Source organism: Kribbella sp. NPDC056951 (assembly GCF_042674205.1).
GTDB lineage: Bacteria > Actinomycetota > Actinomycetes > Propionibacteriales > Kribbellaceae > Kribbella > Kribbella yunnanensis.
The window spans coordinates 445,672-501,987 of the sequence record NZ_JBHUQZ010000003.1 but is presented as its reverse complement, the minus strand read 5'-3'; the positions used below and the strand labels follow the sequence as shown (position 1 = coordinate 501,987).

Below are 56,316 nucleotides of genomic sequence, written 5' to 3'. Positions count from 1 at the left end.
GGGGGCGTGGACGCCGTCCTTGCCGCCGACCTCGCCGATCTCGGCCTCGACGAAGACACCGTGGTCGTGGCAGAACTTGGTCACCTCGGTGGTCGCGGCGACATTGTCGGCGTACTCGAGTTTCGAGGCGTCGTACATGACCGAGGTGAAGCCGAGCTGAACCGCCTCGGTGACGAGGTCGCGGTCCATCGCGTGGTCGAGGTGGACGACCACCGGGACCGTCGCAGCGGCCGCGGCCGCCAGCGTGGCAACGCCGATCGGCTTCAGCGCGCCGTGGTACTTCACCGCGTTCTCGCTGATCTGCAGCACGACCGGCGTACCGGCCTGCTCGGCACCGGCGATCAGCGCGGTGGCGTGCTCGAGCTGGATGACGTTGAACGCGCCGACCCCGCGACCCGCCTTGGCGGCGGCCAGCACGACCTCGGCTCCGGAAACCAACGGCATGAGTTCTCCTACTCCACAGACACTTGAGGTTGCCACCGGCGGTACGCGGCCAGGTCGATGTCCCCGGCAACCGGTGTCAGCACGGCCGCCGCCGAGGCGGCAACAGCAGACTTCAGTACGACGGACCAGTCGGGTTCGGCAGATTCGGCGATCGCTGCCGCGACGACCGCCGTACAGGCGTCGCCGGCGCCGGTCGGGTTCCCGCTGACCTGCTCGACCGGGAATGCACGCCAGACGCCCTTGTTGCTAGCAGCAACCATTCCGCGCGGGCCGTCGGTGATGACCGCGGCGGTCGCGCCAAGCTCCACCAGTTGCCGCGCACCGTCCTCAACCCCAGCGTCACCAACAGCCTCGCGCAACTCGGCAGCGTTCGCGCGAACCACGGCACCCGCCTTCGCAGCCGCGACCAGCGCGTCGCCGCCAGCGTCAATCACCGTCAGTACGTCGTGATGCCGCGCGCGGACCGCGATCTCGGCATAAGCGTCGACAGGCAGCCCGGGCGGGATACTGCCCGAACAAGCCAGCACACCAAGGCGTCCCCACGGCATCCGCTCACCGAATGCACGCCACTCGTCCGCGGAGATCGACGGACCGGCCTCGTTGAAGATCGTCGCATCACCGTCGATGCCGTTGACGATGGCAACAGTCCGCCGGGTCTCGCCCCTGATCGGCGTCAGCAACGCGGTCAGCCCCGCATCGAACAGCTCGGCTGCGACCGCTTCACCGGTAACGCCACCGACGAACCCGAGAACCAAAACGGAATGCCCGAGCGTGGACGCGACGCGCGCGACGTTCACACCCTTGCCACCGGCACGCTCACGCACGGCGCCAACTCGGTGGCTGCCACCAACCACCAACTCGGAGACCTCGTACGTGACGTCCAGCGCCAGGTTGAGCGTGACGGTGCCGACTAGTCCAGCCATGCGCCGGCCCGCATCACCTTCTGGACGTGGTAATCGTCGTCCAGCAGCACCAGGTCGGCGCGGCGCCCGGTCTCGATTGAACCGACGTCGTACCAGCCGAAGGCCTGGGCGGGTGTGGTCGAGGCCATCCGGGACGCGTCGACCAGCGAGGTCCCGGCCTTGACGGCGTTGCGGAAGGCAACGTCCATGGTCAAGGTGCTGCCGGCAATCGAGTGCGGTGGCCTGGAGAGTGTGGCCAGACCGTCCTTGACGTCGACCTCGAGGTTGCCGATCTTGTAGTGGCCGTTGCCCATCCCGGTCGCCTCCATAGCGTCGGTGATGAGCGCGATCCGGTGTACGCCGGCCGCGGCCAGCGCGACGCGCACGACCTGCGGATCCAGGTGCATCCCGTCGTTGATCACCTCGAGCAGCAACCGCTCGTCGTTGATCGCGGCACCCACCGGACCCGGATCGCGGTGATGGAACGGCCGCATCCCGTTGAACAAGTGCGTCGCGACCGTGGCACCCGCATCGGCACCCGCGATCATCTGCTCGTACGTCGCATCGGTGTGCCCGAGCGCGGCCACCGCACCGGCGTCGACGACCTGGCGGATCGCGTCCAGCCCGTGTTCGAGCTCCGGCGCGATCGTCACCATCCGTACGACGTCGCTCAGCACCTTGGCCACGTCATCGGCGACCGGGTCCCGCAGCAGCGTCGGCTCGTGCGCACCGCATCGGGCCTCGGACAGGAACGGCCCTTCGAGGTGGACACCGTTGATGATGCCGTCGGTGACCAGGTCAGCCAGGCAAGCGGTCTGCGAGGCCAGCAGGTCCAGCGGCCCGGTGACCAGGCTGGCCATCGTGGTCGTCGTACCGTGCTTGGCGTGGAAGGCCGCGACCTTGCGCGCCTCCTCGGGATCGGTCGTCGAGTACGACGATCCGCCGCCGCCGTGAGTGTGGATGTCGACGAACCCCGGGACCACCGTCACGTCGCCGAGGTCCTCGGGCCGCTTGCCATCGGCCGGCATCCCCTCGGACCGGCGGCCGTAGGCCAGGATGTCGGAGTCGACGACCTGGATCCAGGCGCTCTCCAGCACGTCGTCCGGGGTGACGAGGCGTCCCACCCGATAGGTCGTCATGACTGCTCCTCGATCTCTTCCACTCGGTCCCAGGCGTAGAGCGCGGCGCCGAGGCAGCCGGCTTCCTCCCCCAGCACGGCGGCCACGATCTCCGGCTCGCGCTGGAACGTCAGGCGTGCGTGTACCCCGTCGCGCAGCGGCTGCAGCAGCGTCTCGCCGGCGCCGACCAGCCCGCCGCCGATCGCGATCCGGGTCGGCGCGACCAGGGTGGTGTAGAGGACGAGTGCGTCGACCAGGACGGTCAGGGCGTCGCGCCAGACCTCCGCGGCGATCTCGTCGCCGGCTGCGAGCAGCTCCAGCACCTCGCGGGAGCCATCCACGACTCGGCCGGACCGAGCGGCGTACCGACGGGCCAGCGCGGCCGCGGATGCGACTGTCTCAAGGCAACCCCACTGGCCGCAGGCGCAGAGCTCGGCCGCGTCGCCGTGGATGAACCGGGTGTGGCCGAGTTCACCGGCGTACCCGTCACCGCTGACGAGGCGGCCGTCGATCACCATCGCGGCGGCGATGCCAGTGCCGAGCGGCAGGAAGAGGGAGTTGCTGGTCCCCTTCAGAGCGCCCTGACGAAGCTCGGCGTACCCACCGGCGCGGACGTCGTGCGCAAGCACGATCGGTACGTCGTCACCTACCGCGGCGACCAGCTCCGTGCGGACCGGCGTACCGGCCCAGGCCAGGTTCTCGGCGACGACGGTTCCGGCCGCGGAGATGATGCCGGGCACCACCACACCGATCGCCCGCACCCGGTGACCGTCCGCCGTGGCCTTCTGGCCGAGCTCGACAACGGTCTCCAGCAATGCGTCGAGCACGGCGCGGCCCCCGGCAGCCCGGGGAGTCGGCCTGGTCTCCCGGTGCACAACGGCACCGTCGGCGGCGACCAGGCCGCACTTCATCCGGGTTCCACCGAGATCGACGGCAACCACGACTTCACTGGGGTCCACGGAGCGCCATTATGCAGCGTTACCCGGCAGTCCGAACATCCATGAGCATTCCTCGGACAGACCACTACAGCGTGTGGTCACTCGGTTTCAGCCGCGTAACCCACGATCGAACGCCGCAACCAGGAACGCAATCAGGTTTTCGGCGAGCTTCCCCGGGTCCTCCAGCTCGGCGCCACCAGGTGCCGGCGTGAGCGCCTGCGACTGATGGAGAGCCAGCAGGCCGAGCATGTTCACGTACCCGAACGCGACCGCCTCGGACGCCGCGTGCGGCAACGCCGTCCGCAACGCCGCCAGGTACCGCGCCTCGATCGGATCGGACTCGGCGACGTACAGCTCGCGAATCCGTTGGCTCGGATCGAACGCGATCCGTCCGATGAACCGCGCCACCACCGCGCCGCGCTCACCGCGGCGCAGGACGAGGTCCAGCCCGGGCTCGACGAAAGCCCGGATCAGCTGCTCGGCCGACGGTGTTCCGATGGCCTCCAGCTGGTCCAGCCGGCGTCTGCGCTCGGTGTTGACCGGCGCCATCGCGCGCGCCACCGCCGCCCGCAGCAACGCCTCTTTGGAGCCGAAGTGATAATTGACGGCCGCGATGTTCGCCGCCGCGGCGACGGTGATCGCGCGCAGCGAAGTTCCTTCGTATCCCCCTTCGCCGAACCGCTGCTCGGCGACGTTGAGCAATCGTTCCCTGGTCGATTCGACCGGTGTCTCCACAGAGTTCTCCTTCCCCCCAGCCACCACTCGCGCAGGCACCCCACCTGCTCACGGGCCGTAGCCTGCAGTCAGCATAGTTCAAACGGTCGTTTGAATCAGAGGCCTCAGCGCATTCTTTTCCGAGAAATCCTCAGATCTCTCTGAAATCCTTTTCCTTCCCACCACTCCCCCGCCTCACACCTGCCACACCCAACGGACTACGGAGTCTCCGAAGTCCGCTTGAAATACCTGTTGGGGTGCCTGGAGTTCGTCCGGGGCACGTGACTAGGGTCGGTGGCCATGACTTCGGTGCGGATTGAGCGGCGGTTCCAGGGACCGGCTAAGTCGGGGAACGGTGGATACGTCGCCGGGTTGGCCGGTACGGCGCTCGCCGGGGTGCTCGCGGATGGCCTGGTACCGCAGGTGACGCTGCGGGTTCCGCCGCCGATGGAGATCGACCTCGAGCTCGTGGTGAGCAGCGAGGGCGCGCAGTTGCGGAACGGCGAGCAGTTGGTGGCCGGCGCCGTACCGGTTCCGGCGGACTTCCTGGTCGACGCGACGATCGACCCGGTCTCGTTCGAGGAGGCACAGAACGCGGAGGCGGGGTATCGCGGGCTCACCTGGCATCCGTTCCCGAGTTGCTTCGTCTGCGGACTCGAGAACCCGCGTGGGCTGCAGCTGAAGCCGGGTCCGGTGGGCGACGGCCGGACGGCGTGCACGTGGACGCCTGCGGCCGACCTGGCGAGTGACGGGCTGGTGGACCCGGTGTTCCTGTGGGCCGCACTGGACTGCCCGAGCGGGTGGGCGATCGACCTGGAGGGCCGGCCGTCGGTTCTCGGTCAGCTCACCGCCTGCGTGGACGCACAGCCGCAGCCCGGCGAGGAGTGCGTTGTGATGGGACAACTGCTGGAGCTGGACGGTCGCAAGACGCTGACCGTCAGCACGCTCTACGACTCCGACGGCCGGGTTCTGGCCCGTGCGCGGGCGACCTGGATCCAGGTCGACCCGGCTCTGTTCAACTAGCGCGTGCGGGCCGCGTGGGCCCGGACCTTGGCGCGATTGCCGCAGGTCGCCATCGAGCACCAGCGGCGACGACCGCGCGAGTCGAGGAACAACCAGCCACAGCCGGGACACGTCCGCACATGAGCGCGTTCTGGTCCCGTGAGCAGCTCGGCGGCCAACAGGGCCAGTTGGTCGAGCGGCCGGGCCAAATCCTCCGGCAGCTCCCAAGTCGCGCTGTCGTCTTCGGTACGAACGAACTGGCGGCGGCCGGATGCCCGCTCGATCACCCGGGCGACCGCCTCGAACGGTCCGTCGGTCTCATCCGCCCGCCCGGTCAGTACGTCGTACAGGTCGATCCGGAAGTCGAGTGTCGCGGTCAGTCGGCGGGCCGCCTCGGTCGGGCGGCCGCCGGCCTGTTCGATCAGCCGGAAGACCGCCGCCGGCGACAGCAGGCCGACGGCGGAGTTCCAGATCAGGAAGGCCTCGTACGACGTCAGCCACTCGGTCCGGGCCGGACCACGGGTGATCCAGTCGGACCGGGTGTTGACGAAGTCGAGCACCGGATGCGCGCCGACCGGCTTGGGCAGGACAACACCCTGCACAAGCTCGAGATGCGACGGCAGCGCGCTCATGGGGTCAGCGGTCCGCAGGGACGGTCGCCGTACCGGTTGGGACGCTGACCGGGGTGCCCTGCGGGATGACCATGAACTGGATCTTGCCCGACTCGATCGCGGACTTCAGCAGGTAACCCTGAGCACCGAGCATCTGCACCTGCTTGCGCACCGACTCCAGCTCAACGTTGACCCGCTGGTTGGTCTGCTCCTGGGTGGCCTTGGCGAGCTCGGCGCGCTGCTTGGCCTCGAGGCCGTCGATGATGCCCTTGTCCAGCGGGGTCGGCTTCTGCACCGTGAAGGACAGCTCGCCACAGGCGTTGTTGCCGTTGTACGCCGGGCCACAGAAGTAGTCACCGCCGACAGCGGCCGGCAGCAGCCGGGTGAACTCCTTCGACGCGGCGGTCTGGAACTCCGACTTCTTCGCCTCGTTGTTGTACAGCTCGGCCCACACGTAGTTGGTCGCGACCGCGGACAGCGCCCGGTCGATCTGCGGCCGGAAGTAGGACTGGAGCATGTCGTTCCAGCCGCGGTCGGTGTAGGCGTCGGTCTTCAGGCCGATCCGCTCGTGGAAGGACTTGATCGTGTCCTCGGTCCGGTTCAGCGTGAAGTAGACCTGGACCCGGACGCCGAGCCGCACGTTGTCCTTGCTGACCACGGTCACCTCGTCGCCGGCGTCGGTGTCCGCACCGGCGCCGCCGATGATGTACGAGCGCTGGTCGATCGGGTAGGCGTAGACCGTGTCACCCGGTCCGATCAGACTGTTCGTCGAACCCGGCGGGATGATCGACTTGAACTTCTTGTCCTCGACCACGCCGCCGCCGTAGTGCAGGCCGATCTTGTTCGCGTCGGTGTCGGCGAAGTTGAAGATGTTGAACAGCGCGATGATCACGATGACCGTGACGATCCCGCCGCCGATCAGCTTCCCCTTGACCCCGCCGCCCGACTTGACCGCGGTGGTCCCCAGCTTTGCCATCAGTCCTCTAGCTCCTTGCGTTCCACCAGTCGCCGGACATCGGCGAGGGTCAGATCGGCGGTGACCGCGACATCGCGCGGTACCGACGGATGGGAGCTGAGCGTACGCAAACCCTGCTCCGCAGCCGAAACCGCCCGTTCGAGTGACCTGACCTCGCGGAGTAACGCCCGGTGCTCGACGTTCATCTCGGCCAGGGCACGCTCTGCCTGGGCGGCCCGGCGGTACGACGCCCACGCGAACCAGCCGGTTCCGACCAGCAACAGGATGACGGGCAGACCGAGTCTGAGGACCATGGCCCAGATTGTCGTTCATCCCAGGGCGAAAAACAGTTGAACGGCCTCGCCGGGCGACGTAGATTTTCGGTACACGCGAAGGGAGGTGGTCCTAAGAATGAATTCTTACCGGACTCGTGAGGTGGCGGCGGGCTGACCGCCAACCACTAGCTTTTGGGCAAGTGGTCGGCCAATCCAACGCCGCCACCGGACCCGCGGGTAGTCAGGTAGTCCGCCTGACCCTGGACCACTGCCATCCGGTAGTGGCCTGGAAGCGCCCGCGGGTTTCTTTTTTTTTGAAACCAGCACAGCTACTCAGGGACTGGGCAGTCGAGGCCCATCGCGAGCCCGATCTCGTAGAGCTGGGCCTCGAAGTAGGCCGCCGCGTCGGGCAGCACCCAGTGCAGCTGGCCGAAGACCTCCATGCAGATCAGGCCGTAGAGCCGCGTCCAGTAGGTCAGGCCCAGGTAGATCGCACCCGGCGGCATGCCGTGGAAGGCCGTGGCCTCGTCGCTGAGCTGGGCGACGAGCTTGGTACCGAGGACCTCGTCCGGCGGATACGGGAACGGCTGCGCATGCCAGATCTGCGCCACCAGCTCCTTGAACAGCGCGCCGAACCGCATCGCGGCCTGATGCCCCGGAGTGTCGTCGTGATCGTCGGCCTCCGGATTCGGGACCGTCGTCCCGAACAGCAGGGCGAACTCGGCCGGATGTGCCAGCGCCCAGTCCCGCAGACCATTGGCGAGCAGATAGAGCTGCGCGCCGAGATCGCCTTCCCCGTCGCAGCTGAGCTCCATCAGTGCGGTCGTGAGTTCGTCGTACAGGTCGGCGACCAGCTCGGTGAGCAGGGCTTCGTGGCTCGGGAAGTAGCGGTACAGCGCGGGCGCGGTGAGGTTCACCTCGCGGGCGACGGCGCGCAGGCCGATCGCCGCGACGCCGCCACTGACCAGCAGCCGGCGCGCGGCCCGCTTGATCTCGGCCAGCGTCGCCGCTCGCGCCTCGTCACGCCGATTCATCCACACACTCCTTGACACCGTCGAACCTTGAGTGAACACTGTTAACAGTTAACGCTGTTCACTCAATCTTTCCGCCTGAACTTTACGCCCTTCGGGAGAGTTTCGTGTTCGAGACGCTCGGCCACTTCAGCTACCGGCGGCGCCGTCTGGTGCTCGCCCTGACCGCCGCCTTCATCGCCCTCGGGGTGATCTGGGGCACCGGGGTCTTCGGCTCGCTCGCGAACGGCGGCTTCGACGCCCCCGACACCGAGGCCGCAAACGCCGTCGCATCCATCGAGCAGAACGTCGGCCGCACCGGCACCGACGTGGTCGTGCTCTACCGCAGTCCCGACCAGACCGTCGCCGACCCCGGATTCCGGTCCGCGGTCGAGCGGGACCTGGCCGAGCTGCCGACGAACGACGTACTGCGAGCGACGACGTACTGGAGCACGAAGTCGCCTGTGTTCATGTCGAAGGACCAGCACAGCACGTACGCCGTACTGACGCTGGCCGGCGCGACTCCAGAGGAGCGGCTGGAGACCTTCCACCGGATCGCCGATCAGGTTCGGAGCGGACCGGCCGGGCTGGACACCAAGGTGGGCGGTGAGGTCGCCGTCTTCGACGAGGTGAATACGCAGACCGAGGAAGACATCGTGCGGGCCGAGACGATCTCGATGCCGATCGTGCTGGTACTGCTGGTCGTCGTGTTCGGCGGCCTGGTCGCCGCGTCGCTGCCGTTGTTCGTCGGCGCGCTGGCGATCCTCGGTGCGTTCGTGCTGCTGCGCGGGTTGTCCGCGGTCACCGACGTCTCGATCTTCTCGATCAACATCGTCACGATGATCGGGCTCGGGCTCGCGATCGACTACGCGCTGTTCATCGTCACCCGGTTCCGCGAAGAGCTTGCCAAGGGCAATGATGTCGAGACCGCGCTGACCACGACGATGGCCACGGCCGGCCGGACGGTCGCCTTCTCCGGCGTCACGGTCGGGGTGGCGATCGCCAGCCTGGCGTTGTTCCCGGTGATGTTCCTGCGTTCGATGGCGTACGGCGGGGTCGCGGCGGTCGCGGTCGCGATGATCGCCGCGCTCACCGCATTGCCCGCCCTACTGGCTGTCCTGGGGCACCGCGTGAACAATCTGCAGGTTCCTTTCCTGCGCCGGCGGTCGACCGCGGCGGATCACCACGGAGCGTGGTACCGGCTCGCGCAAAGCGTGATGCGGCGGCCGGTGCGCTACGTGCTGGTCCTCGTCCCGCTGTTGCTCGTGCTCGGGATCCCTTTCCTGCAAGCACAATTGGGCGGCGTCGACCACCGCGCCCTGCCGTCTGGCGCCACCTCGCGGACGGTGACCGAGACCCTGCAGCGCGACTTCGCCGGGGCCGGTGGATCGGATGTGTTCGTCGCGGTTCGCTTCGACCAGGCGCCGACCGACCCGGCGGTGGCGCTGCAGCCTTATCTGGCTTCGCTCAAGCAGATCGCCGAGGTCGAAGATGTTCGGATCAGCGGCTTCAAGAACGGTGTCGCCGAGGTTGTCGTGCACACGCATTACACCGCGCAGGAGCTACCTGCCCGTGATGTCGTCCATGCGGTGCGCGCGGTCGAACCACCTTCCGGGACGACCGCGCAGGCCGGTGGTGAGACAGCCGCGCTGATCGATCTACTGGACGTGCTGGCGGAGCGAGCGCCGTACATGGGTGGTTTCGTCATCCTGGCCACGTTCCTGCTGCTGTTCCTTGCCTTCGGCTCCTTTGTCCTGCCACTGAAGGCACTGCTGATGAACGTGCTGTCGCTGTCGGCGGCGTTCGGGGCGATGGTGTGGATCTTCCAGGACGGTCATCTGTCCGGGTTGCTCGACTTCACGCCGGCCGGATTCCTCGATGCGACCAACCCGGTGCTGTTGTTCGCGATTCTGTTCGGGTTGTCGATGGACTACGAGGTGTTCCTGCTCAGCCGGATCCGCGAGGAGTACGACCGGACCGGGGACAACACTCAGGCGGTCGCCCTCGGACTGCAGCGCACCGGCGGAATCATCACCAGCGCGGCACTGCTGCTGGTGATCGTGGTCGGGGCGTTCTCGACCTCGGGGATCGTGTTCGTGAAGATGATCGGGGTCGGGCTGGTGATCGCGATCGCCCTCGACGCAACGGTGGTCCGGGCACTGCTGGTGCCGGCGACGATGCGGTTGCTCGGCCGGGTGAACTGGTGGGCTCCGGCGCCGCTGGTCCGCTGGTGGGACAAGTACGGCATCCGCGAGTCGTCCGAACCTCCTCAGGGCTGGAGCCGCACCAACTCCCACGAAGAGCTGGTACGCCGATAGGCCAGGCGGTCGTGCAGGCGACCGACCCGGCCTTGCCAGAACTCGAACGCCTGCGGGTCGACCCGATACCCACCCCAGAAGTACGGCGTCGCAATCTCGGTGCCCTCGGGCCATTGCCGCTCGTACGACGCGTACTGCAGATCCAGCTCGGCCCGGGATTCCACCGGCTGGCTCTGCTGCGAGGCCCAGGCACCGAGCTGGGACTCGCGGGGGCGGGCGGCGAAGTAGGCGTCGACCTCCTCGCTGGGCAGCTTGCTGACTGTGCCCTCGATCCGAACCTGGCGCTCCATCGCGTGCCACGGGAAGACGAGGGCGCAGTACGGATTCGCCGCTAGGTCGTCTGCCTTGCGGGACTGCTGGTTCGTGTAGAAGACGAACCCGCGCTCGTCGAGGCCCTTCAGCAGAACAGTGCGCGCTGAGGGTCGGCCGTCGGCATCGGCGGTCGCCAGCACCATCGCATTCGGTTCGGTGATCCCGGCATCCGTCGCCTGGGCAAGCCAGACCCCGAACTGCGCAATCGGATCCGCATCCAACTGGTCCTCGAGCAGTTCACCGAGCCCGTACGTCTGCCGCATCTCTCCAAGGTCCACGTGGTTGAGATTACTGCGCGTGCCTCCGGCCGAAGGCGCGGACCAGGCGACCGCCGCGGGGCTTCGCGGTGGGCGGCGGCGTCGGCACGGCTCGGGGCGGGGCGGTGAGAGGGCGGAGGACCTCGGGCAGGTGGTCGTTGACCTCGGCCAGGTGCAGGTCGAACGTCGCCCGCCACAGCGCCTGCCTCAGCGTGGCCTCGGCCGCGGACGAGCTCGCACCGGCGACTGAAGCGGCCCACAACGTGCTGAGGGCTCGCTCGTCGAAGCCCTCGACTGCGAGCAGCATCGACTCGATCCGGTCCCGGTCGGGCGCATCGGCCACCCGGCGCGGCCGTGGCAGTCGTTTGAGCGGACGGGTCTGTTGTTCAACCGGTACGGCGTTCGCGAACGCTGCACGGATGGACTGCGGAAGCAGTTGCGGCGACACGGCACCCGCCGTACGACCCCGGCGGATCTGTTCCACCAGGTAGAAGTAGTCGAGCATCTTCGCGTCTTCGATCCCCCCGCGGACCGCGTCGCGCAGTACTTGCTCGATCTGAATGCCGACGGCCGCCCGCGCCGCCTCGGACGGACCGGTCGCCGGGACCAGGGTCGTCTCCAGGTGCCGGCCGAAGACCTGCAGTTTCGCGGGCAGGGGCAGGGCATTCACGGTCGGCAGATCGGCCGGATAGTAGTGGCCATAGGCAACGGTGACCTCCGCGCCCTCGGTGGGAACGGGCGCGTACAGATCGTGAGCCTGGCCTTCCGAGTGCCGGTGCCAGGTGAGAGCGTGGTCGATGAGGTTCGGTAGCGGCGGTGCGGGCGTCTCCGGGGCCTGCGGGCCGAGCGGCCAGAGGCGGTGGATGGAGTCGGTCAGGTCGTCCGCCGGCTCGTCGACTGTGTCGGTCAGCCACAGGGAGCTCGGTTCGATGCGACTGGTGGTCTGGCGATGGAGCTTGCCGTCGGCCACGATGTGCGTCGCGCCGGGGACGGCGAGCACCCCTTCGTACGGCGTACTGTCGCCCATGAACCAGCCGCAAGCCGCAGCGAACGCCCAGCCCCGCGGTGAGGCTGCGGCGGCTACACCGGCGAACAGTAGGGCAGCGACCGGACGGTTGCTCCACACCCAGCCGTCAGGCAACCGGACCTGGTAGAGCTGGCCCAGACCGGCAGAGTCGGTGAACAGCTCCAGACGGTCGTCGTCCAGCACTGCCATGGTGAACGGTGGGGCCAGCTCAATGAAAGCCTCCGGCGTACGACGCACTGCCTCGGCCAGCGCACCAGGCGCATCAGCCGGGGCGATGTCGCCGACCACGCGCTCGTACCCGACCGGAGTGTGCAGGCTGGCGACCCGCACGTTGCCCGTCTCGTGCCACGACGGCCACAGCGTGTTGCGGTCACTGCTGCCCCACAGGTGTAGGCCGTGGGTGCTGCCGTCGTGGCCCCAATGCGCTGCGCTGTCTGCGTAATAGGCCTCCACCCGGGCCGCTCCCTCGGCTGCGCGAGCCGCGGAGTCGGGCCGGTGAAAGGCGTAGGCGACCAGGGTTTCCACGCTCTACTCGATGCGATTAGGGCCACGAAAGTTATCCGCAGGTGTCCGGAGAGAACTATGCTGCCTGGGCGCCAAACATGAGGACGAGGGAGTGGTATGTCAGATCCGAAGACCGAGGTGCAGCACGGGCTGGAGGGTGTGATCGCGTTCGACACGCAGATCGCCGAGCCGGACAAGGAAGGGTCGGCGCTGCGCTACCGCGGCGTGGACATCGAGGACCTGGTCGGCCGGGTGCCGTTCGAGAACGTCTGGGGCCTGCTGGTCGACGGAGCGTTCACCCCGGGCCTGCCGCCCGCGGAACCGTTCCCGCTGCCGGTGCACACCGGTGACGTGCGGGTCGATGTCCAGTCGGCGCTCGCCATGCTCTCCCCCGCCTGGGGACTGCGCCCGCTGTACGACATCGACGACGTACAGGCTCGTGAGGACCTGTCTCGCGCCGCGGTGATGGCACTGTCCTACGTGGCGCAGGCCGCGCGGGGTATCGGGCAGCCGATGGTGCCGCAGCGTGAGGTGGACAAGGCGAAGACCATCACCGAGCGGTTCATGATCCGGTGGCGTGGTGAGCCGGATCCCAAGCATGTGAAGGCGGTCGACGCGTACTGGACGTCCGCGGCCGAGCACGGCATGAACGCCTCCACGTTCACCGCCCGGGTGATCGCTTCGACCGGCGCCGATGTCGCGGCCGCCCTGTCCGGTGCTGTGGGTGCCATGTCCGGCCCACTCCATGGTGGCGCACCGGCCCGGGTACTGACGATGATCGAGGGTGTCGAGCGCAGCGGTGACGCCCGTTCGTACGTGAAGGGTCTGCTGGACGCCGGCGAGCGGCTGATGGGCTTCGGACACCGCGTGTACCGGGCCGAGGACCCGCGCGCCCGCGTGCTCCGCCGTACGGCGCGTGAGCTGGACGCACCGCGGTACCAGGTGGCCGAGGCGCTGGAGCAGGCCGCACTGGCCGAGCTGCGCGAGCGGCGGCCGGACCGGGTGCTGGAGACCAACGTCGAGTTCTGGGCAGCCATCGTGCTGGACTTCGCCGAGGTCCCGCCGCCCATGTTCACGTCGATGTTCACCTGTGCGCGGACGGCCGGCTGGAGTGCGCACGTGCTGGAGCAGAAGCGCACCGGACGGCTGATCCGCCCGTCGGCGATCTACTCCGGCCCGGGCACGCGTCCGGCCGACTCCATCGAGGGCTGGGACCCGGCCTGGGCCTAGTGCTCCCTGGCCCTAGTGTTCTTGGCTGGGGCTGCGGCCGGTGCGTTGCTTGTACTGGCGGCTGAAGTACGGAACGTCTGTGTAGCCGAGAGCGGTGGCGGTCTGCGTGACCGTCATCCCGCTCTCGGTCAGCAGCTGGTGTGCACGGTCGATGCGGGCCTGGATCAGGTACTGCGCCGGTGACATCCCGAACTGTTTTGTGAACCGTCTCGTGAACTGTGCCCGAGACAGTGCGGCCTTGTGGGCCATCTCCCCGACTGTCCAGTCCCGGCCCGGGTCCTGGCGGAGCTGGCGAGCCACCTCGTCAACCTGTGCATCGGTATTTGGGCGGGTGAGGTTGTGGACCGCGTCCCAGATCAGTCCGATCAGCTGCTCGAGACAGAGCTCGGCCTGACGCCGCCCGAGCGCGTCACCACGCCGGTACGCCGAATCGCTCGTCCGCGCGAGCACATTCAGCAGCTCGCGGTCCATGACTTCGCCCCAGCGCGGTTCCGGGACCACGCCGTACCGGCTGGTCTCGAAGTGCATGCCGAACACCAGCAACCGCCGCCGCGGGTCGTGAGTCGCCCGGGGCTCGTCACCTGGCTGGAAGACGGCACAGACGCCGGGGCTGAGGTCTTGGTGGGCGCCGTCGAGTTCCATGTGGCCGCGGCCGTCCAAGACGCACCACAGCAGGTGGTCTGCCAGTTTCGGCGATACCCAGGACCAGTTGGGCTCGCAGCGCCAGAAGGTCGGTGGGGACAGCCGGGTCAGCGGTAGCGGATGCAACAAAAGTCCAACTCCTTGCATGGATCTTCCGTGGCTCGGCTCCAGTGTGGACCGGAGAATTGAATCATGGTGAGTGATTCGTACAAGCAGGATTTCGAGCGGGACGGTTACACACTGGTGCGCGGGCTGTTCGGAGCCGATGAGGCCTCGCAGTTGCGGGAGCACTACATGGTGCTGCGGCAGCGCGGGTCGTACTCCGGCGACGAGTCCGGCGTGAACACCAACAGTCGCGATCCCCTGCGGCGGTATCCCCGGATGGCGCAGATGCACCGCTGGGACGACGTGTCGCTGCAGTGGCTCATCGACTCGCGTATCGACGAGGTGATGACCGCGCTGCTGGACAGGTCGCCGTACGCGGTGCAGACGATGCTCTACTTCAAGCCGCCGGGCTCGCGCGGGCAGGCGCTGCACCAGGACAACTTCTACCTGAAGGCCGAGCCGGGTACCTGCGTGGCGGCCTGGATGGCGCTCGACCGGGTCGACGAGGCGAACGGGTGTCTCCAGGTCGTGCCTGGTAGTCACCGGTGGCCGATCCTGTGCACCGAGAAGGCGGACACCACGGTGAGCTTCACCGATGTGACAGTGCCGCTGCCGGCGCCGGATGCCGCCGTACCGGTCGTTATGGAGCCTGGTGACGTGCTCTTCTTCCATGGCGCGCTGGTACACGGGAGTGCACCGAACGTGACCGAGGACCGCTTCCGGCGGGCTCTGATCGGTCACTACATCCAGGGCGAGGCGTCGAAGGTCGCGTCGTACTATCACCCGGCGCTGCGGATGGACGGCTCTCCACTCACGCTGGACGTCGCCGAGGGCGGCGGGGCGTGCGGTGAGTGGACCGACGGTCCGGACGGGCCAGTCGCCGTACTGACCGGGACTCAGGTGATCGAGCGCAAACACGAGTGAGGTTGAGACCCGGAATGGGCCGGGCATGGCACTGTGGGATGATGTGGATGCTGACAGCGTCGTCGGCGCAGAACTTGCCAGACGACGAAGGGAACCGCTGGTGACCAGCGACATCGTTCTTCCTGCTGAGCTCAAGCCCGTCGACGGCCGCTTCGGAGCGGGACCGTCCAAGGTCCGTCCGGAAGCCGTCGCCGCCCTGGCGACCGAGGGCGCCAAGCTGCTCGGCACCTCGCACCGCCAGGCCCCGGTGAAGAACCTGGTGGCCCGTGTACAGCAGGGTGTCTCCGACCTCTTCCAGCTGCCCGAGGGCTACCAGGTGGTGCTCGGCAACGGTGGCTCGACCGCCTTCTGGGACATCGCGACGTTCGGGCTGATCCGCGAGCGCAGCCAGCACCTGAGCTTCGGTGAGTTCTCCTCGAAGTTCGCCAAGGCCGCACAGCTCGCCCCGCACCTCGGCGACCCGACCGTGGTCAAGTCCGACCCGGGTACCCGTCCGGTCGCCGTGGCCGAGGCCGGCATCGACCTGTACGCGTGGCCGCACAACGAGACCTCGACCGGCGTGATGGCCCCGATCAAGCGGGTCGCGGGCGCCGACGCCGACGCGCTGGTCGCGATCGACGCCACCTCGGGCGCCGGCGGCCTGCCGGTAGACATCACCGAGGCCGACGTCTACTACTTCGCCCCGCAGAAGTGCTTCGCCGCCGACGGTGGCTTGTGGATCGCCGTCATGTCGCCGGCCGCACTCGCCCGGGTCGAGGAGGTCACCGCCTCCGGTCGCTGGATCCCGGCGTTCCTGGACCTGGCCACCGCAGTCGACAACTCGAGCAAGCACCAGACCTACAACACGCCGTCGCTGGCCACGCTGTTCCTGATGGCCGAGCAGACCGACTGGATCAACAACCAGGGCGGCCTGGAGTGGAGCGTCGCGCGCACCACCGACTCGAGCAACCGGCTCTACAACTGGGCCGAGAAGTCCGACTACGCCACGCCGTACGTCGTCGACCCCGACGCCCGCTCGCTGGTCATCGGCACCATCGACCTGGACGACTCGATCGACGCTGCAGCGGTCGCCAAGACCCTGCGCGCCAACGGCGTCGTCGACACCGAGCCCTACCGCAAGCTCGGCCGCAACCAGCTCCGCGTCGCCATGTTCCCGGCGGTCGACCCGGACGACGTCGAGAAGCTCACGCAGTCGATCGACTACATCGTCGACAAGCTGAAGTAACTCCCTACGATGGGCCCATGCACTGGGGCGAAGAAGTCGCAGTACGGGGAGCACGGGTCCACAATCTGAAGAACGTCGACGTCGACATACCGTTGCGCCAGCTGGTGGCGCTGACCGGTGTGTCGGGGTCGGGGAAGTCCTCGCTGGCCCTCGGTGTCCTGTACGCCGAGGGCTCGCGTCGTTATCTGGAAGCGTTCTCGACCTACACGCGGCGGCGGTTGTCCCAGGCTGCGCGGGCTGACGTCGATGCGGTGGACGGTGTACCCGCCTCAATCGCCCTGCATCAGCGGCCGGCGGTGCCGGGGGTGCGCAGCACATTCGGTACCGCGACTGAGCTGCTGAATGCACTTCGGTTGATGTACTCGCGGTTGGGTGCGCACCTGTGTCCTCGCGGACACCGCGTCGCGGCAACGATCGAGATCGCGTCGACCGGGCAACTGACATGTCCGGTGGATGGCGAACGGTTCGCCGTACCGGGGGCTGAGGATTTTGCCTTCAACGGCGATGGGGCTTGCGAGACGTGTGGTGGGACTGGTGAGGTCCGGCAGATCGATCAGGGCACGCTGGTGCCGGATGAGTCGCTCACGATCGACGATGGTGCGGTCGTGGCCTGGGGCTCGTTCGGGGCGAGTTTGTTGCCGCAAGTGGTTGCTCAGCTGGGTGTGCGGACCGATGTACCGTTCTCGCAGCTGACTGATGCCGAGCGGGAGACGATCTTTCGGGGCGCCGAGACCAAGCGCCTGGTGGTTGTCACGAGCAAGAAAGGTAACGCCTTCGAGCTCAACGCGACGTACCGGAACGCCAACCGGGTCGTCCAGGATGCATTGGACAACGCGCAGAGCGAGAAGACGGTGGCGCGGCTGGACCGGTTCGTCCGGGTGGGCGCGTGTCCGACGTGCGGTGGTTCGCGGCTGAATGCGCGTGCGCGGTCGGTGCTGCTGAACGACGTACCGCTCGATGTCTTGTCGTCGTGGAGCCTTTCGTCGGCTACTGACTTCATTCGTAAGCTCCCTGTGCCTGTTGAGCTCTCGCGGATGGCTCAGCAGATCACTGCGGCGTTCACCACGACCGCAGAACACCTGCTGGGGCTCGGACTTGGGTACCTGTCGCTCGACCGCGCCTCGCGCACGCTCTCGACGGGCGAACTGCAGCGGGTGCAGCTCGCCCGGACTTTGCGGAGCAGCGCGACCGGCTTGCTGTATGTCCTGGACGAGCCGTCGGTTGGTCTGCACCCGAGCAACATCGACGCGCTGATCGACGTCGTACGGCGACTGGTCGCGACCGGCAACTCCGTGGTGCTCGTGGACCACGACGTCCGCGTACTGCGGCATGCGGACTGGCTGGTCGAGATCGGGCCGGGCGCTGGTTCGCACGGCGGCGAGATCGTTGCCACTGGCACCGTTTCTTCGTTGGAGGCTGCTGATTCTTCGTTGATCGGCGGGTTCCTGAGCGGGGCCGAACCGGTGGTGGTTCGGCCGCAGGTGCCTGCGGACGAGACCTTCGTGCACGGGCGGATCCGGCTCTCGACGTCACCGCACTTCACGCTGCACGCCCTCGAAGCCGAGTTCCCGCTGCGTCGGCTCACCGCGGTGACCGGCGTCTCCGGTTCCGGCAAGACCACCCTCGTCCTCGACAGCCTCGCGTCGGCACTCCTCGGGCACGGGCCCGCACATGTTCGGGGGCTCGATGCGGGCGGCATCGAACGAACCGTCGTCGTCGACGCGGCCCCGATCGGACGCAATGTGCGCTCGACAGTGGCGACGTACAGCAACATCCTCGACGACCTCCGCCGCGCCTACGCCGCCACACCCGAGGCTCGTGGTCTCGGTCTGACCGCGGCCGACTTCTCCTACAACACCGGCAGTCTCCGTTGCCCACAATGCGAAGGCACCGGCCAGATCTCACTCGACGTCCAGTTCCTGCCCGACGTCGACATCCCCTGCCCCCTCTGCGGCGGCACCCGCTACAGCCCCGCCGCCGACGCCATCACCCTCGACGGCCTCACCATCCCCCAGGCCCTCGCACTCACCATCGAACAGGCCCGCACCGCCTTCCCCCACCTCCGCAAAGTCCAGTCCCGCCTCCGCACCCTCGACGAGATCGGCCTCGGCTACCTGATCCTCGGCGAAGCCACCCCAGCCCTCTCCGGCGGCGAAGCCCAACGCCTCAAACTCGTAGCCGACCTCGAAAAACCCCAGTCCAACACCCTCTTCATCTTCGACGAACCCAGCGTCGGCCTACACCCCGCCGACATCCGAGTCCTCCTGTCCGTCCTGGACCGCCTGATCACCGCCGGCGCCACCGTCATAGTCATCGAGCACGACCTGGACCTGATAGCCAACGCGGACCACATCATCGACCTAGGCCCCCAAGGCGGCACCGCCGGCGGCCGCATAGTCGCCGCCACCACCCCCACCAACCTCCCCCACCACCCCGCCAGCATCACCGGCCGCTACCTAACCCCGAAGGTCGGCTAACGCACGGACGGCGGGTTGGCAGTCGGGGGTGTTTGGGAGTTTGGGGGTGCCGGTGGAGATGTAGATGTTGGTTACGTAGCCGCGGTATTTGGGGAGGTAGGCCCACCAGTCGCTGGTGTGGGGTGGGTCGGTGACTAGTTGGCTTTTTTTCTGGCAGGTGACTAGGACGTCTGCGGTGGAGGGGAGGGTGCCGATGACTGTGCTGGTGGTGTTGGGGGCGGAGCGGACTCGGACGCCGGAGCCGGTGGTGGTGAACCAGGTGCCTGGGGATTTGACGGCTCCTGGGATGGTCAGGGTGCGGGTTAGGCGGGTTACGTCGGTGTAGGCCTTGCCGTAGGGGGTGCTGTCGGGGTGGAGGGTGTAGACGGCGACGATGGTTCGGTCGTTGGGGCCTAGGGTTCCGGTGGTGTGGAGGGCTTCTTTGACGAGGTCTACGCCGGCTGCGCCGTTGGCGGAGGGGAAGCCTGACCAGCCTTGTTTGATGGCGAACGGGGGTTCGAAGACGGAGGGGATGCCGAAATACTGGTCGAAGCCGTCGGTGCCGTAGCGGGTTGCCTGGTGCAGGTTGCCCATGACGAAGGTGCGCACGGGAGCCGGTGCTTGGTCGAGCAAGTAGCGGTAGATGCGGACGGTGTCGGCTGCGGTGAAGGCTGCGTAGCCCCAGAAGCCTGGGTGGGTGGCGGGCGGGCCTGCGGTGTTCGTCAGGCCTAGGCGCGGGACCATCCGGTCGATGATGGCCGAGCGACCCAGCTGGTCCCAGTAGTAGGACGCGGCGGCGTCGTCGCTGCGGCGCAGCATCACCTCGAGGCGGGATCGGTCGGCCGCCGGCATCTCGTACGTCGGTCCGCGGTTCCACAGGTAGTCGAGGGCGAGTAGCAGCTTCACTACCGAGGCCGAGCGGAACTGCAGGTCCGGGTTGAGCGACTCGGTGAACTGCCCGGTCTGCCGGTCGAACACCGCCACACCGGCCGAGACCCCCGGCGGTACGACGACAGTCCCCGTCGTACTGGCTGACGCTGGGACAACCGCCAGCGCGAGCACGCTCGAGCCTGCCAGGAGCATCGACAACCACCGACGGAAGCTGCGCATCTCCGCACGGTAGCCGAGTTCCGGTAAATCAGGAACAGGTTGCAGTCACGCCAAGAAGGTTTCTAACGGTGGATCGTTCAAGCACTGTGGCGGCGGCGGTTCGGGGTGGGTGACTGGCCGGTGAGGCGGGCGTTCTCGGCCATGCGGTCGAGGCGTTCGCGGCGGCCTGGTGGGAAGGTCAGGACGGTGACGACCAGGGCGAACAGGGCGGCGCCGATGATGATCCAGCGCAGGTTGTGGTTCTTGTCGGCAGCGCCGGCTCCGGCGTCGTTGTTGTTGGAGCCCTTGGGTGGTGCGGAGGAAGCGGGGGGCGGGCTGGCGGTGGCTTTCTTGGCCGGGACCTGGACCTGGTAGACGGCGGAGTTGGAGCCTTCGCTGCCGACCAGGACGGTGTTGTCAGCCTCGCCCACGGCTACGGATTCGCCCTGTGTCAGCGGGACCGGGCCGCGGGCCACGAGGGTGGGCTTGTCGTCGCCCCAGGCGACGGTCGCCACATCGACGTAGGTGCGGAGGACCGCGCGCTGACCGTCGGGAAGGAACGTGCCGTCAGTGAATGTGCCGGCCGGGGCGGCGGCGACCTTGGTGAGTTTGTTGGTGCCTTCTCGCGACGGCCGGCCCGGCGTGGAGTAGATCGCGCCGCCCTTGCTCGACTTGGTGACGATGAAGATCTCGTTGGTCTCGGGCTGGACCAGCAGCGTCTCGGCGTCGTGCGGGCCATCGGGGTACTCGAAGTCGTATCGGTGGTACCGGACGTTCTCGGCGTTCTCGAGGCTGGACGGCTCCGGGATCGTGTAGATCTCGATGGTGTCCCGGGACTTGGTGTTGTCGCCGATGTCGGCGATGTAGATCGTGCCCTCGCGGTCGACCGCGATCGCTTCGACGTCCCGCACCTCGGCCTTGAACTTCAGGACGACCTTCACGTCACCGTCGGTGTCGACGCCGAAGACGCGGGCGGAGTCGCTGGAGTCGTTCACCGTCCAGTACAGGTCTTCGTACTTCTGGCTCTTGGCCAGCCCGGACGACTCCTTGATGCGGGGGTCGCTGATCGTGAACAGCTTCTTCGGCGCGGGCGGCTTCGGGTCCGCGGCTACTGCGGGCAGCGCGGCGGCGGACAGTGCGAGGCAGGTCGCGGCCGCGAGGGCGAAGGCCGAGCGAAGGAGCTTCACGCACGTACCTCCGGTAGCAGGAGCTCGGCCAAGCGTGGACTGACCTGCCACTCGGCGATCAGCGCCGCGTAGTCGGACTCGAGGTCCGGCGTCACCGGGGCGTTCGTCCGGGCGGCTCGGAGCAGCAGATTGCGGGGCGTGTGCTGGCTGTCCACGAACTGCACTACCTCCACCCGGTATCCCACCTGTCGAAGGACCGCCGCCCGGAGCGAATCTGTCAGGACGTCGGCGAACCGCTCACGAACGATGCCATACCGCGTCATCAACGAGTAAGGCGCCGGTGGTGTGACGCTTTTCAGCTGCTTCTGGATGTCGTGATGACAGCACGGGGCTGCGAGCACCAGCGGAGCCTCCCACTGGACCGCCCGCGCGAGCGCGTCGTCGGTCGCTGTGTCGCAGGCGTGCAGGGCCAGCACTACATCCGGCCGGACGTCCAGCTCGGCCGCCTGGATGGTGGCATCCACGAACCGCAGCTCGTCCTGCCAGCCCAGCGCCGTGACGACTCGGGTGTTCCGCTTCCGCGCGGTCGGGTTGTGGTCCACACCGGTTGTTCGTACGTCGTGCCCGGCTGCCGTGAGCAGGTGATGCGCGGCCAGCGTGAGGTAGGCGTTACCGCAGCCGAGGTCGACCACCTGGAGCGGCCGGCCGGTCGCGATCCGGCCGGCCGAGATCGCGTCCTCGAGAGCAGGCTCGAGCAGCTTGCAGAACTCTTCGATCTGCTTGTACTTCGCCTGCCTCGACGGCTTCACCCGGCCCTGGTGGTCGCTGATCCCAAGCTCGATCAGGAACGGCGCGGCCGGGTCGAGCACCCGCTGTTTCACCCGGTCGTGGCCGGTCGTCTGCTCCCGGCTGTCCGCCTGCCGGTGCAGCAGCTCCTTGCCCTTCTTCGTGTAGCGCAGCCGCAGCGTCTCGGTGGTCGTCTCGACGTGCCACGTCCCGTACGGCAGGGCGAGCAGTTTGCCGACCGCCTCCGGCACCTCCGCGCCGACGAAGTTCCGGGTGTGGGCCTGGCGCTCGTCGTACTCGGTGAGTTGGAGGTGGCGCTGCCCCTTGAGGTCGACATACCGCAGCTCGAGCCGCTGGTACGGCGGTTGGTCGAGACCCCGGCGCCGGCCGGACGCGACCGCGCGCACCAGGCCGGTCCGGTCCAGTAGGGCGGCGTGGATCGCCTCCCACGCGCCCAGCTCACCCACCGCGTCCGCGGTCGGCGTGCCCTGGTGTCCGGCCGGATCCACCTCTGCCTGCATCGCGCCATTGTGTCCGACGCCTCCGCCTGATCACAAAAGGGTCTCGTCGGCAGGCGGTGGCGGCCATCGGACTCAGAGCAACTTCTGGTCGTCCAGCAGCAGCCCGAGCCCCCGCAACCGGGTCGCGATCCCGCCCTCCTGGCGGCCCAGCGCACCGATCAGCTCGTCCTTGCCGGCACCGTTGCGGAACATGTCGGTCAGCAGTTGCTCGTCCTCCGGCGTCCAAGGCCGGAACGCCTTCGGGTGGTTGCGCCGGGCGGCCTTGATCTTGCGGGTCATCGAGCGGCTGTCCATCAGCTCCAGGGAGCGGATCCGCGACTGACGATGCCGCCCGGCCTCCTCGCCGTCCCGCCAGAACACGACGGCCCCGTCGTCGAACGTCATCAGATCGGCCGGGACGTCGCAGTAGTCGTCGTCCTCGAGCATCACTCGCAGCATGGTGGTCTTCTCCGTGTCGTGGGCGACGGTCCGTGACCGCCGCCGTCGGCTTTGTCACCAGAGAAGATGCAGCGATCCCACCCGTTCCCGACCACCAATTCGCAACCTGTGGACAACCGAAAGGATCAGACCGGGTCGGAAGGGTCCTCAGGAAAGCGCGGCGCCCCAGGATCGGGCGGCAGGCCCAGCGGCGTGGTCGCAGCCGGCGTCTTCTTCGCCAGCTCCTCCTCCCGCTGGAGGCGGTCCCGCTCGGCCCGCAGCAGACCCAGCAGCACCAGGTCCAGCAACATCCCGCCCGCAGCCGCGAACTGCGTCCCGGCGAACTGGAACACCTGCGTCATCAGCAGCGACACCAACACTGCCAGCTCGAACAACCGGACCGCCCGCAGCCGCTTCTGATTGCGCAACTGCAGCCCACCGCGCACGGTGAAGGTTGCTGACAGCAAACTCCCGACGATCACACCGGACACCGAGAGCTGCACGAGTCCATTGCCCACCGAGACCGCTATCAGCGGCGCACCGATCGCCTGTACGGCGAGGACCACGACCGCGACCGTCGGCGCCTTCGGATGTGTCGCCACCCGCTCGAACGTCCGCTGCAGCCACTGCCAGGCGGCATCCACCGGTGCTGCCAGCTCGACCTCGTCCGGCGGACACGCCTCGAGCAGTGCCGCGGTCTCCCGACGCCCCTGCACCCTGGGTCCGACCAGGCCGAGCAGCTCCGAGGCCTGCGCCCGCCGCTGCCGCGACAACCCGCCCGCGACCCCCTCGACCGTGTGGTCGATCACGTTGGCCAACTCCTCGCGCGGGTCGATCGGCCGCCGGGTCGACAGGAACCGGCTGGCCAGCACGATCAGCACGAAGACGACGTACACGATGGCGGCCGTCGGCTTGTAGAAGTAGTTGTTGTCCGAGGTGACGAACTTCCCGACCTCGTCGATGAACAGCCCGAACCCGACCCCGCCGACCAATGCGGCAGCCGGCCGGACGACCGGACCGACGTACCCGAGGAGTAGGGAGATCGCGACCAGCATCAGCACGCCGCCGGGCAGGACGTGCGCGATGTGCAGCCCCTTGCCGCCGATCTGCGGGTAGCCGCTCAGGCTGAGGATCAGCCGGGTGATCAGCACCGTCGCCACGCCCGACACCACGAAGGTGGTCAGGTGCTCACCCGATCGGACGTTGCGGACCAGGCCCGCACGCATGAGGTACGACGACCGCGTGGTGGTGGGGGTCATGCGCCAGAAGGTTAGTTCACGTCACACGAGCGCTGCCACGATGACCATGGCGACCAGCGCTACCAGAACGAGCGATACCACCAGGCGGCGTGTGCGGGGATCCACTGGCTCAGGCTAATGGACCCCCACCCACTACTCAGCACGGCAGGGGGTAATTCCCCACCAGCGTGCCCACCGGATCAACCCGCTGCTTGATGTCGCGCAGCCGCGCCAGGTCCGGTTCGGTGAAGCTGTCCTGCAGCGTGCTCCACGACGAGAGGCCCGACGGCGGCAGGTCACCTGCATGCCACTGCGACACCGCGTCCTTCAGCGCCCCCAGCGCTTGCTGCGCCGAGCCGAACAGCTCCGGCACCGGCAGGATCGAACCCGCAAGCAGCATGTACTGCGCGGTCGGGTCGGCCGACGCGACGCCCGGATGGATGACCTCGTCGCTGGCCCGCAAGTGGCGCAACTGCACCTGCGAGATGAGCGACGGCTGCCCGGCGTACTCGAGAAGCGTGTCGATCAGCTCCGGTGTGACCTCATCAAAAGTGCTGGTGGTCAGCAGGATCGCGGCCGGAGTGATCGGCTCCTGCGTGATCTCGACGACCCCACTGGACTCCCGCGGCCCGATGGTGTCGACCAGTACCGTCCCCGCGGCCCGGATCGGTGCCAGCGCCGCCTCGAGCGCCTCCGGGTCGTACGGCGCCACTGCGTCGATCATGCAGAACGACTTGCCCCGGACGACCTCCGGGAGCTGCAACGCCGGCGGGTAGTGGGTCAGGTAGGCCCACAGCGTCACGTGTTCCGGCGCCTCCAGCGTGGCCTTCCCGTACGCCGCCAGCACGGCCGGCGCCTGGTCGATTGCGAACATCAACCGCCCACCCACGATCTCCGGCGCCGGATGCAGTTCCACCTCGACCGAGGTGACGACGGCGAAGTTGCCGCCGCCACCCCGCAGCGCCCACATCAGGTCCGGATCGGTGGAGTCGTCGATCCATCGGCGGGCCCCAGCCCCGTCGACGATCTCGGCCGCCCGCAGACTGCCCGCTCCGGATCCGTAGGGCCGGGCGAACCAGGACAACCCGCCGCCGGTGCAGTACCCGACGACGGAGATGTCCCCGTTCGACCCCGGCAGACCGGTCAGCCCCGTCCCGTCCAGAGCGGTCTGCAGCGTCCCCCACCGAACTCCGGCCCCCACTCTGGCGATCTGGGCATGCGAGTCCACCCAGACGTCGTCGAGCGCGTTGGTGCGCACGACGATCGTGTTGTCGAGCGCACGGGTTGCGCCGTGTCCCCCAGCCTGCGCAGCGACCTTCAGGCCGTGCGCCGCGGCGAATGCCACGGTGTGCTCGACATCACTCGGCCCGGCGGCCTCCACCACGGCCAGCGGTTGCTGGTCGACGGTCAGGTTCCACGCGGGCCGCACCTGCCCCCAGGCCGGGTCGGCCGCCGTCACCAGCCGCCCGGTCAGTACCTCTCGGAGTTCCTCGATCATGACTAGAACCCTCCGGCAGCCGCTCCCCCGGCGGTATCCCAACTTTCTGGGTGCTTCCGCGTCGCCCGATCGGGCACCCCCCAGCTTCCTGGGATGCCAATCCGACCCGGTCGAGGTCACACTGACCTGGTGAAGGCCTATCACGCCGAGTCGGCCAGGGCCGGGTTGCAGGCCGCCGCCGAGGCGGGGCTGACCTGGGACGAGTTCTGCCTGGCCGCAATCAAGCTGCTGGACCGGGCCATCCCGAACGACGCCATCTGCCTGGGACCGGCCGATCCGGCGACCAGCCTGCTGACCGGGCGGGTCAAGACCAGCATGGAGGGCGCGGACGAACTCGCCTTCCTCCAGCACGAGTACGGCGTCGACGACATCAACCGGTTCTCCGACCTGGCCCGCCGCGAGGTCGGGGTGAGCATCCTCGCGGAGGCCACCGAAGGCCGCCCGGACCGCAGCGAACGGCACCGCCTCCTGCTGGAGCAGGCCGACCTCGAACACGAGATGCGCGGCGCGGTCCGGTCAGGCTCCCGAATGTGGGGCTTTTACACGATCTATCGGGTCCGCGGCCGGACCGGCTTCTCGCCGGGTGAGGCCGAGTTCATGCATCGCCTCGAGCCGGTGATGGCAACCGGTCTGCGCCGCGGCCTAATCAGTAGCGAGCTCAACAGCCGCCAGGGTGCGCAAGGAGCCGCGGTGGTGATCGTGAACGCGACCGATCAGGTTGTGTCGGCTACTGAGGCCGCCGAGCGCCGGATCGTTGATCTCGGCGGTGAGCTGTGGTCGCGACTGCCTGTACCGGTCGCCGTGGTGGTGTCCGCGGCCCGCGGTATTCCTGGCCGACCGCCGGAGCTACCGCACGTCCGCCTGCGCACCCGGTCGGGTGAGTGGGTGTCCGTGCACGCTGCGCCGGTCCGCGGGCCGAATGGCGTCACGTCCGATATCGCAGTCACCATCGAGACCGCCGGTGCGGCGGCGATCATTCCGCTGATCGTCGCGGCCTATGGACTGACCGAGCGGGAGCGGGGCGTCGTACAACAGGTTCTCAGCGGCGCCAGTACGGCGGAAATCGCGCAGCGGCTGCACTTGTCGCCGTACACGGTGCAGGACCATCTGAAGGCGGTGTTCGACAAGACAGGTGTGTCGAGCCGGCGTGAGTTGCAGTCGCGGATCTTCTTCGAGCACTACGCCGGCCGCATGGAGAACGAGCTCGACGCGAACGGCTGGCTGGCGGGATGAAGACGTATCGCGCGGAGTCGGCGTACGCCGGTCTGGAGACGGTTGCTGACGCAGGGCTTCGGTGGGATGACTTCTGCCGGGAGGCCACGGAGCTGCTGGCGCAGGCGATCCCGTTCGACTCGTTATGCATGGGTACGGCGGATCCGGCGACCAATCTGCTGTGTGGCGCGGTGATGCACGATCTCGACCAGTTGACGACGGATGACTTCGTTGCGGCCGAGTACGGCGCTCCGGACTACAACCACTTCGTCGATCTGGCGCGACGGTCGGTCGGGGTGAGCATTCTCGCGGAGGCCACCGACGGCAATCCGCACTTGAGCCGGCGGTACCGGGAGTTCCTTACCAGGGGCGATATTCCGCACGAGATGCGCAGTGCACTGAGGTCCGGTGGGCGGATGTGGGGTGTGGTCACGCTGTACCGCACCAACGGGCGCAGTGGTTTCTCACCAGGCGAGGCAGCGTTCATGCACCGGATCGAGCCGGTACTGACGCGAGGGCTTCGGCGCGGGCTGATCGCCGGTGACCTGCAACGCGCGCCACGGTCGTCGACCACTGCGGTGGTGATTCTGAACGCTGCGGACCAGGTGATCTCCGCGACCGACGCGGCCGAGCAGCGGATCCAGGATCTTGGCGGTGAGCTGTGGTCGAAGCTCCCGGTGCCGGTGGTGAGTGTGCTGGCGGCGGCGCGGGACGTGGCCGGGCAGTGGGTGCCGCAGATGCAGGTCCGCACCCAGGCGGGTGAGTGGCTCACACTGCACGCCGCGCGGGTGCGTGGGCCGGCGGGACTGACCACGGATATCGCTGTGACGATCGCACCGGCGGGGCCGGCTGAGATCATCCCGCTGGTGGTGGCCGCGTACGGACTGACCGAGCGGGAGCAGGGCGTCGTACAGCAGGTGCTCAGCGGTGGGAGCACAGCCGAGATCGCGCGGCGGCTGCACCTGTCGCCGTACACGGTGCAGGACCATCTGAAGGCGATCTTCGAGAAGGTCGGGGTGTCCAGCCGGCGGGAGCTGACGTCGCGGGTCTTCTTCGACCACTATGTGGGGCGGTTCGGGCAGAGTCCTACTGCCACGGGGTGGTTCGCGGAGGGATGAGGGGCTCGGGGCGGTGTACGCCGCGGGGGCGGTAGCCGAGTGCGTCGGAGTGACCGAGATAGTCGGCGAGCAGCCAGACGACCGAGAGCCACATCTCGGTGCCTTGCAGGCCGGGGATCGCGCGGTCGTCGGTGCCGTTGGGTGCGAACGCGAAACCTTCGCCGTCGACCCAGCGGGTCAGGATGCGGGTGAGCTGCTCTTCGGCCCAGCGGCGGGCTTCCTGCTCGCCGTACGACGTTTGTTTGCGGGCGAGCCAGAGTGGGTGGATCACGTCGAGGACGTTGCAGGCGTTGTCGTTGCCGCCGGTGAACATGCGGCGGTCGTTGCTGTGGGCAAGGATCGTGGCGACGGCTTGGTCGGGGTACGGGAGGGGTAGGCCGAACTGGGCGTAGGTGCCGCGGGTGAGGCGGTAGAAACCGTTCACCACTTGGAGCCAGCCGTCGTCGGGGTGCGGGCTTCCCCAGGTGCCGGTCTTCGGGTCGGCGTTGATGGTCAGCCAGCCGATGAGTTGGTCGAGGCCGTTGGATTCGTTGTGGTCGTGGGTATTGCGGGCGATCGCCGTACCTAGCGCGTCGATTGCTGCACCGGCCGACCAGGCGTTTCTTGCCCACGGCAAGTTGTCGAGTTCGGTGGTGGTGAAGGTGGTGTCGATGGGGTGCTCGAAGCTGCCGCCGAGGACCTGGAGGGCGTAGCCGACGCACAGGACGTGGTACGGCGCTTCGCCTTGCAGGACTGAGAGTTTGGCGTCGGAGGAGGTGGTGAGACCGGCGTCCGCGAGGTCTCCTGGGGCGACTAGTCCGGTCTTCGGGTCTTGGCGTTCTCGGAGGCGTCGGACGAGGTCGTCGCGGGTGTGGCCGGCGGGAGTACGTCGTACGAGGAGGTCGGCGATCTCAATGGCGTCACACCACGGGCGGACCGCTGGTTTGTGGTCGAGACCGGGGCGGTCGACGAACCGCTCGCCGTCCCACGACCGAGCCAGTACGTCGTCCACCTGGTCGCGTGCACGTGCTGCAAAGGACGTAAGCCGAGAAGGCAGTTCACCAAGGAAGGTGGTGAGGGGGATGGGGGCGGGAGGCAACAAGCCCGTCGAGGCGGTGGCTGGGACGGGTTCGTCTGGGAGGCGGGAGCGGAGGACTCGGGCGGGGTTGCCGGCGGCGATGGTGTTGGCGGGGACGTCTTTGGTGACTACTGCGCCGGCGCCGATGATGGTGTGGGGGCCGATGGTTACGCCGTCGAGGATGGTGACGCCGGAGCCGATCCAGACGTCGTCGGCGATGGTGATGCCGCGGCTGGTGTGAGGTTGGCGGAAAATGGGTTCGCCGGGGGTGGTGCCGTGGTTGAACGCCAGGATGGAGCTGTGGGCGCCGATGCGGACGCCGTCGCCGATGGTTACGTTGCCCCGGACGGCGGTGAAGGGGTTGATGGTGCTGTCGGCGCCTAGGGTGATGCGGCCGGTGACATAGGCGTGGGCGGCGATGTAGGAGCGCTCCCCCAGGTGGAGCTCGTCGCAGTAGACGGCGGCCGACTCGGCGACGTACACGTCGGGAGCCAGCACCACCTCGCCACTCAGCCGCGCCTGGCGGTCGGTTTGGCGGGTGCGCTCGGCCGGCGTGGCGGTCCGGGCGTACTCCCAGGGCAGGAAATCCAGTCGCAACGGCTCCACTGAGGTCATGGGATAACGCTATCCAACACTCAGGAATCACGCTTGACCGATTCCGGCGCTGCTACTCTCCCGCCATGCGGGGTGGGAGTGCATGACGACATCCGAGTCCTTGACTGACGGCGCTGACGCCGACGGTCCGGCTGATGCTGGGCGGCGTGGTCATCGGGTCACGATCAGCGACCTGGCGCGGCAGTTGCAGATCTCCAAGGCCTCGGTCTCGTACGCACTGAACGGCCGCGCGGGCGTCAGCGAGGAGACGCGGCAGCGGGTGCTCGACCTGGCCGAAGAGCTCGGCTTCCACCCGAACTCGGCGGCCGTCGCGCTCTCGGCGAGCCGGACGCGGACGATCGGCATCGTGATCGCCCGGGACCCGACGCTGATCTCGACCGAGGCGTTCTACATGCGCACTCTGGTCGGCATCGAGCAGTACCTGAACGAGGTCGACTCGTCGCTCCTGCTGCGCCTCACCGGCGAGAACGGCGAAGACCTCGACGTACTGCGGCGTTGGTCGCGGCAGGGCCGGGTCGACGGGTTCGTGTTGTTCGACGAGCACCAGAACGATCCGCGGATCCCCCTGCTGAAGGAGCTCGGCGTACCGTGCGTCGTGGTCAGCTCCAACGCGCCGGAGGACGGCGTCGGGCGACTGATCAGCCGCCCGGACGAGACGGTGACGCTGCTGCTCGACCACCTCGCCGAACTCGGTCATCGCGAGATCGCCCATGTCAGCGGCCCGTTCCACTTCATCCACGAACAGCTTCGCGTCCAGCTCCTGCGCGAGTACGCCGAGGCTCGCGGCATCGTCGTACGGCATGTCGAGGGCAATTACCGTTTCGAGGACGGCGCCGACCACACTCGGCGCCTGCTCACAGGCCCGGACCGGCCGACCGCGGTCATCCTCGGCAACGACCTGATGGCCGTCGCGGCTCTCCGCGTGACCACTGAGCTCGGCATCGACGTACCCGGCGAGGTCTCGATCCTCGCCTGGGACGACTCGCCGCTGTGCGAACTGGCCGGCCCCGGCATTACCGCCGTCGACCAGCAGACGATGGAGCGCGGGCGGGCCGCCGCCGACCTCCTCCTCCGCCTCGCCGCCGGTCAGCAGGAGCTCCACTTCGAGGCTCCCCCGGGTCTCCTGCGCGTGCGTACTTCTTCAGGTCCCGCGCGCAGCTGACTACGCTGGGCGAGCGCACACTCGCACCCAGTGGCGACCACGTCACGAGGGAGTAACAAAGGTCACGCAACTGAACCGGTTAGGGTTTCGAAACTTAACCGGTTAGGGCCATAGTGGGCGCACATCATGACCGCGCGAGGACGAGGAGTCCGACGTGAGACTGCGTTCGCTTGTAGCCGCCGTAGCGGCGACCGCTCTGGGAGTGAGCCTGGCCGCCTGTGGAGGCGGGGATTCCGGCTCCGACGGAGGCTCGGGTGGGGATCAGACCCTGACCTACTGGGCCAGTAACCAGGGCACCAGCCTGGACAACGACAAGCAGGTCCTGACCCCGGTGCTGGAGCAGTTCACCAAGGACACCGGGATCAAGGTCAACCTCGAGGTGATCGGCTGGAACGACCTGCAGACGCGGATCCAGACCGCGATCACCTCCGGCCAGGCGCCGGACGTGGTCAACATCGGCAACACCTGGGCGGCTTCGCTGCAAGCGACCGGCGCATTCCTGCCGTTCGACAACGACGCGATGACCGCGATCGGGGGTAAGGACAAGTTCGTGCCGACGGCTCTGGCGACCGGCGGCAAGGCAGGCGAGGACGTCACGTCGGTCCCGCTCTACGGTCTGGCCTACGGCCTGTACTACAACAAGGCGATGTTCGCGGCCGCCGGGCTGCAGCCGCCGAAGACCTGGGAAGAGATGGTCGCCGCGGCGCAGAAGCTGACCAACCCGGCGAAGAACCAGTGGGGCATGGCACTCGCGGCCGGCAGCTACACCGAGAACGTGCACTTCGCGTTCATCAACGCCGCGCAGAACAAGGCGGACTGGTTCGATGCCTCCGGCAAGCCGACCTTCACCGGTGACGGCAACGTCCAGGGCGTGCTGCGGTACCTCGACCTGATGCAGAAGGACAAGGTCGCGAACCCGTCCAACGCGCAGTACGACAACGGCACCAAGTCGGTCAACGACTTCGCGACCAAGAAGGTCGCGATGGTGATCAACCAGAACAACGCCGACTCCTCGATCGTTGCCAACGGCATGAAGGCCGGCGAGTACGGCGTCGTGCCGTTCCCCGCGCCCGCCGGCGGCGAGCCGGTGGCCAGCCACGTGGCCGGGATCAACCTGTCGGTGTTCAAGAACACCAAGCACAAGGACTCGGCGCTGAAGTTCGTCAAGTACATGACGGACGCGCAGACCCAGACCACACTGGGCAAGCCGTTCTCGTCGCTGCCGGTGCTCAAGGACGCCAAGCCGGTGTTCACCACCGACGCCGCCGAGGCCGCGATCTTCCAGGACATCTACAACACCAAGTCCAAGCCGCTGCCGCTGGTACCGGCCGAGGACCAGTTCGAGAGCACTGTCGGTAAGGCGATGAACGGTCTGTTCGCCAAGATCGCCACCGGTGGAACGGTCAGCGCCGACGAGGTGAAGGCCGCGCTGAAGACGGCCGAGGACCAAGTGGCCGCAGGCAACTGATGTCGGTCGCCACCCACGAAGCGACGCCGGCGGTCACCAAGCCGCCGGCTCGCAAGTCCAACCCCGAACACCGCCCCGGTCTGAGCCGTTGGTTGCCCTACGCACTGGTGGCGCCGGCGGTCCTGATGGAGCTCGTCATCCACATCATCCCGATGCTGGTCGGGATCTGGATGAGTTTCGTCAAGCTGACCAAGTTCTTCATCGCGAACTGGTCGGCCGCTCCGAGCGCCGGGATCAACAACTACAAGGTCGCGCTGGACTTCGACAACGCGGTCGGCGAAGGACTGCTGAAGTCGTTCGGCGTCACGCTGATCTTCTCGCTCGTCACGGTCGCGCTCTCCTGGGTTCTCGGTATGGCGGCCGCGGTCGCCCTGCAGCCGACGTTCCGGGGCCGGAGCCTCGTCCGCACGCTGTTCCTGGTCCCCTACGCGCTTCCGGCGTACGCCGGGATCCTGACCTGGAACTTCATGCTGCAGCGCGACACCGGTGCGGTGAACCACGTGCTGACCCAATTAGGGGCCGATGGCAAGCCGTTCTGGCTGATCGGGAGCAACGCCCTGTTCTCGCTGATCACGGTCGCCACCTGGAAGCTGTGGACGTTCGCGTTCCTCACCCTGATGGCCGGCCTGCAGAGCATTCCGCGTGACCAGTACGAGGCCGCGGCCGTCGACGGCGCGGGCAATCTGCGGCAGTGGCGCAACATCACCCTCCCGGCGTTGCGCCCGGTCAACCTGGTGCTGGTCCTCGTGCTGTTCCTGTGGACGTTCAGCGACTTCAACACGCCGTACGTGCTGTTCGGTACGGCGCAGCCGCCGGCCGGTGACCTGATCACCTTCCACATCTACAACGCGTCGTTCCTGACCTGGAACTTCGGTTCCGGCGCCGCGATGTCCGTGCTGCTGCTGATCTTCCTGATGATTGTCACCGGCATCTACCTCTTCGTCACGGGAAGGAAGACTCGCCGTGCTTGAGACCAAGGGCTTCAAGATCTACCGAGGCGTCGTACTGGTCGTGCTCGGGCTCTTCGTGACAATCCCGCTCTACGTGATGGTGACGTCGTCGCTGAAACCGCTCAAGGACGTCCAGGGCGCATTCACCTGGTGGCCGTCGAACCTGACCATCGCGCCGTTCATCGACATGTGGAAAACGGTGCCGCTGGCAAGGTACTTCGTGAACTCCACGATCGTCTCCGTGGTCGCGACCCTGTTCTCGGTGGCACTCGCGATCCTGGCCGCGTTCGCGGTGTCGCGGTTCAAGTTCCGCGGGCGGACGGTCTTCACCACCACGGTGCTGTCGACGCAGATGTTCCCCGGCGTGCTGTTCCTGCTGCCGTTGTTCCTGATCTTCGTGAACATCAACAACCAGTTCGGGCTGCAGCTGGTCGGGACGCGGCTCGGGCTGATCATCACGTATCTGACGTTCAGCCTGCCGTTCTCGATCTGGATGCTCGCCGGGTACTTCGACAGCATTCCGCGGGAGTTGGACGAGGCGGCACTGGTCGACGGCTGCGGGCCGATGGGCGCGCTCTGGCGGGTCGTCCTGCCGGCGGCGCGGCCGGGGGTGATCGCGGTCGCGATCTACTCGTTCATGACCGCGTGGGGTGAGGTTCTGTTCGCCTCGGTGATGACGACGGAGGCGAATCGCACGCTGTCGGTCGGGCTGCGTCAGTACTCGACGCAGACCAACATCTACTGGAACCAGATCATGGCCGCGGCCCTCGTCGTCAGCATCCCGGTCGTGATCGGCTTTTTGCTTGCCCAACGCCACTTCGTCGCCGGTGTGACGGCGGGAGCAGTCAAGTAATTGTGCGATCAGTATCTTGGAGGGTATGTACTTCGAGGATTACAGGGTGGGGACCCGTACCGAACATCCGGGACGGGTCGTAGTCGGCCAGGGGGAGATCATCGAATTCGCCCAGCGGTTCGACCCGCAGTACTTCCATCTGGACCCGGCCGCCGCGGCGAACGGGCCGTATCACGGCCTGATCGCCAGCGGCTGGCACACGGCAGGGCTGATGATGCGCCTGTACGCCGACCAGTACCTGTCCAAGGTCGCGAGCCTCGGCGGCCCCGGTGTCGACGAACTGCGCTGGCACCTCCCGGTGCGCCCGGGTGACATCCTCCGCCTCACCACCGAGGTCCTGGAGGCCGACCGCTCCCGCTCCAAGCCGGACCGTGGCCTGGTCCGGACCCGCACCGAGCTCTACAACCAGGACAACACCCTGGTCTTCTCCTGCATCGTCCTGAACCTCCTGCGCACCAAGCCTTAGCCCGACCAGCCGTCGACATACAGGGACGTGGAGTAGTACGAGGAGTACTTGCCGTTCTTTCCGACCGTCGCCCCGCTATAGCCGTGGGTCGAGGCGCGATAGCTGCCCTCGATCGGGAGCTCTCTGACCGCACTCGGGCCGGACGCCGGCACAGCGGACCCCAGCGCGGCGAACGCGATCAGCTCCTTGCGGATGGATGCGCTCGGGATGAACAACGGCAGGACGCTCGGCAGACCCTGCTTCAGTGCGGCGACGGCGCCCCTGATGCATTGCGGGCAGTCCTGCACCTTGGCACTCGACCCGCCGCTCACCTGGATGCGCTCGACGTAGGCCTTCTCCGTGTAGTCGGGGTAGACCGTCACATCGAGGTTGCCCTTGGAGCACTGGATGTCGCGGGAGCCGTCGGTCTTGCACACGTAGCCCTTGGCCTTGAGCGCCTTGATGCTTCCGTTGACCGTGATCCCCGCCATGCAGCCGCGACAGGGCTGCGCCCCAGCGGACGGCGTGCTGACGGGTGCGGTGGGGGTGTCGCTTGGGTCCGACGGGGTGGCGCTGGGGTCGGTGGGGGCGTCGTTCGTCGGCTCTTGGGACGTCGACGGGGACGGCTGGGTGGTGGCGGTGTCATCGGAGCCGCCGGTGAAGCGGCTGACGACGAAGATGCCGGCGCCGAGGACGACCATGACGACTACTACGGTGAACACGATCAGGATCGTCTTGTTGCTCCCGGACGGCGGGGGCGGCGGGGGCGGGTAACCGCCGTACTGCTGCTGCCCGTACGGCGGTTGACCCTGGTACTGCGGCTGCTGGCCGTAAGGCTGCTGTGGGGGCTGGCCGTACGGCGGCTGCTGGTTGCTCACCGGCACAATGTAGTGAACCGGTGGTTCAGGCGAAGAGCTTCTCGCCCCAGTACGAGCCAGGTGTGACACCACCGGGACATGCGAAGATGCCGGACCCGACGTGATGGATGTACTCGTTCAGGGTGTCGGTGCGGGCGAGCTGGGTCTGGATCGGGATGAACTGTTTGCGCGGATCGCGTTGGTAGGCAAGGAAGAACAGGCCGGCGTCCAACCGGCCTAGACCATCCGAGCCGTCGACGAAGTTGTAGCCGCGCCGCAACAGCTCCGCACCGTTGTTGAACTGCGGGTGCGCGAGCCGGACGTGCGAGTCCATCGGGATCTTCGCCTCGCCGTCGGAGCCCTTGGCAACGAAGTCGATCGCGTCGAACTCCTCCGCCTTGCCGAGCGGGGCGCCGGTGCCCTTGCCGCGACCGATGATCGTCTCCTGCTCACCGAGTGACGTACGGTCCCAGATCTCGATGTTCATCCGGATCCGCCGCGACACCAGGTACGAGCCGCCGGCCATCCACTCGGCGCCGTCCTCGGGCTGGACCCAGACCTGCTGCTCGAGCTTCTCGGCGTCCTCGAGCTTCAGGTTGTTGGTGCCGTCCTTGAAGCCGAACAGGTTCCGCGGAGTCGTCTGCGCCCGCGAGGTCGACGACGTCCGCCCGAAGCCCAGCTGCGAGTAGCGCACCGCGACCCGGCCGAACCCGATCCGGGCGAGGTTGCGGATCGCGTGCACCGCCACCTGCGGATCGTCGGAACAAGCCTGTACGGCGATGTCGCCGCCCGACCGGCCTGGTTCGATGTCGTCGCCGATGAAGTGGGGCAGGTCGACGAGCGCCGCGGGCCGCTTCGACGCCAGCCCGAACCGCTTGTCGAACAACGAAGGCCCGAACCCGATGGTCAACGTGAGCCGGGCCGGCGGCAGGCCGACCGCCTCGCCAGTGTCCTCCGGCGGAGCCTCGCCGGGGCCGTTCACAGCGCCGTACTGACCGATGTCGCGGCCGGCCGTGAGCAGCGCGGCCGCGGCGGTCCACTCCTTCAGCAACGCGATCAGCTCGTCGCGCTTGGTCGTGGTCACGTCGAACGCGGCGAAGTGCAACCGGTCCTGCGCGGCGGTGACGATCCCCGCCTGATGCGGTCCGTGGAACTCGACCGGGCCGGTGTTGTCGGCGGCCTGCGACTCCTCGCCGGACAGCGCCGAATGTACGGCGTACCCGGCGACGCCGGTCGCGACCGCGGCTCCCGCGGCGCCGAACAGGCCGCGGCGGGAGATGCCCTTACGGGGAGCGTCTTCAGTCGTCATTTCTTCGCAATCACTCCGGCAACCTTGGAGACCGGCTCGGCCAGACCGTCGACTACCCGGCCCAACTCCTTCTTCTCCGCCTCGGACACGTTGTAGGGCTTGAAGCCGTCACCGTCGCGGTACTTGTCGACCGCCGCGTAGACGGCCTTGAAGTTGGTGTCCAGCGCCGTGACGAGCGCGGGGTCGCGCTTCTGCAGGGCCGGACGGAGCGCCTGGATCGCCGCCTGCGAGCCCTCGACGTTGGCCTGGAAGTCCCACAGGTCGGTGTGCGAGTAGCGGTCCTCCTCACCGGTGATCTTGCCGGTGGCAACTTCGTCGAGCAGCTCCTTGGCGCCGTTCGCGAGCTGCAGCGGGTTGAGCTTCACGGTTTTCGCCTTGGACACAACGGTTTTCACGTCGACGAGCAGCTGGTCGGCGTACTTCGCCATCCCGGCCGTGGTGTTCTTCTCCCACAGCGCCTGCTCGATCCGGTGGTACCCGGTCCACTCGGTACCGGGCTCGACATCGTTGACCCGGGCATCGATCTTCGGGTCCAGGTCACCGAACGACTCCGCGACCGGCTCGATCCGCTCCCAGTAGGTCCGCGACACCGGGAAGAGCGCCTTCGCCTTGGCCACGTCACCGGCCTTCACCGCGTCCACGAACTCGGTGGTCTTCTGCTCCAGAGCGACCGCCTGCGAGTTCACGTACCGCTGGTAGCTCTCGGTGGCCTGCTTGAGCAGGGTGTCCTCGTCCACCTGCGCGGGCGCGTCACCGGCCACGTTCAGCTCGCCGCGGATCCCGTCGCCGACCATGCCCGGCTTGCAGACCGCCTGGTACTTGCCGGTCGGCAACTCCACGATCAGATCGCGCTTCAGGCCCGGGCCGATGTTCTCGACCTCACCCATCACGCGGTCACCATCGGCGTACACGTAGAACTCGGTGACCTTGCTGCCACCGTTGGAGACCGAGAAGGTGCTCGTCCCCGACTTCACGTCGCGACGGCTCAGGTCGCACGCCGAGTCGGTCGCCTTGACGGTGACCGGCCCGGTGCCGTCGTCGGACGCGGCGGGCTTGTCCTCGGCACAAGCGGTGAGAGCGGCGAGCCCCAGTACGACGCCGACGACAGTGGCCTTATGAGCCTTGGACGCGAACATGCTTCTCCTGAACAGGTGATGAGGAAACCGGACGGAAGTAGAGCACCAGCACGGGCACCAGGTAGGCCAGCCAGGCGATCGACTCGAGCACGGTCGGCGCCGGGTTGAAATTGAAGATGCCCTTGAGGAGTACGCCGTACCAGCTGTCCGGCGGGATGACGTGCGAGATGTCGAACGCCAGGTTCTGCAGGCCGGGCAGGATGTTGGCCTCCTGCAGGTCGTGGAAGCCATACGCGAAGATGCCGGCCGCGACCAGGACGAGCACCGCGCCCGTCCACTGGAAGAAGACCGCCAGGTTGATCTTCACCGCACCGCGATAGATCAGCACGCCGAGTACGACGGCCGTCGCGAGCCCGAGCAGTACGCCGACGAACGGGCCCGCGTTGGTCGCGGTGGCGGCCGACGCGTACACGATGAAGGCGGTCTCGATGCTCTCCCGGAAGACCGCGAGGAAGGCCAGGATCACGACGGCCCGGGAGCCGATCGCGAGGGCCTGACCCATCCGGTCGCGCAACTCCTTGGCGATACTGCGCGCGGCCTTGCGCATCCAGAAGATCATCCAGGTGATGAAGCCGACGGCGAGGATCGACATGATCCCGCCGACGGTCTCCTGGGTGGTGAAGGACCGGGCGGTCAGCGCGGTCACGAACTGCAGCAACCCCCACGCGGCGGCTGCCACGGCCAGTGCCGCGCCGACTCCGATCCAGACCAGTTTCAGCCGGTCGCGATGTCCTGACCTGACCAGGAAGGTGGCGAGGATGCTGACGACCAGCGACGCCTCAAGGCCCTCACGCAGGCCGATCAGGTAGTTCGCGAGCATGGCGGAATACTCCCCGGGATTCTTGGCCCTACCTTAGGAATGGCTAACCTTCCTGAGGTTAACCTAAGAATTCCCATTCGCCCACTGTGGCGTACGCCGCACTCCGGCCCACGCCCTCACCCAATCGCGACTCGATCAACTGCAGACTTCCGGCCGTCCACTCGGCGCCACTGTAGGTATCGAAGACCCTTACCCAGCGTGTGACATCCATCGGCCGGCGGAACCGCGCCAGCGTCAGGTGCGGCACGAACTTCCGCCCGTCCACTGTCACCCCGGAATGATTTGCCGCAGCTCTGGTCGTCTTCGACAGGTGCTTCAGCGCATCCGTTTCGTCCCGGACTCCCGTATACAAAACGCGCGCATCCGGTACGCCGGGAAACGCCCCGGCCCCTCTGAGGCTCAACGGGAACGGCGTCTGCCGCTTGGCGGCCGCCTCCAGCCGCTCCCCCAACTCATCGGTCTTCCACTCCGGCACGTCGCCCAGGAAGGCCAGCGTGATGTGCCAGTGCTCGCCCGCGGACCATCGGATGTCGTCATCCGGATGTTCCCGCCGCGGTGCGACGAACTCGCTCAAATCCTCCACAACTTCGATGGGTGGCACAACGGCCACGAACAATCGCATCCGGCAAGTTTATGGTGAGCTGTGGACCACAGGCTGCCGTCTCCGTGCGTGGTGGTCCTGGTCGGCCCAGGCGCCGCCGGGAAGTCGACCTGGGCTGCAGAGCGCTTCAGCGCGGATCTCATCGTGTCGAGCGATCGCCTGCGGGCGCTGGTCGGCGCCGGCGAGGACGACCTCGCGGCGAGCGCGGACGCCTTCGCGCTGCTGGAGACCGTCGTGTCGCAACGGATCGGACGCGGCCTCACGACGGTGATCGACACCCTCGGGTTGGACCGCGCGCGGCGGCTGGAGTGGTTACGGCAGGCTCGCGAGGCCGGGATGCCTTGTGTGGCGGTAGCTTTCGACACGCCCGCTGCCGAGTGCCGGCGGCGGAATCGCTCGAGGTCCAAACGGATTCCGGCCGATGTGCTCACCGGGCAGCTTCGGACTTGGGGTGTGGCGAAGAAAGAGCTGCCGGATGAGGGGTACGACGACATCCTGGAGCCTGTCGCGGTTCGCGTCGTACCGTCAGCGTTTGCCGCAGCGGATACTGCGGTTGCTCGGCAGGACTCGGCGCCGGTCGGGTTGCGGTTCGGGTTGCAGGTGAGCCGCTTCGAGGGTGGTCGGGCAGGGCTGGGGTCGTGGGTCAGGGAGGTGGCCTCGCGGGCTGAGACTGCTGGGTTCGATGCGATCTACGTGATGGATCACTTCCGGCAGATCCCGCAGGTGGGTCGTGCGTGGGACGACTTCCTGGAGAGCTGGACGACACTTGGTTACCTAGCGGCTTGTACGACGCGAGTCCGGCTCGGAACGCTGGTCTCCGGGATCACGTACCGCAATGTCGCTCACCTGGGGAAGATTGCCGCGACTCTCGACGTACTGAGCGGTGGGCGTGCGGTGTGTGGTGTCGGGTTGGCGTGGTTCGAGGCCGAGCACAAGGCTTACGGGTGGCCGTTTCCGTCGGTCGCCGATCGATATGCGCTGCTGGAAGATGCGCTGCAGTTGCTACCGGTGTTGTGGGGACCAGGCAACAAACCGTTCCACGGCCGCGTGCTCGACATACCGGACACGACTTGCTATCCACGGCCACTGCAGGAGCGATTGCCTTTGCTGGTTGGCGGTAGTGGACGAAGAACGTTGCGCTTGGCATCGAAGTACGCCGATGCAGTCAACGTGTTCGGCGATGTCGCGGCGGTGCGCGAGCGAGCGGCGTACGTGCGTTCGTTGACGGATCGCCCGGTCGAGATCACCCATCTGTCGACCACCTTGGTGGGCGACGACGTGGACGCCCTGGTCGAACGGTTGCGACCACGCAACCAGAACCCGGCCCGCTACGCCGCAACAGTCAACGCCGGCACAGTCGACGACCAGATCGGCCGCTTCCGTGAACTGGCCGAAGCCGGAGTCACTGAGGCAGTCATCAGCGTCCCCGACTTCGACTCCCTGGACGACCTCGCCCGCGTCGTCACAGCCTTCCGTCAGTAAGTGGATTCAGCAGACCCTGATGTGGTCGAAGTCGTACGTCTCTGAGTTCGGGACCCCCCAGAGTGTCGTGGGGTGGGCAGGAATCTCCCGGTACGTGTTGGGACCCCAGAAACGAACCGGGACACCACCGGTCTGATGGTTCTTGACCACGAGCGCGTCGATGAAGTTCGCCAACGTCCGATCACCGCACCTGAACAGATGGAAGATGCTGTGCCTCCCATCCCCCTGCCCCACCGCCACACAGGCGATTCCATTGGCAATCGCACAGTCACTCAGCTTCTTGTCCCGATTGCTCGTCGGTATGTTCCGCCAGACGAACTCCTGTGAATCCATCCAGCTGAGCTGCGGTGTCCACCCAGTCGTCCCGTTGGCCCCAGCCTGCGCCGGCCCCGCCGCCATCGGCACCAGCGCCACAGCCGCGATCATCGCCGCAACCACCGCACCCAAACGCTTCCCGATTCCCCTGACTCGCATCCGACCTCCTCGGTAGCAGTTGATTCGGTCATGACCGTAACTACCGAACCACCGGGAGATCCACGTATTGCGCCAGAACGCAAACCCCGGCTAGTTCTTGGGTTTTAGGGGGAGGCCTAGGAGGGCGTTTTCGATGAGTTCGGGCATGGCGGGGTGGATCCAGTACTGGTTGCGGGCCATTTCGTAGGCGCCCAGGCCGAAGGACATGGCTTGGATCAGGGGCTGGATGACGGTGGGAGCCTGGGGGCCCATGATGTGGGCGCCGAGGAGTTGGCCGGTGGTGGGGTCGGCGAGGAGTTTGGCGAAGCCGGTGGTGTCTTCCATGGCCCAGCCGTAGGCGATGTCGGCGTACTTCTGGGTGCTGGTGACGTAGTCGATGCCCTGGTCCTGGGCTTCCTTCTCGGTGAGGCCTACGGCGGCGATCTGGGGTGAGCTGAAGACTGCGTGCGGGACGAAGCGGTGGTCGGCCTGGATCCGGTCGTCAGGGTTCAGGAGGTTGTGCTTCACCACTCGGGCCTCGTGGTTGGCGACGTGCTTGAGCTGGAGCGGCGAGGTGACGTCGCCGAGGGCGTAGATACCGTCGACGGCGGTCTGCATGTAGTCGTCGACCACTACACGGCCCTCGTGGTCGACCTCTACGCCGGTGGCCTCGAGGTTCATCAGGTCGGCGTTCGGGGTGCGGCCGACGGCGACCAGGAGTTCGTCGACGATGACCTCTTCGGCGCCGTCGGGGCAGAGCATCCCGAGCAGGATCGAGCCGTCGGGACGGCGGGCGACGCGGATCGTCTCGTGGTTCAGGCGTACGTCGTACTTGTCCTGCGCGATCTCGGTGTAGCGCTCGGAGATGTCGGTGTCCTCCAGCCGCAGCAGCCGCTCGGACCGCGCGATCAGCGTGACCTCGACCCCGAACGACGCGAACACGTGCGCGAACTCCGCCGCGACGAAACCGCCGCCGAGGATCGCGAGCCGGCGCGGCAGTTCCTCGAGCCGCATGATCGTGTCCGAGGTGTGGTACCCGGTCTCCTCGAGGCCCGGGATCGGCGGCAGGATCGGCCGGCTGCCGGCGGCCAGCACGAATCGGTCCCCGGTCAGGACGCTGGTCTGCCCGTCCTTGCCGTCGACCGTCAGCTCCTTGACCCCGGTGAACCGGCCGGTGCCGTCGTACATGGTGACGTTCGCGTTCTCCGCGTTGTGGTGCCGGTACTCCGAGCCGGCCCCGGAGATCGGGTCGATCCGGCCGAAGATCCGGTCCCGCACCTCGGGCCAGCGAACCCCGATCAGTTCCTCGTCGACGCCGTACCGCGCGCTCCCGGCCGGTGTAGCCGCGACATCCGCGGTGTGCACGAACATCTTGGTCGGGATGCAGCCCTTGTTCAGGCAGGTACCGCCGAAGACACCGCGCTCGACGATCGCCACCTTCCAGTCCGCGAACCGGTGGTTCACGATCGTGTTGCCGGAGCCGGTACCGATGACGACGAGATCGTAATGGGTCACACCCCATTATGTGTCTGACCTCCAACTGACCCCGGCGGCGTCCAGGATGGTGTCCTGTGGAGGCGTTGAGCGGCGACGAACTGCGCGGGCGGAACGCGGTCCTGGTCTGGGACGGGCTGGGCACCGTCCAGCTCCGGTACGAGGGCGCCTGGATCAAGCAGAAGAGCACGCTGACCAAGATGGTGCTGAAGAAGCTCGGGCACCGGACGATCCCGGTCGAGGCGCTGACCGGCGTCGATCTGGTGATGCCGGGTGGCACCGAGGACCCGACCATCCGGTTGCTGCTGCGCGACCGCGCCGACCCGTTGCTGACCGTGGCCGGTGGGCAGCTGGACGAGCTGATCGACCCCTACCGGTTCGATTTCGACAGTGACCAGTGGCTGCTCGCGGACTACTACGCCCAGGAGATCCGTACGTCGATCGCCCTGCACCAGGTGCCGCCCGGACCGGCCGACCGCTGGCTGGTCGAGCCACCACCGGCACCGGACCGGATCAAGGGTCAGCTCGTCAAACTCGCCCTCGAAGGTTCGGACCTGGTCTTCGACTACGGCTTCGGCGCGTCGAAGGCGAAGAAGTCGTACGGCGATCCGTGGCGGCTGCCGCTTGCCGAGGTCCGCGCGGTCGAGTGGGCGCCGATCACGAACATGTGGGGCAGCAACGGCTACCTGCGGATCACCAGCACGCACACCCCGACCGAGCGGCCGAAGGCCGTCGACGACCCCGAGACCCTGATCACCGACCCGCTGGCCGAGACCGACGCGCTGTTCTTCGGCGCGAAGTTGCGGTCCCTGATCAACTGGTGAACATGCTGCTGCAGACCAACCACGGCGTACTCGAGTGGGACGGCACCGGCACGATCCGGGTCCAGTACGACGCCTCACCCCGACTGGGTGAGCGCGTCATCCCGGTCGAGGCGTTGCGCGGTGTCGAGGTGTCGGGCGATCTTCGCCTCGAACTGCGGGAGCACGCCGACCCCCTGCTGAGCGTGACCGGCGGTTCGTTCGAGTCGATCTACCACTTCGAGGTCGACGATCTCGCGGCGGCCGAGCGGCTCGCGTCCGAGATCCGGATCGCCCGTGCGCGGCGCGCCGTACCGGAGACTGCGGCGACGCGGTGGCTGGTCGCCACCCCGCCGGCGGCCGATGCGCTGGAGGGGAAGGACGCGACCGTCGCGGTGGCGCAAGGACTGCTGATGTTCGCCTATCCGCGGTCGGCGACCCGACGGAAGAAAGCAGATGGCAACCCGCGGTCGGTGCCGCTGACGGACATCCTCGATGTCGAGTGGGTACCGCGCGCCGGGCGGCACGCTGGCTTCGTTCGGGTCGGTACGGCGCAGACGCCGCTCGACCGCCCGAAGCCGAAACACGATCCGGCGGCCGTGCGGATCACTCCGGAGGGTGAGCTCGACGCGCTGTTCTTCGCGGCTCGACTGCTCACCCGCGTGCAGCCGTAGCTCGCGGCCGGAAGCGGGCGAGGCGACGCGGGGTCAGGCGACGCGGGTTAGGCGACGCGCGGGTCGGGGGCCGGCTCCTTCGCCCCAACAGCCTGCGGGACGTCCACTACGGCTTTGTCCGCCAGCAGCTCGGACTGCGGAAGGATCTCCAGGCGGGGGCGGGGTAGCAGCCGCGGGCGGATCGACAGGCCGCGGCGGTGCGAGAAGTACAGCACCGATCCGATCGCGCCGAGCGCGGTCAGGCCGCCGCCGACGATCAGCGAGTAGCGGGCGCCGAGCTCCTGCCCGACGAAACCGATCAGCGGCGAACCGATCGTCGTACCGCCCATCAGAACGGTCATGTAGAGCGCCATCACCCGGCCGCGCATGGTCGGCTCGATGCTGAGCTGCATGGTCGCGTTCGCGGTCGTCAGCATGGTCAGCGAGGCCAGGCCGACCAGCGGCAGGACCAACGCGAAGGTCAGGTACGTCGGCATGACCGCGCTCACGACCTCGAGCAGGCCGAACGCGATCGCCGCGCCGATCACCATCCGGGCGCGGATCCGCACCCGGCGGGCGGCCAGTAGCGCGCCCGACAGCGAACCGATCGCGAGGACCGAGCCGAGAATCCCGTACTCCCCCGCGCCCTTGTGGAACGCCTCGACCGCCATCAGGGCCGACGTGAGCTGGAAGTTCAGGCCGAACATGCCGGCGAAGGCCACCGTGACCAGGACCATCATCAGATCCGGGCGGCGCCACAGGTAGCGCATGCCGTCGCGGATCATCCCCTTGTCGCGGGCAGCGACCTTCGGCGTGTGCAGCTCGGACGTGCGCATCAGGCGCAGCGACAGGATCACCGCGGCGTAGCTCAGCCCGTTGACGATAATGACCGGGCCGGTGCCGATCCAGTGGATCAGCAGGCCGGCCAGACCGGGACCGATCAGGCGGGCGGCGTTGAAGGAGGCCGAGTTCAGCCCGACCGCGTTGGACAGGTCGTCGCGGCCGACCATCTCGACCACGAACGCCTGGCGGGCCGGCGCGTCGAACGCCGTACCGATCCCGAAGAGGAAGGCGATCACGAAGACGTGCCACGGCTCGACCAGACCGGTGACGGTCAGGGTGCCCAGGGTGAGGGCCGCGATCGCCATCCACACCTGGGTGATCTGGAGGAGCTTGCGCTTGGGGAAGCGGTCGGCGACCAGGCCGGCGTACGGGCCGAGCAGGAGGGCGGGGGCGAACTGCAGGCCGGTGACGATACCGAGCGCCGTACCGGAGTGGGTGACCTCGAGGACCAGCCAGTCCTGCGCGACGCGCTGCATCCAGGTGCCGACGTTCGAGACGATCGCTCCGGTGGCATATAACCGGAAGTTGCGGACGTGGAAGGCGCGGAAAGTGGGGCTCACTTGGCCGCCAGCCGCTCGAGAACAGGTGCTGCCTTACGCAGGATGTCGCGCTCCTCAGGGGTCAGTTGTTTGAGCTTCGCGTGCAGCCACTCGTCGCGGCGCTTGCGGTTGGCAAGGATCAGCTCGTCGGCCTTGCCGGTCAGCTCCACGGTGACCTGGCGCTTGTCGGTCGGGTGCGGACGCCGGACGACGAGCCCGGCCTCCTCCATGTTCGACACGATCCGCGTCATCGACGGCGGCTTCACCTGCTCGTGGGCGGCCAGCTCGCCGATCGTCATCAGCTCGTGCTTCGACAACGCGCCGAGGACGCCGAGCTGGTTCGCGGTCAGGTCGTGACCGGGCTCGCGCTGACGCCGGATCTGCCGCGACAACCGCAATGTGGACGACCGCAGGGCACTCACGAGCCCCACGTCACTCTTCACCTGCTGCGCTACGACTTCCGGCATACCTTTACCTTAACTCATTACCTTTGCTAACGAAAACGGGTTTTCGCCTGCTGGTATTCCCGGTGGTCTAGAGTTCGTTCGCATGGGGACGCCTCGGGAGCTGGTCCGGTACGAACAGCGGTTCCGGCGGGCTGGACTGCCGCTGTTCATCGAGGACTTCTCGCCGACGCACGACATCTTCAACCGAGCCGCGCCGCTGCTGACGCTGGTGTTCCTGGCCGAGATGCTCGGCGCGACGCAGCTGGAGTGGAGGTGGTGGAAGAACATCCTGGCAGCCGCCGTGGGACTGGCCATCCTGGTCGGCGCGTTCGGGGTGCTCAACTGGTTGCGGGGCCGACCCTTCTGGTCGTTGCCGACCCGCTTCGGCCTTCCGGAACTGGCGGTCTTCGTGATGCTGCCGGCGTTGTTCCCGCTCTACCCCGACTACAGGTGGCCGCAGTTCTTCGGGATTGCCGTCGGCAACCTGTTGCTCGTCGGTGCCGTGTACGTCGTGGTCGGCTACGGGCTGATCGCGACGACGTACTGGAGTCTGCGGCGGATCGTCGGCGAGCTGGCGAACTCGCTGACCAGCCTGATCCGGGCGTTGCCGCTACTGCTGGTGTTCTCGCTGGTGCTGTTCATCAACACCGAGATGTGGCAGGTGTTCGCCGGGATGCCGGTGGCGTTCATCGTGCTGTCGGTGCTCGCGTTCACATTGCTGAGCACGCTGTTCCTGATGGTCCGGCTCCCGAAGGAACTGGACGCAATCGAGGCCGACGTGAAATCGGATCCGCCGCTACGGCGAGTGCAGCGGCTGAACCTGAGCGTCAACCTGGTGATCCGGCAATGGGTGCAGGCACTGGTCGTGAGCACCGGGGTCGGCCTGTTCTTCGTTGCCTTCGGCATGATCGGGATCAACGCGAAGATCTACGAAGCGTGGGGCGTACAGCCGGGTTCTTGGTCCGCCGAACTGCCCCTGCTGGGCCACAAACTGTTGCTCACCGCGAGTCTGGTGAAGGTTGCCATCGGCATCGCCAACTTCACCGGGCTCTACTACTCGATCGCATTGCTGACCGATTCGTCGTACCGGGAAGAGTTCCTGGACAACGTCAGCGCCGAGCTGCGCTCACTGTTCACAGCTCGGGCCGACTACCTGGAGCTCCGGCGCCGCCTACTCCCCGAATAGCTCGCCGACACGCTTCGACCACTCCGGGAACTTCGCCCGCTTGGCCGCGACCTCGGCGTACATGGCCTGGCCGACCGCCGGGTCGTCATCGCTGATCCGGACCGCGCTCATCTTCTCCAGCTTGTCCATGATCAGGTCGTCGCCGGACAGATGCACCGGATCCCAGGTGTAGCGCTTGAACGCCTCGAGGTCCGGGATCACCGCCAGGTAGGCATGGGTGAATCCGTCGGCGGGATCCCCCAGATCCGCGCCGACCACCCCGACCACGGTCGACTCCAGCGTCGCGGTACGCCGCATCACCGCGAGCACCTCGGTCTGTTCCGCGGCCGTCACACCGTCCTTGAACCGGAAGCGCAGCACATTGACGAACATCGTCTCTCCTCACCTGGTTGCACTGATGAGTGCAATTTAGCGCACTGCTCGGTTCATCGCTAGGCTGGCCCGGTGACAGCGACCAGGGGACGGATCGACAAGCGGCAGGCGATCCTCGATGCGGCCTTCGCCGTGTTCGCGCGGGACGGGTACCGGCCGGCGAGCGTGGACACCGTCGCCGCGACGGCGGGAGTCGCCAAGCACACGATCTACAACCACTTCGGCGACAAGGAGAGCTTGTTCCGCGCGGCGATCGCCGCGCTCGCCGACGACGCTCTCGCGCGCAATCTCGCCGCGGTGGAGCTGCTGCGGCTGCCGGCCGGCTCAGAGGATCTGGCCGCGGTCCTAGGCAGGGCTGGGCTGCAGCTGGCCGAGTGCTACTGCGATGAGCGGTCGCAGGCGTGCCGGCGGCTGCTGCAGGCCGAGATCAAGAATCTCCCCGACCTACAGGACGTCGTCCGCGAACGCGCCACCGACAAGGTGAACGAGGCTCTCGCCGATCGGTTCGCCCGGCTCGCGCTCGCTGGGCATTTGCGCATTGCCGACCCGGCGGTCGCTGCGGAACAGTTCGGCGCGCTGCTCACCGGTCCGCTGGAGACACGGTCCCGACTCGGCAGCCGCGAGGTCCCCGCGGACGAGATCGCCGAGGTCACGCAGAACGCCGTACAGACGTTTCTGCGTGCCTTCGGCAACCAATAACTACGCTCAGGCTCAGGCTCAGGTGAGCCAGTCGGACAGCGGGCCGATCGCGAAGTAGATCACGAACAGGGCGCTGACCACCCACATCAGCGGGTGCACCTGGCGGGCCTTGCCGCGGACGACCTTCAGGATCACGAACGAGACGAAACCGGCACCGATACCGGCGGTGATCGAGTACGTGAACGGCATCAGGATGATGGTCAGGAACGCCGGGAACGCGAGCTCGATATCGTCGAAGTCGATCCCCTTCACCTGCGTCATCATCAGGAACCCGACCAGGATCAGCGCCGGCGTCGCCGCCTCGTAGGGCACCAGGGTGACCAGCGGCGCGACCACCATCGAGATCAGGAAGCAGATCCCGGTCACCACACTCGCCAGCCCGGTCCGGGCGCCTTCGCCGACGCCGGAGGCCGACTCGATGTACGACGTGTTGCTCGAGACCGAGGCCGCACCACCCGCGGCGGCGGCGACGCTGTCGACGATCAGGATGCGCTGCGAGTTCGGCGGGTTGCCGTCCTTGTCCAGCAGGCCGGCCTCGGCGCCGATCGCGGTCATCGTGCCCATCGTGTCGAAGAAGTCGGCCAGCATCAGCGTGAAGATCAAGAGCAGTGCGGAGATCAGGCCGACCCGCTCGAACGAGCCGAACAGGTTGAACTCACCGACCAGGTCGAAGTTCGGTTTCGTGAACACCTGGTCGGGGAGCTTCGGAACGCTCAGGCCCCAGCCGCCCGGGTTGTCGGTGGTCCGGCCGCCGACCTTGACGATCGCCTCGACCACGATCGCCAGGACCGTCGCGGAGATGATGCCGATCAGGATCGCGCCCTTCACCTTGCGCGCGTACAACGTGATGATCAGGATCAGGCCGACCACGAAGACGAGCACCGGCCAACCCTTGAGGTTGCCGCCGACACCGAGCTGGACCGGGGGGACACCGCCGACACCGGGCCGGACGAAGCCGGCGTCGACCACTCCGATGAAGGCGATGAACAGGCCGATACCAACGCTGATCGCCACCTTCAGTTGCACTGGCACAGCCTCGAAGACCGCTTTACGGAAGCCGGTGAACACCAGGACCAGAATGATCAGGCCCTCCAGCACGACCAGGCCCATCGCGTCCGCCCAAGTCATCTGGCTCGCCACGCTGAAGGCGATGAACGCATTCAGCCCGAGACCGGACGCGAGGGCGAGTGGGAAGTTCGCCACCAGACCCATCACGATCGTGACCACCCCGGCCACCAGCGCGGTCGCGACCGCGACCTTCGCGATCGCGGCACCCGAGTCCAGCCCACCACCGATGAGCTGCGGCCCACCTTCGACGAGCGGTGTCCCATCCTTGGCCGAGCCAAGGATCAGCGGGTTCAGCACCACGATGTACGCCATCGTGAAGAACGTGACGAGGCCACCGCGCAACTCGCGGCCGAGCGTGGACCCCCGTTCACTGATCTTGAAGAACGAGTCGAAGGGATTCGATCCGGAGCGGGCCGTCGTGGCCTGGGACGAGCTCATGACGGCATGGTGCCAGGTCGGACCCGCTGGTAGCGAGCACTAACTGCTGGCCTTTCGGGCGCGCCGTCTATGGTGGTGCCGTGACGGAGGAGCAACCCGCGCCCAAGAAGCGCACCGACCCCACCAGCCAGCTGGCCCGTGGCGAACTGGTCCACGCCGAGGTCAAACCCCTCGACCTGTCCGGGATCCCCACCGTCATCGTCGGCATCGTGTTGTTCGCGATCGCCTTCGTCGTGCTGCTGTTCTTCCGCTCCACCCTCGAACGCGACGGCCTCGAATGGTGGCTCTGGGTCGCCGCCGCCGGCTTCGGCCTCGGCTGGATCGGCCTCTGGTACTGCACCCGCCGCTGGAACAAAATCAAAGCCGGCAAACCAGTCCGCGACTGACCCGAGCGCTGTAGGTGTCGGCAAGGACACGTAGTAGTCCCTCCAGACCGCCTTCGCACTCCCCCGTCCACGCCTGAGCGGCGTCCCGGCCCACGACCACTACGTGTCCTTGGCGACGCATCTTTCCTCGGCGATGGATCTTCCGACCGACAGGACGTGTCCATCTGCGTAGACGGCGTTGGCCGTGGGGAGTTGGCGGGCGGGCGGGTTGGTGGGCGTATACGTCCTGTTCTTCTGCAGATCGGTGGGCGCAGCAGAACGCCCGGCCGATGGTGGGCCGGGCGTGGTGCGGTACGTAGGGGCGTACCGGGGTTAGGAGTCGGTGACCTCGTCGTCGGAGGTGGGTTCGGCGGCGGCTTCCACCTCGGAGTGGACGGCGTCGGCTTCGGTGGCCTCGTCGTCGGTGGCGAGCTCCATGGAGTCGTAGCCGGTGGTGTCGAAGGCGTGGTCGGCGACCGGGGGTTCGGCGAGGTCGATGACGGCGTCGGAGTGGGCTCCGCAGCCGTAGTCGAAGGCGACGACGCGGCCTTCGCCGGGGGCCATCTCGTTGGCGCAGACGCCGAAGGAGCGGCCGAGGCTGTCACCGAGGCGGATCCAGTAGCCGCACCCGTTGCACTTGTAGGGGACGGCCTGGGCGATCGCGGCGGTGGGGCCGAAGTCGCCGGTGGACCAGCGCTCGGCAGCGTCGTCACGGCCGAACACCGACAGCACGCGCTCGCGACCGAGGCCCAACTCTTCGACGACCTCGAGAACGTCGTCGGGGCCGCCGGTATCGGTGAAGCCGGGCTCCAGGCGCGGGTCGTCGGCGGGCGTCGGGAACAGGTCGCCGGGGCGCAGGTCGCCGGGCTGCACGCGGTCGGACCACGGCACCCACTCGGGCGCGACGATCGCCGCGTCGCCGGGGAGCATGACGACCTCGTTGACGGTGACCGTCTTCGCGCGGGAGGCGCGGGTCACGGTGACCGCCCAGCGCCAGCCGCGGTACCCCGGGTGCGCCGAGGCGAAGTAGTGCGTGACGAGGCGCTCACCCTCGACCAAATGACCGAGGTGCTCACCGATCTGCGCCGCGCCGGCCTCGTCGATCGCGGCCTCGCGGGCAGGTTCGACTGCTGCGACACAGACCGCGTCGGCCTTGGCGCGCACAGGTTCCGGAGTTCTGAGGGCAGTCACGATCGCCCATTCTCGCATGCTCGGACCGCTCTCACGAACGCGCCGTGACTGCGGTCTGTCCCCCACAGGAGGCAGGATGGAGGCATGCAGACGCCAGACCCCGCCGACCCCCGGCCGACACCCTCCGGCACCCAGCCGCCCGGTGCCGCCCGAGACGGTCGCGGTCCGCAGGCGAACGGCCCCACGGACAACCGCCGTACGGCGGGCGGAGCAGCCGGGAAGAAGTCGGCCAGTGCGCGGGTCGGAGCTGCACGGGAACGGTTGGGTACGGCGGGGCGCAAGTTCGGCCGGGCCTCGAAGGTCGGGGCGAACGGGGTTGCGGCGGCTTCCAAGAAGACGGCGAGTGTCGGCGGGACCGTCGGCCGGTGGACCGGGCGACGGATCAGCGGGCTGACCGGAGCGCAGGGTGCTCGGGAGTCGGGGTTGCAGCGACTGATCGAGCTTGGCGCGGTGAATGCGGCCGGTGACACAGCGTTCGCGGTGTCGCTCGCGGGGACGGTGTTCTTCACCGTGCCGAGCGACCAGGCCCGGGACCGCGTCGCACTGTTCCTGCTGCTGACGATGGCGCCGTTCGCGTTGATGGCTCCGCTGATCGGACCGATCCTGGACCGCTTCCGGCACGGCCGGCGCTGGGCAATCGGGGCGACTCTCGGTGCGCGAGGGTTCCTCGTGTGGGGGCTGGCTGGGTCGATCACCGACAGCAGTTCGGTCTGGTTGTACCCGGCCGCGCTGGGTTGTCTGGTCGCGTCCAAGGCCTACGGGGTGACGCGAGCATCCGCCGTACCGCGGCTGCTGCCCAAGGAGATCACCCTCGTCACGGCCAACTCACGGATCTCGTTGGCTGGTGTGGCCGGCGCGACGGTCGGGGCCGGGATCGCGGGTGCGTTCGCGGCGATCGGGCCGCAGTGGTCGTTGCGGTGGGCCGCACTGGTGTATCTGGTCGGTCTGATCCTGGCGATTCGGCTGCCTGCGGCGGTTGATTCACCGGCCGGCGAAGAAGTGACCGGTACGGCGGGGCGCGAGATGCGGCGGAAGGCGATCACCGCGGCCGTGGCACGCGGTATTCGCTGCAACCTGGGACTGCGGTTCGTCTCCGGCTTCCTCACGATGTACCTGGCCTTCCTCCTCCGCGACCAGCCAATCGCCGGCATCAACGGCACAGTCGCGGCCGGTGCCGTGGTCGCCGCAGCCGGCATCGGCAACAGCCTCGGCACCCTGGCCGGTTCGTTGCTCAAGGCCCGAAAACCCGAGACCGTCGTACTGGTCGTGCTCCTCGCCGACGCCACCATCGCCGTATTGGTGGCAGTGTTCTACGGATTCCCGATCCTGATCGCGCTCGGCCTGATCGCGGGGTCGTGCAGTTCGCTCGGCAAGCTGTCGCTGGACGCGATGATCCAGCGCGACGTGCCGGAATCCGTCCGTACGTCGGTGTTCGCCCGCTCGGAGACCGTGCTGCAACTGTCCTGGGTCATCGGCGGCGGCTGCGGCATCGTGCTCCCGCTCATCCCCCGCCTCGGCTTCGGCTTCCTGGCCGCGGTCCTACTCCTCGCCGTCTTCCTCGTCGTCCGGATGAAGCCCTCCGGCATCCCCGGCGTCGGCGGCCCCCGCAAGCCGGGCCCGCGCCCCCAACCACCCAAGCGCTCCCCGGAACCCCCGGCCAAGGCTGGTACGACGCGGACGATCCTCACCACGAGCATCGCCGAACAACGCGCCCACCGCACCAAGCAGTCCGACGAACCCGAGCCGACCATCGAAGTACCCACCTCCGGCCAGCCGGTCGGCCAGTGGTGGAGCGGCCAGCCCGACGACGACACCGACGACACCCTCGAAGACCAGGCCCCCTGGTCCAAAGACCCCACCGTCGAAAACCGCCGCCACCCCGAACCACCCCGTTAGCCCACTACCCCGCGCGGCCCCCCGCACGCCCCGCCAGCCACCGTCCACCCCAGCCACAGGCTGCGGGCCTGCGTACACAACAGACGGCCGCGGCGGCGAGCACTCCCGCGGTCACTCCCGGCCGCATGACCGGTGCGGAGGTGGGAGCTCACCAACCGCCGGTGACCATGCGGCCGAGAGTGTGGCCTGCTGGCTGGTCGCCGCTCCGGCCGCCTGTTGGGTACGCAGGCCCGGAACCGTGGCTGGGGTTGGCGGGGGCGGGCAAGGGCGGGGGTTGTTGTGGGGCGGGGGTTGTTGTGGGGCGGGGGTTGTTGTGGGGCGGGGGTTGTTGTGAGCGGCCGTTAGTGGTTGGCGGGGGTTAGCTTGGGGTCGGCGGGGCTGGTGGTGGGTGCTGCGAGGGGGGTGGTGCGGCGGAGGGTGAGGGTGGTGATGACGGCGGTGGTTACCAGGAGGGCGGCGCCTACGACCGAGATTGTGTTGAGGGAGTGGGTGAAGGCGTGGCGGGCGGTGGCCAGGAGGGCTTCGGCTGCGGGGCCGGGGAGGTGGGTGGCGGCGGCTGTGGCTGAGGGGAGGCCTTCGCGGAGGGGGGCGATGGCGTTGGCGGGGAGGTCGGCTCGGTAGGCGGCGGTGCCGATGGAGCCTAGGACGGCGATGCCTAGGGCGCCGCCGAATTCGCTGCAGGTTTCCATGACGGCGGAGGCTGAGCCGGCGCGTTCGGGGGTGACGGAGCCGACGATGGCTTCGGTGACCAGGGACATGACCATGACGAGGCCTGCGGCTAGTAGGCCGGCGCCGGTGAGGATCACGGCGAGGGAGGACTCGACGCGGACCTGGGTCAGTACGGCGAAGCCACCGGCCGCGAGGAGGAAGGCGCCACCGGTTACGTAGGCACGGTCGAACCGCTTGGCCAGCGTGGTTGCCAGCGGAGCTGCGCCGCCGACGACTACTGAGGGGGCGAGCGACCAGAGGGCGGCCTTCAGGGGTGACAAGCCCTGCACGAGTTGCAGGTACTGGGTCATGAAGATCGCGTTGCCGACGAGCGCCACCATGCCGATGGTGTTGGCGGCGAGTGAGCCGCTGAAGGCGCGGTTGCGGAACATCGCTAGCTCGATCATCGGGTACGCCGCAGTCCGCTGACGTTGGACGAACAGCACACCGACGATCAGCCCGGCGACGATCGCGACCACCGGCAACGACGCCGTACCGTGCGCAGCCAGTTCCTTGATGCCCCAGATGATCGGCAGTACGGCGGCCAATGACAGCACCGAGCCGAGAAGGTCGAACCGTCCCCCGGTCGGCGCCTTGAACTCGGGCAGCAGGATCGGGGCGAGGATGAGCAGCAGAATCATCGCCGGGATGTTCGCCAGGAACACCGAGCCCCACCAGAAGTGCTCAAGCAGGAACCCGCCGAACACAGGCCCGAGCGAGATGCCGCCCATCATCACCGCGCTCCAGAAGGCGATTGCCTTCTGCCGCTGACCGGCGTCGTGGAACATGTTGCGGATCAGCGCCAGCGTCGACGGCATCAAGGTCGCGCCGCCGATCCCGAGCACCGCCCGCGCGGCGATCAGCTGCTCCGGGTTCTGCGCGTACGCCGCCACCACGGAGGCGAGGCCGAAGGCGATCGCCCCGAAGATCAGCAGCCGGCGGCGGCCGATCCGGTCGCCGAGTGAGCCCATCGTGATCAGCAGCCCGGCCAGCACGAACCCGTAGATGTCGAAGATCCACAGCTGCTCGGTCGCGTTCACCCCGAGATCGGCCGAGATGTACGGAACGGCGAAGTACAGCACCGAGACATCCATCGAGACCAGCAACAGCGGCAGTGCGAGCACGCCGAGCGCGATCCACTCCTTGCGCCCGGCCCGTTCCGTCGTACTCATAACCCCTCCAGAGGATCTGTCTACGGCGCACACTGTGTGCGCCATACGCAGACCATAGCCGCTATCTGTCTATGATGTAAACAGTCAGCGGGAAGAGAGGGTCAGGACATGGAGCTACCGCGCGTGCTGGAGCAGCTGTGGGGTCTCGAGGGACCGGCGCGGCCCGGGCCGAAGCCGACGTTCCAGCTGAGCGATATCGGCGCGGCCGCGGTCAAGCTGGCCGACGCGGGCGGGCTGCCGGCGGTGTCGATGAGCAAGGTGGCGTCCGCGCTCGGCTTCACGACGATGTCGCTGTACCGGTACGTCGACTCGAAGGACGACCTCTACACGGTCATGCTCGAGTACGCCTTCGGCGAGGCCCCGGTCCTGTACGGCGAGGATTGGCGGAGCCGGATGACGTCGTGGGCGGAGGCGTTCCGCGACGGGTTGCGCGCGCACCCCTGGGTTCTGCAGGTGCCGGTCTCCGAGCCGCCGTTGTCACCCAACCAGCTGGGCTGGATGGAGTCGGCGCTGCAGGCGTTCCACGACACCAAGCTGACAGCAGGCGAGAGGTTGTCCGCGATGTTGCTGGTGAACATCTACGTCCGCGGCGCCGTCCAGCTCACCGTTCACCAGTTCACGAAGTCACCCGAGGAGTCCGCGGCGGCCGACCGGCTCTACACCCAGCGGCTGATGTTCCTCGCGACCGAGGAACGGTTCCCCGCGACCGCCGCCGGGCTGCAGCATCCGCAGGAGCTGGAGATCGACTTCGGCACCGACGGATTCAGCGACGGCCTGGACACCGTCCTCGACGGCATCCAGGCCCGGATCGACGACTAGACGTCGAGCTTGTCGGCGACACCGCGCAGTACGGTCGCGACCTGGCGGGCGGCCTTGCCGTCGGGCTGGCGGCCGCGGCGGTAGTTCTCGCCGAGGTTGTCGAGGAGCTTGATCAGGTCCTCGATGACGAGCTGCATCTCCTCCGGCTTCGGCCGCATCGCCTTCGCCACCGACGGCGGCGGGTCGATCAGCCGGACCTGCAGGGCCTGCTCACCCTTGCGGCCCTCGACGACACCGAACTCGACCTTCTGGCCGGGCTTGAGGTTGGTCACTCCGGCCGGCAACGCCTCGGCGCGGACGTAGACGTCACCGCCCTCTTCCTTGCTGAGGAAGCCGAACCCCTTCTCGGAGTCATACCACTTGACCTTGCCAACGGGCACGGGAACCTCTTCGGAGTCAATCGTCGGAAGAACTGCAACGGGCGGGCGGCCCGACCGGCTACCC

At 67.6% G+C, this 56,316-nt stretch carries 54 protein-coding genes (1 of these 54 only partly in view); 21 read left to right on the top strand and 33 right to left on the bottom strand.

Annotated features, from left to right (window positions below):
- From ACFTSF_RS15295 to ACFTSF_RS15275, 5 genes are all read right to left on the bottom strand, one after another.
- Positions 1-444, bottom strand: the 5' portion of a protein-coding gene (locus ACFTSF_RS15295; RefSeq protein WP_380154352.1) for a ketose-bisphosphate aldolase. It extends 390 nt beyond the left edge of the window; the window shows 444 of its 834 coding nt (coding positions 1-444); the start codon lies at positions 442-444; the stop codon falls past the left edge of the window.
- Between the two features lie 8 nt (positions 445-452).
- Positions 453-1,367, bottom strand: coding sequence for a 1-phosphofructokinase family hexose kinase (locus ACFTSF_RS15290; RefSeq protein ID WP_380154351.1), 915 nt, complete (start codon positions 1,365-1,367; stop codon positions 453-455).
- Complete coding sequence (gene nagA / locus ACFTSF_RS15285; protein WP_380154350.1) at positions 1,355-2,485, bottom strand: N-acetylglucosamine-6-phosphate deacetylase; 1,131 nt, start codon at positions 2,483-2,485, stop codon at positions 1,355-1,357. The genes ACFTSF_RS15290 and nagA overlap by 13 nt, the downstream gene beginning before the upstream one ends.
- A complete protein-coding gene (locus ACFTSF_RS15280; protein WP_344145069.1) occupies positions 2,482-3,423 on the bottom strand; it encodes an ROK family protein in 942 nt (313 codons plus the stop codon). The genes nagA and ACFTSF_RS15280 overlap by 4 nt, the downstream gene beginning before the upstream one ends.
- Before the next feature lie 87 nt (positions 3,424-3,510).
- On the bottom strand, positions 3,511-4,137 hold the full coding sequence (locus tag ACFTSF_RS15275; protein WP_344145067.1) for a TetR family transcriptional regulator: 627 nt from the start codon (positions 4,135-4,137) through the stop codon (positions 3,511-3,513).
- A 279-nt stretch (positions 4,138-4,416) separates the two neighbouring features.
- Here ACFTSF_RS15275 and ACFTSF_RS15270 point away from each other — a divergent pair, with 279 nt between their 5' ends.
- The gene (locus ACFTSF_RS15270; RefSeq protein WP_380154349.1) at positions 4,417-5,139 is read left to right on the top strand and encodes a hypothetical protein; all 723 of its coding nucleotides are present in this window, start codon (positions 4,417-4,419) and stop codon (positions 5,137-5,139) included.
- On the opposite strand, the gene ACFTSF_RS15265 is transcribed toward ACFTSF_RS15270, so the two are convergent.
- From ACFTSF_RS15265 to ACFTSF_RS15250, 4 genes are all read right to left on the bottom strand, one after another.
- Positions 5,136-5,750: a CGNR zinc finger domain-containing protein gene (locus ACFTSF_RS15265; RefSeq protein ID WP_380154348.1), complete on the bottom strand. Its 615-nt coding sequence runs from the start codon at positions 5,748-5,750 to the stop codon at positions 5,136-5,138. The genes ACFTSF_RS15270 and ACFTSF_RS15265 overlap by 4 nt on opposite strands.
- Before the next feature lie 4 nt (positions 5,751-5,754).
- Positions 5,755-6,705 (bottom strand): SPFH domain-containing protein, encoded by a 951-nt coding sequence (locus ACFTSF_RS15260; protein ID WP_380154347.1) that lies wholly within the window; start codon positions 6,703-6,705, stop codon positions 5,755-5,757.
- On the bottom strand, positions 6,705-6,998 hold the full coding sequence (locus ACFTSF_RS15255) for a hypothetical protein (RefSeq protein WP_380154346.1): 294 nt from the start codon (positions 6,996-6,998) through the stop codon (positions 6,705-6,707). Before ACFTSF_RS15255 ends, ACFTSF_RS15260 begins: the two co-directional genes overlap by 1 nt.
- Before the next feature lie 290 nt (positions 6,999-7,288).
- Positions 7,289-7,993: a TetR/AcrR family transcriptional regulator gene (locus ACFTSF_RS15250; RefSeq protein ID WP_344145057.1), complete on the bottom strand. Its 705-nt coding sequence runs from the start codon at positions 7,991-7,993 to the stop codon at positions 7,289-7,291.
- A 104-nt stretch (positions 7,994-8,097) separates the two neighbouring features.
- On the opposite strand from ACFTSF_RS15250, the gene ACFTSF_RS15245 reads away from it, so the two are divergent.
- Positions 8,098-10,287: an MMPL family transporter gene (locus ACFTSF_RS15245; RefSeq protein WP_380154345.1), complete on the top strand. Its 2,190-nt coding sequence runs from the start codon at positions 8,098-8,100 to the stop codon at positions 10,285-10,287.
- Here ACFTSF_RS15245 and pdxH read toward each other — a convergent pair.
- The gene (gene pdxH, locus ACFTSF_RS15240) at positions 10,239-10,877 is read right to left on the bottom strand and encodes a pyridoxamine 5'-phosphate oxidase (RefSeq protein WP_380154344.1); all 639 of its coding nucleotides are present in this window, start codon (positions 10,875-10,877) and stop codon (positions 10,239-10,241) included. The genes ACFTSF_RS15245 and pdxH overlap by 49 nt on opposite strands.
- Before the next feature lie 10 nt (positions 10,878-10,887).
- Entirely contained in the window at positions 10,888-12,408 is a 1,521-nt protein-coding gene (locus ACFTSF_RS15235; protein ID WP_380154343.1) for a hypothetical protein, read from the bottom strand.
- A gap of 96 nt (positions 12,409-12,504) precedes the next feature.
- Here ACFTSF_RS15235 and ACFTSF_RS15230 point away from each other — a divergent pair, with 96 nt between their 5' ends.
- The gene (locus tag ACFTSF_RS15230) at positions 12,505-13,617 is read left to right on the top strand and encodes a citrate synthase 2 (protein ID WP_344145049.1); all 1,113 of its coding nucleotides are present in this window, start codon (positions 12,505-12,507) and stop codon (positions 13,615-13,617) included.
- A gap of 12 nt (positions 13,618-13,629) precedes the next feature.
- On the opposite strand, the gene ACFTSF_RS15225 is transcribed toward ACFTSF_RS15230, so the two are convergent.
- The gene (locus ACFTSF_RS15225; protein ID WP_380154342.1) at positions 13,630-14,385 is read right to left on the bottom strand and encodes a helix-turn-helix domain-containing protein; all 756 of its coding nucleotides are present in this window, start codon (positions 14,383-14,385) and stop codon (positions 13,630-13,632) included.
- Positions 14,386-14,451: 66 nt separating this feature from the next.
- Between ACFTSF_RS15225 and ACFTSF_RS15220 the strand changes: the two genes are divergently transcribed.
- The 3 genes from ACFTSF_RS15220 to ACFTSF_RS15210 all read left to right on the top strand — a co-directional run bounded on the left by ACFTSF_RS15220 (position 14,452) and on the right by ACFTSF_RS15210 (position 18,990).
- Entirely contained in the window at positions 14,452-15,288 is an 837-nt protein-coding gene (locus ACFTSF_RS15220) for a phytanoyl-CoA dioxygenase family protein (RefSeq protein ID WP_380154341.1), read from the top strand.
- Positions 15,289-15,385: 97 nt separating this feature from the next.
- Positions 15,386-16,513 (top strand): phosphoserine transaminase, encoded by a 1,128-nt coding sequence (gene serC / locus ACFTSF_RS15215; RefSeq protein WP_380154825.1) that lies wholly within the window; start codon positions 15,386-15,388, stop codon positions 16,511-16,513.
- A gap of 17 nt (positions 16,514-16,530) precedes the next feature.
- Complete coding sequence (locus tag ACFTSF_RS15210; protein WP_380154340.1) at positions 16,531-18,990, top strand: excinuclease ABC subunit UvrA; 2,460 nt, start codon at positions 16,531-16,533, stop codon at positions 18,988-18,990.
- Here the strand turns inward: ACFTSF_RS15210 and ACFTSF_RS15205 are convergent.
- The 6 genes from ACFTSF_RS15205 to ACFTSF_RS15180 form a co-directional block, all read right to left on the bottom strand.
- The gene (locus ACFTSF_RS15205) at positions 18,970-20,079 is read right to left on the bottom strand and encodes a hypothetical protein (RefSeq protein WP_380154339.1); all 1,110 of its coding nucleotides are present in this window, start codon (positions 20,077-20,079) and stop codon (positions 18,970-18,972) included. The two genes, ACFTSF_RS15210 and ACFTSF_RS15205, sit on opposite strands and share 21 nt — an antisense overlap.
- Positions 20,080-20,156: 77 nt before the next feature.
- Entirely contained in the window at positions 20,157-21,245 is a 1,089-nt protein-coding gene (locus tag ACFTSF_RS15200) for a hypothetical protein (protein ID WP_344145039.1), read from the bottom strand.
- Positions 21,242-22,492 (bottom strand): class I SAM-dependent methyltransferase, encoded by a 1,251-nt coding sequence (locus tag ACFTSF_RS15195; protein ID WP_380154338.1) that lies wholly within the window; start codon positions 22,490-22,492, stop codon positions 21,242-21,244. Before ACFTSF_RS15195 ends, ACFTSF_RS15200 begins: the two co-directional genes overlap by 4 nt.
- Before the next feature lie 72 nt (positions 22,493-22,564).
- A complete protein-coding gene (locus ACFTSF_RS15190; RefSeq protein WP_380154337.1) occupies positions 22,565-22,930 on the bottom strand; it encodes a hypothetical protein in 366 nt (121 codons plus the stop codon).
- 125 nt (positions 22,931-23,055) lie between these two features.
- Positions 23,056-24,168: a hypothetical protein gene (locus tag ACFTSF_RS15185; RefSeq protein WP_380154336.1), complete on the bottom strand. Its 1,113-nt coding sequence runs from the start codon at positions 24,166-24,168 to the stop codon at positions 23,056-23,058.
- Positions 24,169-24,304: 136 nt separating this feature from the next.
- Positions 24,305-25,645 carry an FAD-binding oxidoreductase gene (locus ACFTSF_RS15180; RefSeq protein ID WP_380154335.1) on the bottom strand — a complete coding sequence of 447 codons (1,341 nt, stop codon included), beginning with the start codon at positions 25,643-25,645 and terminating at the stop codon, positions 24,305-24,307.
- A 129-nt stretch (positions 25,646-25,774) separates the two neighbouring features.
- Between ACFTSF_RS15180 and ACFTSF_RS15175 the strand changes: the two genes are divergently transcribed.
- Both ACFTSF_RS15175 and ACFTSF_RS15170 read left to right on the top strand, forming a co-directional pair.
- Entirely contained in the window at positions 25,775-26,878 is a 1,104-nt protein-coding gene (locus ACFTSF_RS15175) for a response regulator transcription factor (protein WP_380154334.1), read from the top strand.
- Positions 26,875-27,975, top strand: coding sequence for a response regulator transcription factor (locus ACFTSF_RS15170; protein ID WP_380154333.1), 1,101 nt, complete (start codon positions 26,875-26,877; stop codon positions 27,973-27,975). The genes ACFTSF_RS15175 and ACFTSF_RS15170 overlap by 4 nt, the downstream gene beginning before the upstream one ends.
- Here ACFTSF_RS15170 and ACFTSF_RS15165 read toward each other — a convergent pair.
- Complete coding sequence (locus ACFTSF_RS15165) at positions 27,944-29,647, bottom strand: acyltransferase (protein WP_380154332.1); 1,704 nt, start codon at positions 29,645-29,647, stop codon at positions 27,944-27,946. The genes ACFTSF_RS15170 and ACFTSF_RS15165 overlap by 32 nt on opposite strands.
- 82 nt (positions 29,648-29,729) lie before the next feature.
- Here ACFTSF_RS15165 and ACFTSF_RS15160 point away from each other — a divergent pair, with 82 nt between their 5' ends.
- The 5 genes from ACFTSF_RS15160 to ACFTSF_RS15140 all read left to right on the top strand — a co-directional run bounded on the left by ACFTSF_RS15160 (position 29,730) and on the right by ACFTSF_RS15140 (position 34,546).
- Positions 29,730-30,809, top strand: a complete 1,080-nt coding sequence (locus ACFTSF_RS15160) for a LacI family DNA-binding transcriptional regulator (protein WP_380154331.1) — start codon at positions 29,730-29,732, stop codon at positions 30,807-30,809.
- A 154-nt stretch (positions 30,810-30,963) separates the two neighbouring features.
- Positions 30,964-32,277, top strand: coding sequence for an ABC transporter substrate-binding protein (locus tag ACFTSF_RS15155; protein WP_380154330.1), 1,314 nt, complete (start codon positions 30,964-30,966; stop codon positions 32,275-32,277).
- A complete protein-coding gene (locus ACFTSF_RS15150) occupies positions 32,277-33,248 on the top strand; it encodes a carbohydrate ABC transporter permease (protein ID WP_380154329.1) in 972 nt (323 codons plus the stop codon). Before ACFTSF_RS15155 ends, ACFTSF_RS15150 begins: the two co-directional genes overlap by 1 nt.
- A complete protein-coding gene (locus ACFTSF_RS15145) occupies positions 33,241-34,080 on the top strand; it encodes a carbohydrate ABC transporter permease (protein ID WP_344145017.1) in 840 nt (279 codons plus the stop codon). The genes ACFTSF_RS15150 and ACFTSF_RS15145 overlap by 8 nt, the downstream gene beginning before the upstream one ends.
- Positions 34,081-34,105: 25 nt before the next feature.
- Positions 34,106-34,546 (top strand): MaoC family dehydratase, encoded by a 441-nt coding sequence (locus ACFTSF_RS15140; protein ID WP_344145015.1) that lies wholly within the window; start codon positions 34,106-34,108, stop codon positions 34,544-34,546.
- Here ACFTSF_RS15140 and ACFTSF_RS15135 read toward each other — a convergent pair.
- The 5 genes from ACFTSF_RS15135 to thpR are packed head-to-tail and all read right to left on the bottom strand — an operon-like array spanning position 34,543 to position 39,269.
- Complete coding sequence (locus ACFTSF_RS15135) at positions 34,543-35,403, bottom strand: hypothetical protein (protein WP_380154328.1); 861 nt, start codon at positions 35,401-35,403, stop codon at positions 34,543-34,545. The two genes, ACFTSF_RS15140 and ACFTSF_RS15135, sit on opposite strands and share 4 nt — an antisense overlap.
- Before the next feature lie 25 nt (positions 35,404-35,428).
- The gene (gene efeB, locus ACFTSF_RS15130; RefSeq protein ID WP_344145011.1) at positions 35,429-36,691 is read right to left on the bottom strand and encodes an iron uptake transporter deferrochelatase/peroxidase subunit; all 1,263 of its coding nucleotides are present in this window, start codon (positions 36,689-36,691) and stop codon (positions 35,429-35,431) included.
- Positions 36,688-37,827, bottom strand: a complete 1,140-nt coding sequence (gene efeO, locus ACFTSF_RS15125; protein WP_380154327.1) for an iron uptake system protein EfeO — start codon at positions 37,825-37,827, stop codon at positions 36,688-36,690. The genes efeB and efeO overlap by 4 nt, the downstream gene beginning before the upstream one ends.
- Entirely contained in the window at positions 37,805-38,647 is an 843-nt protein-coding gene (gene efeU, locus ACFTSF_RS15120; protein ID WP_380154326.1) for an iron uptake transporter permease EfeU, read from the bottom strand. The genes efeO and efeU overlap by 23 nt, the downstream gene beginning before the upstream one ends.
- A 58-nt stretch (positions 38,648-38,705) precedes the next feature.
- A complete protein-coding gene (gene thpR / locus ACFTSF_RS15115; RefSeq protein WP_380154325.1) occupies positions 38,706-39,269 on the bottom strand; it encodes an RNA 2',3'-cyclic phosphodiesterase in 564 nt (187 codons plus the stop codon).
- A gap of 21 nt (positions 39,270-39,290) precedes the next feature.
- Here thpR and ACFTSF_RS15110 point away from each other — a divergent pair, with 21 nt between their 5' ends.
- Positions 39,291-40,730: an LLM class flavin-dependent oxidoreductase gene (locus ACFTSF_RS15110; RefSeq protein WP_380154324.1), complete on the top strand. Its 1,440-nt coding sequence runs from the start codon at positions 39,291-39,293 to the stop codon at positions 40,728-40,730.
- A gap of 6 nt (positions 40,731-40,736) precedes the next feature.
- On the opposite strand, the gene ACFTSF_RS15105 is transcribed toward ACFTSF_RS15110, so the two are convergent.
- Both ACFTSF_RS15105 and ACFTSF_RS15100 read right to left on the bottom strand, forming a co-directional pair.
- Positions 40,737-41,204, bottom strand: coding sequence for a hypothetical protein (locus tag ACFTSF_RS15105; protein ID WP_380154323.1), 468 nt, complete (start codon positions 41,202-41,204; stop codon positions 40,737-40,739).
- A gap of 90 nt (positions 41,205-41,294) precedes the next feature.
- Positions 41,295-42,698 carry a mycothione reductase gene (locus ACFTSF_RS15100; RefSeq protein WP_380154322.1) on the bottom strand — a complete coding sequence of 468 codons (1,404 nt, stop codon included), beginning with the start codon at positions 42,696-42,698 and terminating at the stop codon, positions 41,295-41,297.
- Positions 42,699-42,754: 56 nt separating this feature from the next.
- On the opposite strand from ACFTSF_RS15100, the gene ACFTSF_RS15095 reads away from it, so the two are divergent.
- On the top strand, positions 42,755-43,501 hold the full coding sequence (locus ACFTSF_RS15095) for a DUF4429 domain-containing protein (RefSeq protein ID WP_380154321.1): 747 nt from the start codon (positions 42,755-42,757) through the stop codon (positions 43,499-43,501).
- 2 nt (positions 43,502-43,503) lie between these two features.
- Positions 43,504-44,151: a DUF4429 domain-containing protein gene (locus ACFTSF_RS15090; protein WP_380154320.1), complete on the top strand. Its 648-nt coding sequence runs from the start codon at positions 43,504-43,506 to the stop codon at positions 44,149-44,151.
- A 47-nt stretch (positions 44,152-44,198) separates the two neighbouring features.
- Here the strand turns inward: ACFTSF_RS15090 and ACFTSF_RS15085 are convergent, their stop codons facing one another.
- Together ACFTSF_RS15085 and ACFTSF_RS15080 are read right to left on the bottom strand one after the other, a co-directional pair.
- Positions 44,199-45,533 (bottom strand): MFS transporter, encoded by a 1,335-nt coding sequence (locus tag ACFTSF_RS15085; protein WP_380154319.1) that lies wholly within the window; start codon positions 45,531-45,533, stop codon positions 44,199-44,201.
- Entirely contained in the window at positions 45,530-45,979 is a 450-nt protein-coding gene (locus tag ACFTSF_RS15080) for a MarR family winged helix-turn-helix transcriptional regulator (RefSeq protein WP_132405525.1), read from the bottom strand. The genes ACFTSF_RS15085 and ACFTSF_RS15080 overlap by 4 nt, the downstream gene beginning before the upstream one ends.
- 82 nt (positions 45,980-46,061) lie before the next feature.
- On the opposite strand from ACFTSF_RS15080, the gene ACFTSF_RS15075 reads away from it, so the two are divergent.
- On the top strand, positions 46,062-47,144 hold the full coding sequence (locus ACFTSF_RS15075; protein WP_380154318.1) for a hypothetical protein: 1,083 nt from the start codon (positions 46,062-46,064) through the stop codon (positions 47,142-47,144).
- Here ACFTSF_RS15075 and ACFTSF_RS15070 read toward each other — a convergent pair.
- The gene (locus ACFTSF_RS15070; protein WP_344144989.1) at positions 47,130-47,516 is read right to left on the bottom strand and encodes a Dabb family protein; all 387 of its coding nucleotides are present in this window, start codon (positions 47,514-47,516) and stop codon (positions 47,130-47,132) included. The genes ACFTSF_RS15075 and ACFTSF_RS15070 overlap by 15 nt on opposite strands.
- 72 nt (positions 47,517-47,588) lie before the next feature.
- On the opposite strand from ACFTSF_RS15070, the gene ACFTSF_RS15065 reads away from it, so the two are divergent.
- Entirely contained in the window at positions 47,589-48,215 is a 627-nt protein-coding gene (locus ACFTSF_RS15065; protein ID WP_344144987.1) for a TetR/AcrR family transcriptional regulator, read from the top strand.
- A gap of 18 nt (positions 48,216-48,233) precedes the next feature.
- Here the strand turns inward: ACFTSF_RS15065 and ACFTSF_RS15060 are convergent, their stop codons facing one another.
- Positions 48,234-49,721, bottom strand: a complete 1,488-nt coding sequence (locus tag ACFTSF_RS15060) for an NCS2 family permease (RefSeq protein WP_380154317.1) — start codon at positions 49,719-49,721, stop codon at positions 48,234-48,236.
- 80 nt (positions 49,722-49,801) lie between these two features.
- Here ACFTSF_RS15060 and ACFTSF_RS15055 point away from each other — a divergent pair, with 80 nt between their 5' ends.
- On the top strand, positions 49,802-50,107 hold the full coding sequence (locus tag ACFTSF_RS15055; RefSeq protein WP_344144983.1) for a DUF2530 domain-containing protein: 306 nt from the start codon (positions 49,802-49,804) through the stop codon (positions 50,105-50,107).
- Positions 50,108-50,419: 312 nt separating this feature from the next.
- Here the strand turns inward: ACFTSF_RS15055 and ACFTSF_RS15050 are convergent, their stop codons facing one another.
- Positions 50,420-51,277: a DUF3027 domain-containing protein gene (locus ACFTSF_RS15050; protein ID WP_380154316.1), complete on the bottom strand. Its 858-nt coding sequence runs from the start codon at positions 51,275-51,277 to the stop codon at positions 50,420-50,422.
- Between the two features lie 84 nt (positions 51,278-51,361).
- Here ACFTSF_RS15050 and ACFTSF_RS15045 point away from each other — a divergent pair, with 84 nt between their 5' ends.
- Positions 51,362-53,173, top strand: a complete 1,812-nt coding sequence (locus ACFTSF_RS15045) for an MFS transporter (RefSeq protein WP_380154315.1) — start codon at positions 51,362-51,364, stop codon at positions 53,171-53,173.
- A 341-nt stretch (positions 53,174-53,514) separates the two neighbouring features.
- Here ACFTSF_RS15045 and ACFTSF_RS15040 read toward each other — a convergent pair whose 3' ends face one another.
- On the bottom strand, positions 53,515-55,053 hold the full coding sequence (locus ACFTSF_RS15040; protein ID WP_380154314.1) for an MFS transporter: 1,539 nt from the start codon (positions 55,051-55,053) through the stop codon (positions 53,515-53,517).
- 108 nt (positions 55,054-55,161) lie between these two features.
- On the opposite strand from ACFTSF_RS15040, the gene ACFTSF_RS15035 reads away from it, so the two are divergent.
- Entirely contained in the window at positions 55,162-55,872 is a 711-nt protein-coding gene (locus ACFTSF_RS15035; RefSeq protein WP_380154313.1) for a TetR/AcrR family transcriptional regulator, read from the top strand.
- Here ACFTSF_RS15035 and ACFTSF_RS15030 read toward each other — a convergent pair.
- On the bottom strand, positions 55,869-56,252 hold the full coding sequence (locus ACFTSF_RS15030; protein WP_344144973.1) for a cold-shock protein: 384 nt from the start codon (positions 56,250-56,252) through the stop codon (positions 55,869-55,871). The genes ACFTSF_RS15035 and ACFTSF_RS15030 overlap by 4 nt on opposite strands.
- Between the last annotated feature and the right edge of the window lie 64 nt (positions 56,253-56,316).

Excerpts from the sequence above, each read along its gene's own strand:
- ACFTSF_RS15290 (WP_380154351.1), bottom strand. The coding sequence starts at position 1,367 with ATGGCTGGACTAGTCGGCACCGTCACGCTCAACCTGGCGCTGGACGTC.
- nagA (WP_380154350.1), bottom strand. The coding sequence starts at position 2,485 with ATGACGACCTATCGGGTGGGACGCCTCGTCACCCCGGACGACGTGCTG.
- ACFTSF_RS15270 (WP_380154349.1), top strand. The coding sequence starts at position 4,417 with ATGACTTCGGTGCGGATTGAGCGGCGGTTCCAGGGACCGGCTAAGTCG.
- ACFTSF_RS15265 (WP_380154348.1), bottom strand. The coding sequence starts at position 5,750 with ATGAGCGCGCTGCCGTCGCATCTCGAGCTTGTGCAGGGTGTTGTCCTG.
- ACFTSF_RS15260 (WP_380154347.1), bottom strand. The coding sequence starts at position 6,705 with ATGGCAAAGCTGGGGACCACCGCGGTCAAGTCGGGCGGCGGGGTCAAG.
- ACFTSF_RS15255 (WP_380154346.1), bottom strand. The coding sequence starts at position 6,998 with ATGGTCCTCAGACTCGGTCTGCCCGTCATCCTGTTGCTGGTCGGAACC.
- ACFTSF_RS15250 (WP_344145057.1), bottom strand. The coding sequence starts at position 7,993 with ATGAATCGGCGTGACGAGGCGCGAGCGGCGACGCTGGCCGAGATCAAG.
- ACFTSF_RS15230 (WP_344145049.1), top strand. The coding sequence starts at position 12,505 with ATGTCAGATCCGAAGACCGAGGTGCAGCACGGGCTGGAGGGTGTGATC.
- ACFTSF_RS15220 (WP_380154341.1), top strand. The coding sequence starts at position 14,452 with ATGGTGAGTGATTCGTACAAGCAGGATTTCGAGCGGGACGGTTACACA.
- ACFTSF_RS15210 (WP_380154340.1), top strand. The coding sequence starts at position 16,531 with ATGCACTGGGGCGAAGAAGTCGCAGTACGGGGAGCACGGGTCCACAAT.
- ACFTSF_RS15205 (WP_380154339.1), bottom strand. The coding sequence starts at position 20,079 with ATGCGCAGCTTCCGTCGGTGGTTGTCGATGCTCCTGGCAGGCTCGAGC.
- ACFTSF_RS15195 (WP_380154338.1), bottom strand. The coding sequence starts at position 22,492 with ATGCAGGCAGAGGTGGATCCGGCCGGACACCAGGGCACGCCGACCGCG.
- ACFTSF_RS15190 (WP_380154337.1), bottom strand. The coding sequence starts at position 22,930 with ATGCTGCGAGTGATGCTCGAGGACGACGACTACTGCGACGTCCCGGCC.
- ACFTSF_RS15185 (WP_380154336.1), bottom strand. The coding sequence starts at position 24,168 with ATGACCCCCACCACCACGCGGTCGTCGTACCTCATGCGTGCGGGCCTG.
- ACFTSF_RS15180 (WP_380154335.1), bottom strand. The coding sequence starts at position 25,645 with ATGATCGAGGAACTCCGAGAGGTACTGACCGGGCGGCTGGTGACGGCG.
- ACFTSF_RS15170 (WP_380154333.1), top strand. The coding sequence starts at position 26,875 with ATGAAGACGTATCGCGCGGAGTCGGCGTACGCCGGTCTGGAGACGGTT.
- ACFTSF_RS15165 (WP_380154332.1), bottom strand. The coding sequence starts at position 29,647 with ATGACCTCAGTGGAGCCGTTGCGACTGGATTTCCTGCCCTGGGAGTAC.
- ACFTSF_RS15160 (WP_380154331.1), top strand. The coding sequence starts at position 29,730 with ATGACGACATCCGAGTCCTTGACTGACGGCGCTGACGCCGACGGTCCG.
- ACFTSF_RS15150 (WP_380154329.1), top strand. The coding sequence starts at position 32,277 with ATGTCGGTCGCCACCCACGAAGCGACGCCGGCGGTCACCAAGCCGCCG.
- ACFTSF_RS15140 (WP_344145015.1), top strand. The coding sequence starts at position 34,106 with ATGTACTTCGAGGATTACAGGGTGGGGACCCGTACCGAACATCCGGGA.
- efeB (WP_344145011.1), bottom strand. The coding sequence starts at position 36,691 with ATGACGACTGAAGACGCTCCCCGTAAGGGCATCTCCCGCCGCGGCCTG.
- efeO (WP_380154327.1), bottom strand. The coding sequence starts at position 37,827 with ATGTTCGCGTCCAAGGCTCATAAGGCCACTGTCGTCGGCGTCGTACTG.
- efeU (WP_380154326.1), bottom strand. The coding sequence starts at position 38,647 with ATGCTCGCGAACTACCTGATCGGCCTGCGTGAGGGCCTTGAGGCGTCG.
- thpR (WP_380154325.1), bottom strand. The coding sequence starts at position 39,269 with ATGCGATTGTTCGTGGCCGTTGTGCCACCCATCGAAGTTGTGGAGGAT.
- ACFTSF_RS15105 (WP_380154323.1), bottom strand. The coding sequence starts at position 41,204 with ATGCGAGTCAGGGGAATCGGGAAGCGTTTGGGTGCGGTGGTTGCGGCG.
- ACFTSF_RS15090 (WP_380154320.1), top strand. The coding sequence starts at position 43,504 with ATGCTGCTGCAGACCAACCACGGCGTACTCGAGTGGGACGGCACCGGC.
- ACFTSF_RS15080 (WP_132405525.1), bottom strand. The coding sequence starts at position 45,979 with ATGCCGGAAGTCGTAGCGCAGCAGGTGAAGAGTGACGTGGGGCTCGTG.
- ACFTSF_RS15075 (WP_380154318.1), top strand. The coding sequence starts at position 46,062 with ATGGGGACGCCTCGGGAGCTGGTCCGGTACGAACAGCGGTTCCGGCGG.
- ACFTSF_RS15070 (WP_344144989.1), bottom strand. The coding sequence starts at position 47,516 with ATGTTCGTCAATGTGCTGCGCTTCCGGTTCAAGGACGGTGTGACGGCC.
- ACFTSF_RS15060 (WP_380154317.1), bottom strand. The coding sequence starts at position 49,721 with ATGAGCTCGTCCCAGGCCACGACGGCCCGCTCCGGATCGAATCCCTTC.
- ACFTSF_RS15045 (WP_380154315.1), top strand. The coding sequence starts at position 51,362 with ATGCAGACGCCAGACCCCGCCGACCCCCGGCCGACACCCTCCGGCACC.
- ACFTSF_RS15040 (WP_380154314.1), bottom strand. The coding sequence starts at position 55,053 with ATGAGTACGACGGAACGGGCCGGGCGCAAGGAGTGGATCGCGCTCGGC.
- ACFTSF_RS15035 (WP_380154313.1), top strand. The coding sequence starts at position 55,162 with ATGGAGCTACCGCGCGTGCTGGAGCAGCTGTGGGGTCTCGAGGGACCG.